Source organism: Roseomonas gilardii, assembly GCF_001941945.1.
Taxonomy (GTDB): Bacteria; Pseudomonadota; Alphaproteobacteria; order Acetobacterales; family Acetobacteraceae; genus Roseomonas.
On the sequence record NZ_CP015585.1, the window covers coordinates 171,524 to 229,194 of the forward strand.

Sequence of the window (57,671 nt, forward strand, 5' to 3'; positions counted from 1 at the left end):
TCCGCCTGCGTGATGGCGCGCATGTCATGTTCGACGACCACGACGGTATTGCCGGCTTCGACGAGGCCCTGCAGGTGTTGCATCAGCCGGTCGGCATCGGAGGGGTGAAGCCCCGAAGTGGGCTCGTCCAGGATGTAGATCGTGTTGCCGCGCTGGGCGCGTTGCAGTTCAGTCGCCAGCTTGATGCGCTGCGCCTCCCCGCCAGACAGCTCGGTCGCCGGCTGTCCGAGCCTCAGATAGCCAAGACCGATCTCGCGCAACACGTCGAGGGAGCGCATCACAGATGCCTCGCCAGCGAAGAAATCGCACGCATCGTCGACCGTCAGTTCGAGCACCTGGGCGATATTGCGCCCGTTCCATTCGACTTCGAGCGTTTGCGGGTTGTAGCGAGAGCCATGACAGGTCGAGCACGGCGCAAAAACGCTCGGCAGGAACAGCAGCTCCACCATGACGTATCCCTCGCCCTCGCACACCGGGCAGCGGCCTTGCGCGACGTTGAACGAGAACCTGCCCGGGCTATAGTGTCGCCGGCGGGCGAGCGGCGTATCAGCGAAGATCCTTCGCACATGGTCGAACATGCCGCTGTAGGTGGATAGGTTCGAGCGCGGCGTGCGGCCGATCGGTTTCTGATCGACCCGCACCAGCCTGCGAACATGCTCCATGCCTGCGACAATGCGTCCTTCAGTATCGTTCTGAGCAACATCGAGCAGCGGATCGATATCCTCCTCCTCGGCCACGGGGGAGCCGCCGAGGTGTTCCGTGACGAGCTCGGGCAGCGCCTGACTGACGAGACTGGATTTGCCCGATCCCGAAACGCCGGTGACAGCGGTGAAGCAGCCGATGGGAAACTCGACGTCGAGACCTTGAAGATTGTTACGCCTGATCCCTTCCAGGCGTAGCCATGCCTTGGGATCGCGCGGTGTGCGCTCACTGCGGAGCTGCTCTGCGAACAGGTAGCGGCGGGTGATCGAAGTCTCGACGTCGGCAAGCCCCTCTATCGGCCCGCTGTAGAGGACTTCACCGCCCTTTTCCCCAGCCCCTGGCCCAACATCGACGAGCCATTCCGCGTGGCGGATCACGTCGAGATCATGTTCGACGACGAACAGGGAGTTGCCCGCCGCCTTGAGACGCTCGAGGATAGTGAGCAAGGCTTCGCCATCTGCCGGGTGTAACCCTGCCGAAGGCTCGTCAAGCACATAGACCACGCCGAAAAGCTGTGACGACAATTGGGTGGCAAGCCGCAAGCGCTGCAACTCTCCGGAGGAGAGCGTCGGCGTGCTGCGGTCGAGCGAAATGTAGCCAAGGCCAAGATCGATCAGAGGCTCGAGCCGCTCGATCAATTCGCAGGCAAGGCGTTGGGCGGCGATCCGCTTCTCGTCGGAGAGATTGGGCGTGCGGCGCACGTCGGGCGCGCTCTTGTGCGCAGAGCCGCCCGCGGCAACCCGTTGTTCGACCGCTGCTTCGCGGGCCGCTTTTTCCAGAACATGGTCCTTCGAGGCGGTGGAGGCCGTCCCATATTCGCCATGCGTGACGGGCATCAGCAAGTCCTTCAGCTTGAGCACCGTCAGGTCGCCGAACTCGGCAATGTCGAGGCCGGCGAATTTGACCGACAGGGCTTCGCGCTTCAGGCGCTTGCCGTTGCAGGTCGGGCAATCGCGGCCGATGATATATTGCGAGACGCGCTTCTTCATCAGCGCGCTTTTAGTGTTGGCGAAGGTTTCCAGTACATAGCGGCGCGCGCCGGTGAAGGTGCCCTGGTAGCTCGGCTCCATGCGGCGCTTTCGCGCCGTCCGGGTCTGTTCGGGCGTCAGGCCCGCATAGACTGGCACCGTCGGCGCCTCGTCAGTAAAGAGGATCCAGTCGCGATCCTTTTTCGGCAGGTCGCGCCACGGCGTATCGACGTCATAGCCGAGCGAAACGAGGATATCTCGCAGGTTCTGACCATGCCAGGCGGTCGGCCAGGCGGCGATCGCCCGATCGCGAATGGTGAGGCTGTCGTCAGGAACCATCGTCTCTTCGGTCGCGTCATATACGCGGCCGATGCCGTGGCAGGTCGCGCAGGCCCCCGCGACCGTGTTGGGGGAGAAATCCTCCGCATAGAGCATGGGCTGATGGCGCGGATATTCGCCGACGCGGGAATAGAGCATCCGCACCAGGCTGGAGAGCGTCGTCACGCTGCCGACCGAGGATCGCGCGTTGGCCGAGCCGCGCTGCTGCTGCAACGCGACCGCAGGCGGCAATCCGTCGATCGTGTCGACCTCCGGCACGCCGGCTTGGTCGATAAGGCGACGGACATAGGGCGCAACCGATTCCAGATAACGCCGCTGGGCTTCGGCATAAAGGGTGCCGAACGCGAGCGATGACTTGCCCGAGCCCGATATGCCGGTGAACACCACGAAGGCGTCACGCGGTACATCGACGTCCACATTTTTTAGGTTATTCTGGCGCGCGCCGCGAACCTGCACGCAAGCGGGCGGTCCCGCATGCCCATGATCGGTGGCCGGCGTCGTCGCGTGTATATCCTTGTCCTTCAATTCAGTCTTCCTGCCATATCCGCCCATGCGGCCCGTGGTTCATTACGGTCGAGGTAACAGACGAATGCATTTCCGACTCAATACATCCAACGGCCAGGCTGGCCCGATGTTCGGAACCTTTGAAATATTTTTCCAGCATTAGACAAAGGTTACGACAAAACCATTTTTCCCGTTGGGTCGCGCGACGAGGCCACACACACCCGGCTGGTAAGCGCCTGGGCCAGGCGGCCTTGGTCCGTGCCGCTATCGGCGTTTAACGATTGCACTTCGGCGGTTGTTACCGCATCGCGACGCGTTGCCCAGTTGCCAGAGCGCGCTTCATCATGGCCGGGGTCGGGCCATGATGACGGCTGGCCTGTCGATCCGAACGCCTGGCGCCGCGTCTTAGAACGCGACTGAACGGTCGACGTTGGCGGCGTCGAGGAAGAGGGGGAAGAAAATGCCGTCACCCGAGATAACCGGAGTGGTCATCCGGAACTTCCTCGATGTCTGGTGTTGCCAGAGGCGCTTTGGATCGGCGGGTCAGTAGTGAATGACCGTGCGGATCGACTTGCCTTCGTGCATCAGGTCGAACGCCTCGTTGATCTCCTCCAAACCCATGGTGTGGGTAACGAACGGGGCCAGATCAATATCGCCTCTCATGGCGTCCTCGACCATGCCGGGGAGCTGTGTACGTCCCTTGACGCCGCCGAAAGCGGACCCCTTCCAGACGCGGCCCGTAACGAGCTGGAATGGACGGGTGGAGATTTCTTCGCCCGCGCCGGCAACGCCAATCACGATCGACTGACCCCAGCCACGGTGCGCTGATTCAAGCGCGGCGCGCATGACGTGGACGTTGCCGATGCACTCGAAGGTATGATCGATGCCCCAGCCCGTCATCTCGATCAGCACTTGCTGGATGGGCTTGTCATGGTCCTTGGGGTTGATGCACTCGGTCGCACCGAACTGGCGTGCCAGCTCGAACTTGGACGGATTGGTGTCGATGGCGATGATGCGACCCGCCTTCGCCTGGCGCGCACCCTGAATCGCCGCGAGGCCGATGCCGCCTAGGCCGAACACGGCGACCGAGTCTCCGGGCTGGACCTTGGCGGTATTGTGGACTGCGCCGATGCCGGTCGTGACGCCGCAGCCGAGCAGGCAGACATGCTCGGGGTTTGCCTCGGGATTGATCTTGGCGAGCGAGACTTCGGCGACGACAGTATATTCACTGAAGGTTGAACAGCCCATGTAATGATAGAGGGGCTGACCATTGTACGAAAAGCGGGTGGTGCCATCGGGCATCAAGCCCTTGCCCTGCGTTTCGCGGACAGCGACGCACAGGTTGGTCTTGCCCGACACGCAGAAGTCGCACTTGCCGCACTCGGCGGTATAGAGCGGAATCACGTGATCGCCCGGCCTGACGGTGGTGACGCCCTCACCGACCTCGACAACGATGCCCGCGCCCTCGTGGCCTAGAACCACCGGGAAAACGCCCTCCGGATCATTACCCGCCAGCGTGTACGCATCGGTGTGGCACACGCCGGTGTGCGTCACCCGGATGAGCACTTCGCCCTTCCGGGGTGGGGCGACATCAATCTCGACGATTTCGAGTGGCTTGCCCGCCTCGAAGGCTACAGCGGCGCGAGATTTCATGTTGGGATGCCCTCGTTGATTGAAACCGATTGCCGGTGCGCGGCCGTTGCGCCATTGAAAATTCGTCGACGCTCTGATACTGGCAGGGAGTATCTTTACGATACTCCATGCCAGTATGCAAGAGGCGTCCGAGTGAGGATGTCAAACCAGAGAAGGCATGTGGGGGTGGCTTCGCTTCGCAGGCCTCCACCTCTGTGTCGCAAACAGCCTGCGACCCGCCCATCGATCTTGAAGGGCCCATCGATCCTGACGCCGTGAAAAACGCCGGAGAAGACGCTCGTGCTCGCTACGCCGACAACAAAATCGAGGGCCGGAACGCCAAAAGGCTGCGTTCTGTTGAACGGCACCGGGTGGCAGGACACGAGGCTTTCGCTCTAACTGCGGAAAAGCAGGGGCAAGAAGAAGATCGCTGAAGTCGTTACTTAAGATATGTACGCAAAATCTTCATTACGCCCTCCACCTCGTCATCGTGATCGCCGTTCTCGCTTTTGACGGCCGGATCTGCACCGGCACCGAATGTTTCCCTAAGGTGACTCTCCATCACTTCTGCCATCAGTCCATTTATCGCGCCTCGCATGGCGACAATTTGCTGCAGCAGGGGAGTGCAATCGGCCCCGGCTTCGATCGCGCGTTCCAAAGCGTCCGCCTGGCCCTTGATACGCCGCAAGCGTGTGATGGCTTGCTTCTTGTCCTCTGGTGAATGTGGCATCGCGCTTTCCCAAGAGATCGCTTCAGCATACTATACGGGGGGGGGGGGAGTTTCGATCCTGTCCAGAGACTGGCGCTTCTGTAATCAGGCGAGGTTCCCCGGCCATTTTCGAAATTTGCCCCCTCCGATCGGGCAGGCATAGCCGACATGTTACCCTGAGACAGGTCTGGCACGCGGAGGAGGAGCGGTCATGCTTTCAAGCCTGCGCCACAAGCAACGACGGCATGGGCGCTGAGGGTCCGACCCTGTGTCCGGAGGGGGAGCCATCGCTCGCTCCCCCAGGTTTGCCGGTTAGATCGTAACGACGACCTTGCCAATCTGGTCATTCGATTCGAGGAAGCGGTGTGCGTCTTGGATGGCGTCGAGCGAGAAGGTGCGCGCGATCCGCGGCTTGAGCGCGCCCGATTCCAGTCCCGCCACAATGAACGCCTTGGCGCGATCGAGGGCGGCGTCGTCCGAGACGATCTCGCTGTAGAGATAACCCTTGAGCGTGAGGCTCTTGCCCAGCACGGAGAACAACGGGAACGGCGTCGGCTCGCCGCTGAGCGCGCCATATTCAAGCAGGATGCCGCCGCGCGCCATGCTCGCGGTCAGCGGCTCGAACGACGGGCCTCCGACCGGGTCGAGCACCACGCGCGCACCTGCACCATCGGTTATCTCCATCACCTTCGCTAGCAGATCCTCTTCCCCGGTCGCGACGACATGATGTGCACCGGCATCAAGCAGGGCCTGGCGCTTGGCGCCGGTACGCGTCGTCGCGATCACCGTCGCGCCGACCATCCGCGCAATCTGGAAGGCAGCAAGACCGACGCTGCTGGAAGCAGCGGTGACGATGACGAAATCGCCCTCGCCGAGCTTCGCCTGCTCCACCAGCGCACCCCAAGCGGTGACATACTGCATCCACACGGCCGCCGCTTCCTCGAACGACAGCGCCGCCGGATGCTTGACGACGAGGCGGGCGGGCACGTTGGCAACCTCGCCATAGGTGCCCCAGCGCGCGATATCGAGCGGGGGGATGAGGCTGACGGCTTCGCCTTCCGCAAACCCGGTCACGTCCGCACCGACCGCGCCGACAATACCGGCAGCCTCGTAGCCGAGGCGGCTCGGGAACTCGGCTTCCTGAAGGTAGGCATGGTTGCGGAACATCACTTCGGCGCGGTTTATGCCTATCGCCTTGACCGCGATCTGCACCTCGTCGGCCGCGGGCGCGGGCACTGCCACATCTTCAATCTTGAGGACGCCGGCGTCGCCATATTCGTGGATCCGAACGATGCGGCTCATGGACCATTCCTTGATTATTGAACGATCGTTCTGTATCGATGTCAGCGATGAGGTTCAAGCTATTATTTATCGATCATTCCATATCGGGCACCAGACATGACAGACACGAAAGCCCGTCGTGGCGCAGGCCGCCCTCGAGAGTTCAGCACTGACGCTGCGCTCGACAAGGCGGTACGGCTGTTCTGGCATCGCGGCTACGAGGCGACGTCGATGGCCGATCTGGTGGCGGAGACTGGCGTCGCCGCCGCCAGTCTCTATGCGGCGTTTGACAACAAGGCGGGGCTGTTCGCGGCGGTGATCGAGCGCTACGCCGCGACGTTCAGCGTCCACCTCTATGAACCCATCAACGATCCGGCGTTGTCCACCTTCGAGGCCGTCAAAGGCCTGCTGGAACGAGCGGCGTCATCGTTCTCGGAACCTGGAACGCCGGCCGGCTGCTTCATGTATTCGGCAGCCGCAGCCGTGTCGCCGGCGTCCGCCGCCATCGAATGCCTGCTGCGCGACAAGCGTATCGCGGCGGAGGCCCTCCTGATCGAGCGTTTGCATCGGGGCGCCGCGCAGGGCGAGCTTGCGGCCGATACTGATCCGGCCGTCCTAGGCAAATTCATCAATACGGTCATGGAAGGCATGTCCGCTCAAGCGCGCGACGGCGCTACGATCAACGAACTTCTCTCCATCGCGAAAATGGCACTCGATCGATGGCCGGCTGCGGTGTGATCGTCCAGGCGAGATCGTCCTCGGTGTTCTTGCAACAAACATCTGTCGACTTACAGCCGAACCCAGTCCGTATGCCCGAACTGACCTGACCCCCGCCTTTCATCCAGCGGCAACCAGAGACTGACCGGTGTTGAGCTGCTACCCGTTCTTGGATCACCTGGCTGCCCAGTGCCGAATCTTTCCTGCCGATTTCAGCGCCTCCAAAGCCTCCACTGTCTCAGCGAGCGGCACCGATCCCCGCCAGTGGAGGAGGTAGAGGTCGAGCCGATCGGTGCCGAGCCGCTTCAGGCTCGCCTCGCACGCACCGAAAAGGCGGGAGCGGGATGCGTTCTGTGGAAATGCCTTGCTGACGAGGAACAACTGGTCACGAAGGCTGCCCAGCGCCTCACAGATCAGCGTTTCCGCCGCACCATCGCCATACACTTCGGCGGTATCAATGAGCGTCATGCTCAGCTCGACACGGCGCGTAGAGCGGCGATCTCATCGGATCGCTGCTCGGGACGTTCCCCCATCTTCCAGGTGCCTTGCCCCATAGACCGAACGACTTCCGCACTTGGCAGCGTCACGCATTTCATCTGCCTTCGCTCGGCCTTGTTGCGTAAATCTTGCTGGTAGGTCGGCATGAGCAATGCAGTGGCACAGGGCGGACGCCCGAAGACGCAGTACCGGACAAGGAACTGGCGGGAGTACGACCGGGGCCTGATCTCGCGCGGGGATCTAGCGGTGTGGATCTCGCCTGACCTGGCCTGGCATGCTGCCGAGGGCACAGGGCGGCGGGGGCGGCCACAGGTTTTCACGGATACGGCGATCCAGACGGTGCTGACTCTGAAGGTGCTGTACCAGCTCCCGCTAACGAGCCGCGCAGGGAATGGCGGCGAGCCTGATCCGGCTAGCTGGGTTGGACTGGCGGACGCCTCACTACAGCACCCTCTCGCGGCGGCAGAAGGACCTCACGGTCGTCATCCCCTATCGCCTGCGGGGCGGGCCGCTGCATCTGGTCAACGACAGCACGGGGCTGAAAGTACTCGGCGAGGGCGAGTGGAAGGTGAGGAAGCACGGGGCCGACAAGCGCCAGGTCTGGCGCAAGGTGCACCTCGTGATCGATGCCGACAGCTACGAAGTGCGAGCGGTCGAGATGACGGACCACCGGCACGGAGACGGCGAAATCGTGCCGGACCTGCTGGCGCAGTTGCCGGAAGAGGATCCGATCGGGGTGATCAGCGGCGACGGGGCTTACGACACCCGGGGCGTCTACGAGGCCTCCGCGTCCCGTGAGGCGGCCCTGGTTGTGACACCGCGCCGCAATGGCAAGCAGTGGAAGGCGCGAACCACCGGCTCAGCGGAATGCAGCGAAAGCCTACGCGCCATCCAACACCTCGGACGCCGTCTCTGGAAGCGTTGGAGCGGCTACCATCGCCGCAGCCTCACCGAGACGGCCATGTCGCGCCTCAAGCGCCTGGGTGAGCGGCTGTCAGCCCGTGATCCTGCCCGTCAGACCGCCGAAGTTCAGATCCGCTGCGCCATCCTCAACACCTTCAACGCCCTTGGTATGCCCGACACCGTCGCTATGGCTTGATCAAACCATCAAAAGACCAAGTCTCGTTCTCACATTGATTTCCGCAACAGCGCCGATACAACCACACGCTGCGAACCAGCTCCGATAAAAACTCGTCCTGTGATGACCAGCAGCGTAATTCTGCCCATCCCATGGTAGCGAGCGCATTAACGGCGATCTCAAGACGGGGCATAAGGGCGTGCAATTGTTTATCTGGCGGCAGGATCGCATGTCCCTCAGCAGGTGACACGCAATCCCACCGCGTACGCACCTACCCATAGAGTAGGTGGCATCAAAGTCTAGGAACCATCAAGCTCTAGGCTGCAGGCTTTAGTACGACCTTGGTCCAACCGGTGTCTCGCGCATCGAAGTGCTTGTAGGCGTCGGGCGCTTCGTCAAGCGAGAGACGGTGCGAGATGATCTTCGACGGCGCAGCCTTGCCGACATGGATCAGGTTCATCAAGCGACGGTTGTAGTGCTTCACGTTGGCTTGACCGGTTCGGATCTGCTGGCCCTTGAACCAGAAGGCGCCGAAGTCGAACGCCATCTTGCCCTCCTTCGCCAGCGGATCGTTGGAATTCGGATCCTCCGGCACGAACACGCCGACAACACCGATCCCACCAGTCGCTTTGGTCGAGGCCACTAGGTTGTTCATAGTGACGTAGTTGGCTTCGTTGCCGTGCTTGTCACAGCACTGGTAGCCGACGCACTCGCAGCCGCGATCAGTGCCAAGACCGTTGGTGTGGTTGAGTATTTCTTCGACCGGATCACACCTGCGTTGGTCTATTGGAATCGCGCCCAGCTCGCTGGCAAGCTTCAAGCGATCGTCATGTGCGTCGACCACGAACACTCGCGAGGCGCCCTTGATCAATGCGGAGTAGGCGGCCATCAGCCCGACCGGACCGGCCCCATAGACCGCGACAGTCTCGCCGGGAAGCACGCCGGCGAGTTCGGTCGCGTGGTAGCCGGTCGGCAGAATATCGGAGAGCATGACGTAGTCATCCTGCTTCTCCTCCGCGTCCTCGGGCAGAGACAGGCAGTTGAAGTCGGCATAGGGCACGCGCAGCAATTCGGCCTGCCCACCCTGGTACGGACCCATTTCGGCAAAGCCGTATGCCGCACCGGCGCTGCCAGGATTGCAGGTGAGGCAGAAGCCGGTCAGGCCCCGCTCGCAATTGTCGCAGAAGCCGCAGCCGATGTTGAAGGGCAGGCAGACCCAGTCACCCTTCTTGATGCGGTCTACAGCCGAGCCGGCCTCGACCACCTGTCCAAGGTTCTCGTGACCGAAAATGCGGCCGGTCTCGAAGCTGGTGCGGCCCTCGTACATGTGGAGATCAGAGCCGCAGATGTTGGTGGTGGTCATACGGACCACCACGTCGGTCGGCTTCTCGATCCTGGCATCCGGCAACCTACTGACGCTGACCTTACGCGGTCCTTCGTAGATGACTGCCTTCATCACATGTGCTCCCTGGTTCTGCGCGCAGACGCTACAGCCAAATGGCTCAGGAGACACGGCCCACGTGAACACGATGCAGTGCGCCGGATCGACGGGAAACTTAAATGCTCAACCAATCGACTCTCAGCCCTCTGATCCTCCACGACTTCTGTGGACGGGTTACGCTACGTTTGCTGCCTGCCGTTCTGCCTGGTCTGGCGTGCGGTAGTCCAGAGCCGAATGAAGGCGCTGTCGGTTGTAGAAGCCCTCGACGTAGGAGAACAGGTCGCGCTTGGCCTCATCCCTGGTGGCACAGGCCCGGTGATGCACCAGCTCGGTTTTCAGCGTATGGAAGAAGCTCTCCATTGGCGCGTTGTCCAGCGGGTTGGCCCGCCGGCTCATCGACGGGATGATGGCTGCTTTGGTCAGCGCCGCCTGGTAGTCACCGCAGGCATATTGGACGCCGCGGTCGGAATGTTGGATCAGGCCAGGCACTGGGACGCTGGCGCTGGATGGCCATCAGCAGCGCCGAGGTCGCCAGCTCGGCCCTGAGATGGTCGCGCATGGACCAGCCCACGATCTTACGGGTTGTGCAGGTCCATGATGGCGGCCATGTACAGCCAACCTTCAGCTGTCGGAATGTAGGTCAGGTCTGCCAGCCAGACTTGGTTCGGCCTGCTGGTGGTGGAGAACTTGCGTTCCAGCAGATTGGGAGCGACCGGGAAGGCTTGGCGGGTGTCGGTGGTTTGCACGCGGCGGCGCTGGGCGACAAGGCCGCGCACGCCATGCCGCCGCATCAGGCGCTCGATCCGTCCACGTCCAACCTGTCGCCCCTGCGCCCGCAAGGTGGCATACACACGGGGACTGCCGTAACGGCCACCGCTGTTGGCATGGGTCTGGCGGATGTCGGCCAGCAGGGCACAATCCTCGACGGCGCGCTTGCTATCCGGCCGCGACCGCCAAGCGTAGTAGCCGGCGGTCGAGATCCCCAGCACGCGGCACAACGGCTGGACCGCCCAGACATCGCGGCAGTCCTCGACCACACGAAACTTCATCTCAGTGGCCCCGCGAAGATCGAAATGGACTTTTTTAAAATGTCCCGCTCCATGCGGAGCCGGTCGCACTCGCGCCGCAGCCGCGCGATCTCGGCAGCCTGGTCGGCCGTCGGGACCGGCAAGGGCTTGAGGGAGGTGGCAGCTGCAGGCCGCGGCACCTCGGTCTTGCCACCGCCGGCGCTATACTGGCGCACCCACCGGCACAACGGCGTCGGGTGCAGGCCGACCTCGCCCGCCACCGCCGTCGGCGTGCGCCCGCTACCGACCACCATATCCACGACCTGGCGCTTGTAGTCCTCCGTATAGGAACGTGGCTTGGCCCTCGTCGCCTGCTGATCCATTGAACACCTCCAGCTCAAAGCTTGCCTCTGGGTGTCCACGGAAACCAAGGAGGATCAGGTCGGCGTATTTGGCCACCAGCACATGGGCGAGCAGCCCCGCCGTGGCGCGGCCGCGGCGGATCGGCAGGCTGGGCGCCGGGGCCTGGGTGACTGCCTCGCAGCCGCGGCAAGAGAACTTCGGCCTGACATGCCGGAGCACGCGGAACCGGCCTGGTGTGGATCGGCATGGAATAGGGGCTCTGACGCAATTTCGATGGCGGTCATCGGCCTGCTGCTATGACGCGGGCCTGGAGCAGGTCGAGATTCCCTCTGCCATACATCTGGCGTTTGACCACCTTCAGCTTGTTGATCTGCCCCTCGGCTTGGGCGTTGGACCAAGCGGAGGAAATTGCGGCTCGGACGGCGACATGATCCCGGGCGAGCCCGCGCGCGAACGGGGCCAGGAGGCTGGCTGCCGCCCTGTCGAGCCAGCCATCCAACGCGGCCTCATGTTTTCGGCGGATCAAGGCGTGAAAGGCTTCGACGATCTCCCGCGCCTGGACCAGGGTAGGCACCGCGGCTTCGATAGCAGCCACCGTCACAGTCTGCGTCTTGGACAGGCTGTCACGCGCCATGGTCATCAGGCGTGCCACGGTGCGGGCCGACGGAACACGGCTCAGCCCCTCGACGTTGACCTGCTCTGACCGGCGGCGACGCGTCGCCCACTCTGCGACCACCCGCAGCGAGCCGTGGAAGCCGAGATCGCGAAGCTCGCGCCACAGCGCGGCGCCGTTGCGGACTCCAGCCGCCCAGCGCGCGTCCAGCCAGGGGAGGTGTGCGTCGAGCGAGCTTTCCCGCGTGCGGAACACATCCGCGCGCTGGCCGCGCAGGATGCGCCGCACCGTTCCGCGGCTATGACCGGTGCACCGGACGATCTCCTTGATCGCCTTGCCCGCCTTGTGCAGCGCCAAGACCGCGGCGTTGGCGTCCTCACGTCGGAGATAACCCTCGTACTGGAGCTTCTCCGCCGCGGTCAGCAGCCGGGGGTCGACCGTGGTGGCGCCGATAGCCGCGCGCACCTGGCGCATGCAGGCTCGGGTCGCGGCCAGAAAAGCCTGGCTGGCGTTCTCCATCAGGTGCCAACGATCGGCTACCTGCATCGCATCAGGTAGCGCCCGTGCCGCGGCCAGGGCGTAGGCGCCACCGCGGTCGCGGGTCACGATCTCGATCTGCGGCTGGCCGGACAACCAGGCCTGCGCCGTTGCGGGCTCGCGGTCGGGCAAGAGGGCGATAGTGCGTCGTCGCTCCAGGTCGCAGATCAGCGTGCCGTAACGGTGGTTGCGCTTCCACGCCCAATCATCGATCCCGACCGCCTGCGGTGGCGTGAACGCTGGGCTTCCACGGCGCCGGACGACCCGCAGCAAGGTGTCGTTGCTGACCGGTAATCGCAGCCTCTGGGCGAAGCTCGCGGCCGGACGGCCGCCAAGCGCCAGGCCGAGGTGGTGGACGATCTCGTCCAGCCGGGCCGTGCGCCGAGCCCATGGCGTCGCAGCCACGAACCGTTCGGAGAAGATGCGGCGGGGGCACAGGGCACGGTCGCAGCGGAACCGCCGGACGAGGAGCTTCAATTCCACAGGACGCCCGCTCAACGGGAGATCGGCCAAGTTCCGAGTGTAGCGGCTGTGCACTCGATGGCTGACGCCACCACAGCCGGGACAGATCCCTGCTACCGTTGATGGTCGCACCGTCATCACCACCGCTGTGCCGGTCTCGTCCACGCTCTCCAGGACGAATCCTGGCGGGATTAAAGCTGCTGGACTGAGGTTCCTCGCCATCCTGCTGATCCCTGACTGACCAGGGAACCCAGCACGTCAACTTCAGCAAAATTGAGTCAGAACCCTGATTCAGTGCCGATTGACAGTCGGGGCGGCGGAGAGTTCTGCATCCGCCAGGAGCAGGCGCGCGGCACGCCGGATCGAAGGTGGCTGCCAAATCTGGTTCTGGACCGATCCGGGCAGGGACGCCCCGGGCTCGCGGCAGCGCCGCTCCGTGGCCCAGGCCCTGACCGCCGAGGGGCGCCCCGGGAAGCCGGCATCAAGCAGCTCCCGCCATAGCCGTGCGGCGTTGTGACAGCCGTCCGTCCAGCGCCGCTCCAGGGTGGCGCAATGGGGATCGAGAGTCCGGACAGGCCGCCGCTCGCTCGGCACACGTGGCCACATCGTCAGGCCGTCAGAGCTCGCCAGGACCTCGCGAACCAGCAAGCCTGGTGGGATCAGGGGCAGTAGTTGCCTGAACATGGGCCGTTCTCACCGCCAGTGACAGACCAGCGCCTCCTGCACCTCCGAACATCCTCCTGCCACTCAGCAGCACGGGATTTGCGGGAGAACCAGTGTCCTCTCGGCGCCTACACTGAACGAGGTCTTCCAGCGTGGACCGCTTCGTTGGGAGGCTTACGCAGAACCGAGGCTCGCGGGGCCCGCAGCGGGCGGTGTGGCTTCGAAGCCCCTGGAGTGGCCATGCGAATGAACTACTCGAGCCACTGTTCGTCGGGCTACGGAGGCGCCGCGGGAAAGCTGTGGCTTCCCCAGACTGGGCCTTGATCTCATGCTCCAGTCTCCCGAGCGCCGCCACGATGCGAGGCAAGTGGGTAGTGCGGATGTTGTCGGCGTCCTTGCCCAATGAATTTGTGTTGGCACCGAACCGGCCATTACATAGTAACCAGTCAGTATTTCTCATACGATATTGCTTGGAGATAGAAATCAACCAGGATAAGACGCTATTTATGCTTTGAAGATACTGCCGAGCCTCCGATCACATGCCTACCCCCTCTGCCACCAATGCTCGCCATAGCCCTCTGCCACCAATGCTCGCCATAGATTGCGCCACTGCTGTCAGAGATCTGGTTAGGCTCGCTCCGAGTCGCTGCAACTCGTCCACACCCCATCGTGTGCACTTTGGAAGCATCACTGTGCACTTTGGAAATTCGACTTGAGAGCGTAGCAGGTTGAATCAACCGGTTAGGAGAGTTTTCCCGTGCACTTTAGAGGCTGTTATGGACCTGCCGCGAGTAGAGCGGCCTGTTTGAGCATGAGGCAGACGAAGGCGACGAGGTGGAGATCGGCAAGGGTGCTGGCGTAGCGCTCATAGTCCTTCACCAGTCGTCGAAAACGTGTTGCCCAGGCAAAGGATCGCTCGACCACCCAGCGCCGTGGCAGCAGCACGAAGCCACGCTTGGCCTCGGGTAGCTTCACCACCTCCAGCTCAATGCCGTTCGCCCTGGCCGCATCAGCCGCCCGCGCGCCGGTATAGCCCTGGTCGACATAGGCCAGTTCGACGCTCTGCCCGGTGGAGGCCTGCACCGCCTGGGCCAGCCGCCCAACCTCGCCACGATCGTCCGCATTGGCGGCGGTCACATGCAACGCCAGCAGATGGCCCAGCGTGTCGACCGCCAGATGCAACTTGGCACCCTGCTTCCGCTTGGCGCCGTCATACCCGGCCCGCGCGCCGCTCTCCGGCGTCGAGCGGAGCGTCCGGCTATCCAGGATGGCAGCGCTGGGCTGGGCTTTGCGGCCAGCAGCCAGGCGCAGGACAGTGCGCAGATCCTCGGCCAGAGCCTCGAAGCAACCAGCCGCCAGCCAGCGCTGCGCCTGCTGATAGACCGCAGCCCAGGGCGGCAGGTCGTTGGGCATCCAGCGCCAGGGCGCCCCGGTCTTGATCACATAGCGCAGGCCGTTGAACACCTCGCGCAGCGCATGCTCGCGCTGTCCGGCGTCCTCCGGCAGCAGGGTCAGGTAGGGCGCAACCAGCGCCCATTCATCATCGGAAACGTCAGAGGGGTACGGCTTGCGGGCACTCATGCCCCACAGCCTGATCGTTACCTACCCACAGGTCCATAACAGCCTCTAGGGTTCAAACCCAATCAGCCTATTAATCGATGTCGCCGTTCCAGATTCACCGCGTTGGTGGATCAAGGGAGGTGAGGATGGCATTGTTCTGGCTGTCGGATGAGGCGCGGGCGGCAATCGAGCCGCACCTGCCGAAGAACCAGCCCGGTGAAGCAGCGCCGACTGCGCCAGATTGAACAGGCGATGGCGGGCAGAGACCACGGTCATGGCGCCACACGGTCCCGGGCTTCGCGCTGGTCCTGATCGCGCACGAGCCAATGGACAACCCCGAGCGCAAGCGCCGCGCCCGCGAGTGCGGCTATCTTGGATGATTCCGTCTCGCCGAGGTCCAGGATGATGAATTTGCGCGCGATGGCGAGGAGCGCGATCAGCACGATCGTGCGGACCTGGAGGATCCCGAAGCTGCGTTCGGTCGCAACAAGAAGGGAGCGCTTGAACTCGAGCGCGATCACCACGGTGAAGATCATGCCAAACATCACCTGGAAGGTGGCGTAATCGAGAGTGTCGAATGCCCCCAGAACCAAGCGGCTCACGACTTCGCGCATCAGCGCCCCGACCGACGCCACGACGATCGCCGCAATGATGACGCTGAGGACGAAGATGACAACTTGCTCGAACTTCTCGTAGAGCGTCATCGCCGACCATTGTTCACGGGTCAGCCCGGATCGTTGCAAGTCTTTCATGATTGCCCCTCGAAAGCCGCCCCGGAGAGATAAGCTCCCCGGGACTTCGCCAGACGGTGCGATATCGCACTGAGCGGAGGGGCCGCCGCAAACCGGCGACACCCAATGTGGCAAATCAGCCGTTCTTGACCTCGATGCGCTTGACCTTGGCCTGCGCCTCGGGAGTCTGGGGCAGCTTGATCGTCAGAACCCCGTTCTTGAAGGATGCTTGCGCCTTTTCGCCATCCACACCGGGGGGGAGCGGAATTGTCCGGTAGATCGCGCCGTAGCTGCGCTCGGAGAGATAGTATCCCGTCTTCTTCTCCTGGCGCTCGATCCTCTTCTCTCCCTTCACGGTCAACATGTCATCGTTGACCGTTACCTCGATGTCCTTCATCTCCATGCCCGGCAGCTCGATCGACACTTCGATCGCGTCGTCGGTCTCGACCATGTCGGATTTGGCTTCGCCGCTGCCCCAGGGCCATTCGAAATGACCGACCCTATTCCAGAAATTCTCGAACACGTGGTTCATCTCGCGCTGAAGCGTCGCGATCGGGTTGTCTTCGCTGCTTTTGGCGTCTGGCGCGCCGTCCTTGCGCGCCCAGGGAATGAGGCCTTTAATCTGCATGACATGGTCTCCTTGGGTTTTCAGGCGCCCTTGACGGCGATCCTTTTCGGCTGCGCTTCAAGGGCTCGGGGGAGCGTCAAAGTGAGGACGCCTCCACGCATCTCGGCTTCAATCGTGTCGGGGTCGAAGTTCTCGGAAAGCGTGGAGGCCCTCTCGAAATCACCCTCGCCATATTCGGCATAGGCAAGTTCCAGGTTTTCTGGCCGCATCGGCTCAACCTTGCCGCAGATCGTCAGCACGCGGTTTTCGAGCGTGATTTCGACCGCATCAGCGGCGACCCCAGGCATTTCGAGCATCATGGAGACACCCTGATCGGTCTCGACGATATCGGTTAGCGGACGGTAGATGCGGCCGCCGCCGGCGGTTTCAGGCGCGTGGGTCGGCGTCTTTTCGGTGGCTTGCGTGATGTCGGTGCTCATCGTTCCAGCTCCTCTCAGGCTGCCTTGATCTCGATTTTCTTTGGATTTTCTGCCTCGGGCCGGGAGATGACGATCCGCAATACGCAGTTCGTCATCCTCGCCTCGACCTTGTCATCCGAGGCCGCGAATGGCAGTCGGATCGCGCGGGAAAACTTGCCATAACCGCGTTCGTTGCGGTGCCAGCGCGCACCTTCGGGAACCTCGGACGCCTTGCGTTCGCCTGACAGCGTCAGGACGTTGTCCTTGACCGCGATCTCGATATCGCCCGGCTCAATGCCAGGGAGTTCGGTAGTAACGGCGACGGCTTCCGCACCCTGCCAGACATTCACTGCCGGGAATGCCGCACGAGACGGCGACGGCCAGAAACCGCGGTCTAGATCGCGCATCATGGCGCGCATCAGCGCAAAGGGGTCGCTGCGGCCAGATATGTCGGATTAGAGCATTGCTGGCCTCCTGTGGCTCAACGACGTCGTGCAGGGAAACACTGATTTCGCGGTTCGATCGCCACGGCAAGAGAGATCGATCCCAAAACCTTTTCAATTCTACGCTCATAATGATACCACGCAAGCATGATTTATGTTGGCACTTCAATCTCTGGTGGCGTCTAATGAAGCTTCGCGATGGCCAACAGATCCTTGGAGGTCAAATGATGATTGCATCCGACCATGCGCTGATGGGGACGACGATCCATCGGGTCGCCCAGCTCATCCAGCAGCGGATCGACGATGAAATTCGTGAGACCGGTCTGACGCGACTGTCGTGGTTGGCAGCCGCCCATGTGGACGAGTGCCCGGGCCTCACGATCGGCGACCTCGCGGCGCGGTTGGAAGTCGGCAGTGCGACAGCCGGGCAACTCGTGGACCGCATGGTGCGCGGCGGCTGGGTTGAGCGTTCGCCGTCATCGAGTGATCGGCGGTCGCAGATCGTTGTACCGACGAGAAAGACGCAAGAAATCTTGCGAGACCTAGACCCCCGACGAGCGGCGTTGCAGGAAGACATCTTACAGGATCTATCAGTCGACGAGAGGCGCGTTCTTCTCGCACTTCTCGAACGCATACGTGCGCGGCTTTCACGCTAGAGGGGCGCGAATCTGTATGGAAAGGAAGACCGAATACAACATCTGGTATTGGGTGGCGGCTGTCATAGCCGTGCTTTTTATCCAGAACCTGATCGCTGGCTGGCAATCCGTCGCTCCCATTAGCTACAGCCAGTTCGAGAAGTATCTCGCTGACGGGAAAATTTCTTCTGTCGCGGTCGGGTCAGACACTATCACAGGCACCTTCGCCGAACCCGTCGACGGCAAGAAGCAGTTCGTGACGACCGTTGTGAATCCCGCAATCCTGGAACGGATAGACCGGTCAGGTATCGAGATAACTGGCGTTCCGCAGAACACTTTTCTCGGCACGCTGATTTCCTGGGTAGCGCCAGCGCTTGTCTTCTTCGGAATCTGGATGCTGCTGTTCCGGAAGTTCGCCGACAAGCAGGGTTTCGGCGGGTTCATGCAGGTCGGCCGCAGCAAGGCCAAAGTTTACATGGAAAAGGAAACCGGCGTCAGTTTCGCCGACGTGGCCGGCGTGGACGAGGCTAAGGCCGAGTTGGAGGAGGTCGTGGAGTTCCTCAAGACCCCGGCAGAATACGGAAAGCTGGGCGCACATATCCCCAAAGGCATATTGCTCGTTGGGCCGCCGGGCACCGGCAAGACGCTTCTCGCGCGCGCGGTGGCGGGTGAGGCGGGCGTGACCTTCTTTTCGATCTCGGGATCAGAGTTCGTCGAGATGTTCGTGGGCGTCGGTGCCGCTCGGGTGCGCGACTTGTTCGAGCAGGCCCGGAAATCCGCCCCGGCGATCATCTTCATCGACGAACTCGACGCTCTTGGGAGGGCGCGCTCCTCCGGCCAGATCGCCGGTGGCCATGATGAGCGTGAGCAGACGCTGAACCAGCTTCTGACCGAGCTCGATGGCTTCGACCCTTCGGTGGGCATCGTGCTCTTGGCCGCCACCAACCGGCCCGAGATCCTCGACCCCGCGCTTCTCCGCGCGGGCCGCTTCGACCGGCAGGTGTTGGTGGATCGGCCTGACAAGAAGGGACGAGTGCAGATTCTTGGCGTTCACATGAAAAAGGTGAAGCTCGCCGCGGACGTCGATGCCGATAAGGTCGCAGCGCTTACTCCCGGCTTTTCTGGAGCGGATCTTGCCAATCTCGTCAACGAGGCAGCATTGCTCGCCACGCGCCGCAAGGCAGATGCGGTGACGATGGACGACTTCAACAATGCCGTAGAACGCATCATCGCCGGGTTGGAAAAGAAGAACCGCGTTCTGAACCCGCGCGAGCGCGAGATCGTGGCGCATCACGAGATGGGGCACGCGCTGGTGGCGATGGCTCTGCCGGGGGTGGATCCGGTGCACAAAGTCTCGATCATCCCGCGCGGGATTGGCGCGCTCGGCTACACGATCCAGCGCCCGACCGAGGACCGCTTCCTGATGACGCGGGAGGAACTCGAGAACAAGATCGCCGTGCTGCTCGGCGGGCGCGCGGCCGAGAAGATCATCTACGACCACCTCTCGACTGGGGCAGCGGACGATCTGGTCAAGGCCAGCGATATTGCCCGCGCCATGGTCGTACCGTACGGGATGGACGAAGACCTCGGGCATGTCAGCTACGACACCGATCGGCCCGGTTTTCTCGGCAGCGGCGACCAGTCGTCCTGGCTGAACCGCCGCTACAGCGACGCCACTGCTGAGCGGATAGACGCGAAGGTGCGCGACATCGTGGATGGCGTGTTCAAGCGCACCCTCACCCTTCTTGAAAGCAATCGGGATCTTCTTGAGCAATCGGCGCAGGACCTCTTGCAACGAGAGACACTGGACGAGACCGATCTGGTGGCAATCGGGTCCAAGGTGAAAAGAACAGAAGCGGTCGCTGCGTAACACTGTCACTTGTGCAGATGATTGGCGGACAACCCTAACTGGATAAAAAGGACGGAGAAGAGAAATGGCAAACGGAGCTTGCGATATTTGCGGTCGCCCGGCGACAGCGCGCGTGCGCGCCTCGGTGAACGGCAGGGTTCAGAACATGGAGCTGTGCGATCAGCACTACCGCGAAATGGCGCGCCGGTCGGGCCGTAGCGCCTCGCCCCTAGAGTCCCTATTCGGACGGAGTTCCCTTCTTGACGAATTCTTTGGCGAGAACGGTTTCGGCAGCCTCTTTGGTGACAGTCCGCTGGGAGGCGGCACGCTCGGCTCCATGGGTGACGGCGATGACGCTGTCGTCGACGCCACTTTCGGCAAGGGCGCGCCGCGGCGTGGATCGCGGCGCGGCGGCGGACGCACCATCGCCGACCGGCTGAGCGAACAGGGCAACAAGCTGCTGCAGAATGCCGCACAGAAGGCAGGGGAATTCGGGCGCAGCGAGGTCGATACTGAACATCTCCTTCTGGCATTGACCTCGTCTGACGTCGTCAAGACGATCCTGGAACAGTTCAAAGTCGATGTGGACGATCTGCGGCGCCAGATCGAGAAGGAAGCGAAGCGTGGAGAGGCAAAGACGGGGAGCGAAATCGGCGTCAGTCCCCGCCTGAAGGACGCGTTGAACCGGGCTTTCATCGCCTCGAACGAACTCGGCCATTCCTATGTCGGTCCCGAGCACCTGCTGATCGGCCTTGCCGAGGAAGGTGAGGGCCTGGCCGCGTCGATCCTGCGAAAATACGGATTGACGCCGCAGGCGCTTCGCCAGCAGGTGACCAAGGTCGTGGGTAAGGGAGCCGAGGAAGGCCGCGTGGCGGCGCCTTCCAGCACGCCCGATCTCGACCAGTTCAGCCGTGACCTCACCAAGCTCGCCCGCGAGGGTAAGCTCGATCCCGTCATCGGCCGCGCCCGCGAGATCGAGACGACGATCGAAGTGCTGGCCCGCCGGAAAAAGAACAACCCGGTGCTGATCGGCGAGCCTGGCGTGGGCAAGACCGCCATTGTCGAGGGACTTGCGCAACGGATCGTTGCGGGCGAAGTGCCCGAGGCGCTGCGCGACAAGCGGCTGGTCGAACTCAACATCAACTCGATGGTGGCCGGGTCGAAGTATCGCGGCGAGTTCGAGGAGCGAGTCCAGAAGATCCTCAAGGAGATCACCGAGGAGAAGGACAGCCTGATCTTGTTCATCGACGAGATCCACACCATCGTCGGCGCCGGCCAGGGCGGTGGCGAAGGTGGTCTCGACATCGCCAACACCTTCAAGCCGGCGCTGGCGCGGGGGGAGCTGAACCTGATCGGTGCGACGACGCTCAACGAGTACCAGAAATACATCGAGAAGGACGCGGCGCTCGAGCGACGGTTCCAGCCGGTTTATGTCGAGGAACCCACGGTAGCTCAGGTCATCATGATCCTGCGCGGCCTGCGCGACACGCTGGAGGCGCACCACAAGGTGACGATCACCGACGAGGCCATCGTCGCGGCGGCCGAGCTTTCTGATCGCTACATCACTGGCCGCTTCATGCCCGACAAGGCGATCGACCTGATCGATCAGGCAGCCGCACGGGTGAAGATCAGCGCCACAGCGCGCCCTGTGGACGTCCAGGAGCTGGAGGCCGAAGCCGCGCAGATCAAGCGCGAGCAGGACTATGCCGCAGCCCGCAAGCAATTCGACCGGGCAGCGGAACTGAAGAAGGAACTCGAGCAGAAGCAGAAGGAGCTTGACGAGCTTCTGGAGATCTGGAAGCGCGACCAGGCTTCGGCGACCGCCGAGGTGCGCGCCGATCATGTCGCGCAGATCGTCTCCAAGATCACCGGTGTTCCGGTCACGGAGCTGACCGCCGAGGAGAAGGACAAGCTCCTCAAGCTCGAGGAGAAGCTGCACGAGCGCGTCATCGGCCAGGAAGAAGCGATCCGCGCCGTGGCCGATGCGGTACGCCTGGCGCGTGCGGGTCTGCGCGAAGGTTCCGGTCCGACTGCGACCTTCCTGTTTCTCGGACCAACCGGGGTTGGCAAGACGGAACTGGCCAAGACCCTCGCCGAGGTGATCTTCGGCGACCAGGATGCGATGATCCGTATCGACATGTCGGAGTATGGCGAGCGCCACTCGGTTGCCCGGCTGGTTGGCGCACCTCCGGGCTACGTCGGATACGACGAAGGCGGGCAACTGACGGAGAAGGTGCGCCGTCGGCCCTACTCGGTCGTGCTCCTCGACGAGATCGAAAAGGCGCATCCGGATGTCTACAACATCCTGCTTCAGGTGTTCGACGATGGCCGCCTGACAGATGGCAAGGGCCGCGCGGTGGACTTCACTAACACCATCATCATCGCCACCTCGAACCTCGGTTCGGACATCATCCAGCGCAACCTCAAGAGACGCGGCACCAAGGAGTTCGACGAGGCAAAGCAGAAGTCCGAACTGATGGAGGTGTTGCGCGGTCATTTCCGGCCAGAGTTCATCAACCGGATCGACGAGATCATCGTCTTCCATTCGCTGAACCAGTCGGAGATCCGCCAGATCGTCGAGTTGCAGCTGAACCGGGTGAAACGGACCGCCCTCGGCCAGGGCATCGAACTCGAATTCGATGTGAGCGTCGTGGATCACTTCGGCGAGGTCGGCTTCCGTCCCGAATTCGGCGCCCGCGAGCTGCGCCGGCTGATCCGGTCGGAGTTGGAGACCGAGTTGGCTCGCGAAATGCTCTCGGGGCGGATCGAGGATGGCGACAAGGTCCGCGTCGCTTGGTCAGCGGACGAACAGAAGGTCGTGTTCGAAAAGATCGCAAGGGACACCGGTGATGACAGCCCGGACGATCAGGCCCAGGCCGGGATCGACGAGTCCAGCGAAGGTGCCGAAAACAAGGCGGACGCTCCGACGCCCGACGTCCCGGTCGACGCCAAGGGTGAGGCGCCGTCCAAGGATGACAAATCCGCCGGGTGACGTTGCGAAGGACTGGCCCGGCGCGATGACGGTCGCGCCGGGCCATTTCGTCGGAGGGTTACAGGAAGGATCCACGGCATGAAAGTCATCAGAACATTTCGCAATCTTGACCGGCACGGGCAACAGCGCGCGCCTGAGGTCATCGAGGAAGAGGTGCGGCAACTTGAACCTCATCTTGTACGCTTCAGCGAGGATCTCGTCCGGCTCGAAGTCGTCGCCTCCCAGACGAGGGGCAAGACGCGCATCCAGGTCAGCCTGCGCCTGCAACTGCCCTCGGGCGTGATCGCGGCGCAGGAAGAGGGGTTCGAGATCGAGCCTGTCCTGCGCAAAGCCTTTGCCGACCTGCGCCAGCGGGTTGACCGGCATGTGGCGCGCCTCAAGCACGAGTCTGAATACAAGCGTCCCGCCCGCCGGCGCCGGATCGGCGCCCCGCTGCCGTCCGCGCGGGATGCGGCGGAAGCGGACCGGCGCCAACTCTTCTTCGACCTAATCGAGGATCATCTCGATACGGTCTACGACACCGTCAGGCGCGAGTTGACCTATCTCGAGTGTAGCGGGTCTGTGCCGGCAGGCTACCTGAGCGTTCGCGATATCGTCGATGCGACGATCCTCAACGGGCTCAACTGCTTCGAGGGGCGGCCGACCGAATTCTCCGTCCGGGACTGGCTGACGGAACTGGCCTTCGAGACCATCGAGACCGAGGCGCAGGCTGCGCGCCGCGCGGTGCCCGAGGATGCCGCCTCGATCGACGCGGCGCCCGAGGCGCCGGCCAGGGAGCCTACCGAGTCGGATGAGGAGATGTTCGAGTTCTACCAGCCCGACGACGTGCTGCTGCTCGAGGAACTCGTCGCCGACGACGGTGGGGACGACCCCGAAAGGGCGGTCGCTAAACGGCAGGACGCACTGCTCTTGCACCGGGCGATCGCCGGTCTGCCGGCGCTTTGGCGCAGGGTCCTGTTTCTTGTCGATCTGAACGACACCCCGCTTGAAACAGCCTCCTCCGTTCTCGGCATTCCCGAAGACGACGTGACCCGGATCGTCCAGTCGGCGCGCGATTATCTTCGCGATAAACTGCGTGACTCAGGTCAGTCTTCCGATACCGCTCATGCGCTTTTTAAGAGTGCTCATCAGAGAAGGTTGCGAATTCCACAGCCCCTGCGGGATCGCGCTCGGCTGGAACGCGCTTTTCTGGGGGACAACCGAGGGGAAGCACCATGATGCGCGGTCACAATCGTCCACCCTTTCCGCCGACGATACCCGGGACCAACATGAGGTCATGGGACGTTCCGACCGCGATCATCTACCGGCCGTCTCGTTCCGCGATGACATCGGCGCCGCGGCCCAACTACTGGCTACTGGAATTCGAGCCGTCTCGACCCCTGCAGGTCGAGCCGCTGATGGGATATACCTCCAGCAACGATCCCTATCGTTCGATCCGGCTGAAATTTCCCGACCGCGAAAGCGCCGTGGAATTCGCGGAGCGGCAGGACTGGCGCTATTTCGTGCGTGAGGACGTGGCTCACCGGCATGCGCCTGACCGCTGGCGGGGAGAGGAGCGGCATCGCCTCTACAAGGGAGCCGACGCCCCGAACGCCTTTCGCATAACGTCCCGCGTGGATCACGATCGCTCGGATCACCGCCTCCGGCGCGCGGTCGAGCAAGAAGGCACGGTGGACCTGTCGTCGCAAGAACAGGCCGAATTCGATCCGGTGCTTGAAGCCGATCTAGAATCCTTCCCGGCCTCGGATCCCCCAGCCTGGACCGGCATCACTGTCGGCCCCACCAAGGGTAAACCTTGATGCCGGTCGCTTTTCGATTTTTGAGAGCAGCAAACCGGTCCGCGCAGGGGCAAGTTGGATTGCCGACTTTGACATATGACTTGAGTTCCAGACAGGAGACAAGCCAATGAAGACCAGCACTGAAAATCCGTCCGGCGCGATGCAGGACATGCTGAGCACGCTGCCCCAGAACTGGTGGGCCTTCGTGCTGCGCGGTGTGCTCGCACTTGTGCTAGCGCTACTCGCCTTCCTCATGCCTGGAGAATCGCTTCTGGCGCTGACGCTGGTTTTCGGCGCTTTCGCCTTCGCCGACGGCGTGTTCGGCCTCATCGCCGCGATACGAAATATCCGCAAGGGCGATCGCTGGGTATGGCTGATGTTCAGCGGCATTCTGGGGATAGCGACAGGCGCCGTCGTGGTCGTCTCGCCCTTCCTTGCGGCGCTGGTGTTGGCGACATTCCTTTGGGTCAGTATCGCCTTCTGGTCGGTATCCTCCGGCGTCACAGAGATCTTGGCGGCCATCCGCCTGCGCAAGGAAATCAAGGGCGAAATCTGGCTCATCCTGAGCGGCATCATCTCGGTCGCATTGGGTGTAGCCGTGACCTGGATGCTGCTGACGCGACCGCTTGAAAGCTTCCTTGCTCTCGGCTGGCTTCTCGGCTTCTACGCCGCCTTCTTCGGAGCCATGATGATTTTGCTCGGTCTGCGGTTGCGCCGCGCACTTCGCGAGACATCCGACAAAGGCACCGGCGCCGCTCAGTCCGCTGGTACGTGATGCGATCGCGGAAGACCGGGCATCGCAACGGCGATGTCGACGATCTAACGTAAGCGCTGCCTGGGTGCCCTTCTTCCCGAGCGTGCCGATGCTGTGCTGCCTTGCCTTCAGGTGGGGAGCTTCGAGCCGACATTATGGTCGACGTTAGCGATGACGCGAGTGGCCGCGGATACCGCCGTGTAGAGGTGCTGACAGGGCCCGGGCGCCGCCGGCGGTGGTCGGAGGAAGCCAAGGCACGGATCGTCGCAGAGACGCTCGCACCCGGCGCCGTCATCGCCGAGGTGGCGCGTCGTTGGCAGGTCTGCTCCCAACAGGTGTTCACCTGGCGGCGGGAGATGCGGCACAACACGCCTCCCGCATTCGTGCCGATCGTGGCGGAGCCCAGTGTGGCGCCCCGGGAGCCCACCATGTTCTCGACCAGCTCGTCGTAGTGCTTGTCGGTACGGTTCATGCGCATGAGGATCATCGCCATCGAATGAATGGCTTCGGACTTCTTCTTCGCACCAGTGGAGGTCTGAACTGCGAGGAGTAAGAAGCGAGCCATCTCCTCGCGAAGAGCGTTAATCCACGCTTGCCGAAATTCAGCATGTTTGAGCTGCTGGGTTGCTCGGGTCTGCACGAACCCGTTCTGTCCGAATACGTAAGGAGGGCCAAGTTGTTCGACGACCATGCGGGCGAAGGTTTTCTTTGACGGGTGCCGCGCCGGGCCAAGGAGCGGATCGGGCGCTTGGCGCCGGGGGGCGGGACCTCTATCGAACAAGGTTGGGGCCGTGGGAGGCGAGTATCGGATGAGTGGGGCGTTGCTCGACAGGCTGAGGAAACTGCTGTGGAGCCCGCCGCCCACCTCCGACGTTCCTCAGCCGAAGCCGGACGAGCGCTATGACCTCCTCCTGAACGAGGAGAGCCAGGCGATCCTCGTGAAGGTCACCGACGTCGAAATGTTCACCGCGGGGAGGAAGCGCCGCGTTGTGGCGGCGAACCTCCATGCGGAACGCCTGGAGCGCCTTACCTGGGTCGAAGAGGAGGCACTCTGGCACCATCGCTACTGCAGGGATGAGGCCCTTCTCCGCGACCTCGTTGGAAAGGTCGAAGCATTCATGGCCGTCAGAGACTCCCATGCGGAGCCCTACCACGGCGCCCTGTCGCATTCGGCCCCGCTCAAGAAGTTCAACCTTCACGCGATCCGCCCGGAACTCGTCGAAGACGCCGCACGGGCCGAGGAATCGGTTTCAGTGACGGAAGCCCCCGGGGAGTACGTGTTGTCCTCGGTTCGCGGTCTCAGCGACGACGACGAACGGTTGATCGGGATCTGGTCGCACGGCCTAGGCCTCCCACCAGGTCAGCCGGAGAGAGCCAAGAACATCATCAAGCGCATGGCATACGCCCGACTGGCCGAGCGGCTCGTCCTGGAGTTCATCCCGAAGGTGTACGGGTGCCCGGCCGAGGACGTATCCCTCACGCAGCTGAAGAGCCCGTCCGGCCTATGGCAACGCTGCGACATCGTGGCGAACGGCCACCATCTGGATGTGAAGAACCATCTGCAGTACGGACGGGGATGCCCACACCCGTACGTCAAGGACTTCAAGCGCGTCGCTGGCCGTGACGTCGCCATCGCTGGCGTGGCGACGGAGCATTGGAGGCCGGTGAGGGCGCACCAAGTTTTCCTCGGCGTCATTCAGCTCGCCGATATCGAGAAGGTCAAGGCGGCGATCAACGAGATGCCGGGCCGCAAACACGCCGTGACCCTCCAGTTCCATGACGACAAGCTGCCCGCATGGGCGTTCGAGCTACCCGGCGTCGCCCCGGATTACGAGCTGCTGTTTGACTTGGCGCGAACCTTCGCAGGATGGCCGGAGACCACCCTCGCCGCCGCCATCGCGTGCGGCCGGGAGAAGGAGGCCGCCCTCTACGAAGCGCTGGACGATGAGCGGAAGAGCATCGTTGACCGGTTCTCGACATTGATCGAAGGCGCTGGCTACTCCAAAGCCACCATTGCCATGTTCGCCATCTCGGAGTTCATGGCGCGTTGCAGGAAGGGCGGCAGGCATGCGGAGTTCATCCGATTTCTCCGCGACATCGTTACCTTCGAAGGGTTCAGCCGTTACGAGCGGCCCCTCAAGCCCGGCAGCATCTTCGGATCGCTGTCGGAGAGGATCCAGAGCAGGCACCGCCTGCGGCAGCACCCGGCCGTCTCCACCGTCGTGTTCGGCCGCGCTTTCCCGCACGCAGTCCAGGAAGGCCGTGCAGACAGCCCGTACGAGGTCGCCATCGACCTTGAGGAAAGCCAGTGCGGCGGTCTGCACGATCCGACCGACTCCATCGCGGAGCTGTTTGACCTTCTCGGAAAGGCAGGGGGCGGCATCGCGGCGCAGGATCTCTCCTTCGTCCATTTTGACGTCCAAGGCCCGCATGTGCTGGTCGGGAAGACAGCGGACGGCGCGGTGAGGACCGTCTACGCCAACTGCGGGGGCGAAAGGGGCGGCTACGCCTGCAACACCTTCCCGCTGGTCATTGGGGTGAACGCGAGCTGCGATCGGTGCGGCAAGCTGATCTGCAAGCAGTGCCATCACTGCTCGCCGGATTGCGACAGGCCGAGGCCAGTCGTGGTCGGCCGCCGCGGTCGTCAGGGTACGTCGAAGCGGCTGGCCTACAGGTAGGGGGGATCCGCCGCTTCCAATTGGTTCAACCGGCTGACGCCATCCGGGCGTCTTCCGGTCAGGACGCGGCCGCAAGCGCCTTTGGTGCTCCCGATCTGCCACCCGGCGCGCCGGGCTGGTCGGGGAAGCGCAGTGGGGCTGGGCGCCCCCGGTCCGCGCGGGAGCCTCGACGACGCGGCCCGGGAAGACCGCCGGAACCGGCCACGCCTTGGGGCGTCCACCCTCTCAGCAGGGATCCGGGGTCTGCGGGGCGTCCATCGGGGGCGACGCTAGCCGGGGGTGGGGCGCGACGCAAAGCAATCCGTCCGCAAATGGGGATTAGCGGACGGAAGGACGGGCGCTGGCGGCGGGGGCGCGACGCGGCGCTTGGGGTGTTTGGCGGGGCGGCGGAGTAACACAAGTGATACCCGTCTATCAGTTTCAGAATACCTTATAGATCGCTGTTTTACGGTGTATCCTGGAAACGAAGACCGGGAGCCCAGAAGTCCCCTCCAGCGTCTTCGGGCGGAGGTTTGGTGCATGGCAGGCTGGGACGAGGACGATCCGGACGACGGCGGCACGCCGCCCTGGGCCACGCGCCGGTCCGGTCCGCATCCGCCGGCAGCCGCCCCCGATCCCGCCCGGCTGCTGGCGCCACTCGCCCGGGCCGAGGACTTCCTCTCACGTCTCGACGCCCGCGCCGGGGCCGCTTCCGGGGCGTTGCGCGAGGGTCTGGTCGCCCGCCTGGCGCTGGCCGAGGCTAGCTCCTGGCTCACCCAGGCGGGCCTGCCCACCCATCCGCACGACCTCGCCCTGCGTGCCGCCGGCCTCACCGGCTCCTGGAGCGCCGCCTCCGACCTCCATCGCCTGGAGCGCGCCATGCCCGCCACCTGGGGCGGAAGCGACGGCGAGGTGGGCGCGGTCGCCGCCGAGCACCCGGTGGAGCAGGCCCTCGCCCTGGCCCGCCTGCTGACGCGGCTGCCGGTCTTTTGGGGCGATCCGCTGGACGCGGCGGAGACACTCGCCGCAGCGTTGCGATCCTTGGGCGACAGCGCCTGGCCCGCGGCCACCGCCTCGCCCGGCGCCGCGATCCCGGACGTCGCGGCCTGGCGGCGAAGCTGGCTGCAAACGGGAGAGGGGGTGCCGGCGCTGCCCGCCGCCGCCGAGGCCGCGGCCCGCTGGATGCGCGAGGCCGGGGAAGGCGACGTCGCCCGGCCGGAGCCGCAGCAGGCGATCTTCCTGGCCGCCGTGCTGCTGAAGCGCCGGCGGCGGCTGGCTCAGGTGCCGCTGGTCTTCTGGAGCGGGGCCGGGCCGGGGGAGCGGCTGCCGCGACCCACCGGGGATCCGGCCGCTTGGCCGGGACTGTTCCTCGCCCGCGTGGCCGCCGCCGCCCGGCGCGGGCTGGAGGTGCTCGACCGGCTGGAAGCGGCACAGGCAAAGCTGGCCGCGCTGACCGAAGGCACGCGGCGCTCCTCCTCGCTGCCGGCGGCCGCCGAGCTGCTGCTGTGCCGGCCGATCGTCACCGCGCCGCAGCTGGCCAGGGACCTCGGCCTGACCCATCAGGGCGCGCTGCTGATCCTGGCCCGGCTGCGGGGGGCCCGGATCGTCCGGGAGGTGACGGGCAGGGGGAGCTTCAGGGCTTACGCAGCCTAATCCGCACCGACCGAGCCTATCGCTACAGCAAATCCTTCAGGCTGGAAGACAATAGCTAAAGCGCGACCATGCCTGCCCAGAACATGCTCTGGTTTTTGACGTCGATGTCATACTTCCGGACGAAGCTCAGTCTCCCATCGTCTCCAACACGGAATACCGATAGTCCGGCATGAACCGTCTTCAACCGGTCACCCTCCCGCACCGTAACGGGCAGATTGTGCTCGGCAACCAATAGGTGACCGCTCGGGTCGATATGGAAGGTGCGCGGGTGGATCCCATGCGTTTCCACATGCTGGATGGGTCGGGGCTCGCCGGTCGGGTTGTCAATGTCATAGACGACGATGCTGTTCTCGCCACCCTTGAAGACCTGGGTGCCGCCCACCTCCTCCGTCTGTTCGGCGCGGTTCGCGCAGTAAAGAAAGCGGCCGTTGGGGTGCACATGGATGGGACCCGCAGCCTGACGGGCACGGATGTTTCCGGGCTGCGCCAGCGTGCTGACACGGAACAGGATGTCCGGCTGAATCCGCCCGTCCCTCATGCGCAGGAGACCGACCTGGTTCTGCGTTTCGATCGACAGATAGATCCAAGGTTTGATCGGGTGGAAGTCGACGTGGCGCGGTCCGAAGTTCCGGCCGCCATCGGGAGCGATGGAGAATTCGTTCGAGAGTCGCCCGTCATCGTAGTCGAATACCTTAAGGGCGCCGGGCTCCTCTGCCTTCTGACCGGTTCCTTCATTGCCGCGCGTGACCAGAACAGCCTGCCCATTGTCCGGGGTCACCCGCGCCTGGTGGGCGTAGATGCCCGCATCGATCGGATCGGTCTGCTTGATCTCATTTCCAGGCGTGAAGTCTTCGTTCACCTGGTAGATCCGTAGCGCACTTGGCTTGTTGAAGGAGACCAGGATGTTTCTCGATGGGATGTCCGTGCTCAGGTGGATAGGCCGCGTCGGCAAGGTCACGGGTGCCCCATGCGGAGACAGCGCGCCTGACCCCTCGTCGATCCGGAGTGCCACGAGATGATGCGAGTTTCCGGGCGCGGCACCATTGCCTGGAGCGGTGCTGCTGGTCGCGACGTACAGGAACCTGCCCGAGCGATGCGGCCAAGCATACTGCACGCTGTCCGGCAAGGTGATCACACCGCGCTTTGTGAGGGTGGCCGCTTCGACATCGACCTCATAGTGAAAGAGGTTCGCGCCCACATTCGCATAGAGGGCCACTCGGCCAGGCATCCCACGGCCGGGATGCTGCCCGAACGAGGTGGCGGGGATAGCAAGGCTGCCAGCAGTGATGCTCAAGAACGTCCTCCGTTCGATCATGGTTTTCCTCCGTAAGCTTGTTGAGTTTCTGTCCCGGGCGCAAAAATCGCTCGATCGGCTGTATTCAGCTTGGCGCGCGCCTACTCCTCCCGGATCACCAGCCGGAGCAGGAAGGCGAACAGCGTGGACACGGCGAGGAACCCGGCCATGGCCAGGAGCCCTGCCTCGAAGGAGCCTGTCGCGTCCTTCAGCCAGCCGACGATCGTCGGACCGAAGAAGCCCCCCGTGGTGCCGACCGTGTTGATGAAGGCGATCCCGCCCGCTGCGGCGATCCCGGTCAGGAAGCGGGTGGGGATCGACCAGAAGATTGCCCGGGCCGATGTTACACCGACCAGAGCGGCTGCCAGACCCAGCAGCGACAGATCGAAGCGGCCGGTCGAGATGGCTAGCAGGAAGCCCAGGGCGCCCAGCAGGCAGCAGGCCGTGAGATTGACGATCTTGCGGCCGGAACGGTCGGCGGAGCGGGCCCAGAGGATCATCCCGATGCTCGCCGCGAGGTAGGGCAATGCCGAGACCCAGCCAACCTGCATATTGGTCAGATCCTGCCCCTTCAGGATGAGCGGCAGCCAGATCTGGATGCCATAGGAACCGACGGTGAAACCGAGGTAGACGACCGTGCACATCCAGACGCGGATGTCGCGCAGCGCCACGCCCAGCCGGCTGACAGCGCGATCCCGCTTCTCGCTCTCGATGCTGGTAATGATGGCTTGCCGCTCATCGGGTGTCAGCCAATGGGCGTCCTGCGGACGGTCGGTCAGTACAAACAGGAGCACAATGCCGATGATGGCGGCCGGCGCACCCTCCACCACGAAGAGCCACTGCCAGCCGGCCAGGCCCAGGGCCCCATCCATTTCCAGTAGAAAGCCGCTGAGTGGGCCGCCGATCAGGGAGGACACCGGAATGGCAACCAGGAACCAGGAGAGGATCCGGGCGCGATACTCGGCCGGGAACCAGGCGGACAGGAAATAGGCGATACCCGGAAAGAAGCCTGCCTCGGCCACACCCAGCACGAAACGCAGCAGGTAGAAACTGATCGGCCCCGAGACAAAGCTCATGGCACAGGACAGCAGGCCCCAGGATATCATGATCCGGGAGATCCACAGCCTGGCGCCGTACCGGTAGAGCAGCATGTTGCTGGGCACCTCGAAGCCGCAATAGCCGACGAAGAGGATGCCAGCCCCCCAGCCGAACTGGGTCGCCGTCAGGCCTATGTCGCGGTTCATCTGCAAAGCCGCGAAGCCGATGTTGGTGCGGTCGAGAAAGTTGAAGGCGTAGGCCAAAGTCAGGATCGGCAGCATGCGCCAGATGACTTTGCGGAATGCGGACCGTTTCAGCGCTTCGGCACTGATGGGCGGGCTGACAGAACCCGGACGCTGGATGGCTGCTTCGCTCATGGACATTTCCCTTGTTTTTCTCCCTTGGCGGGATGTCCCGCCACGCCTTCGCCAGAATTCAGGCGATGGCAACGCGAGCAGACAGGGCTTTGAGCTTGGCCAGGAGCGATGGATCAACCCGGATGCCATCCCGCCGTGCCCGCATGAGATTGCGGTTCTCGATCTCGCCCGGCACCAGCACCGGCGCATTCGGATCAGCAGGCGGTGTGGAATGCAGGATGCCGACAAAATCGTTCATCCGCTCGGACAGCCAGTTCGCGGTGCCGAGGCGCTTCGTGTCGATCAGCAGGAAGTAGTGCCCCAGGTTCTGGGGAGATTCGGGAGATTCGACCCACGACTTGACATGCGTGAGATAGGCGGCACCGGACAGCAGGCCAGCGAGCAGGTCGACCACCAGCGCCAAGCCATAGCCTTTATGGCCGCCAATGGGCAGCAGAAAGCCGTTCAGCGCTTCGTTCGGATCCGTGGTGGGTTTGCCCGCCCGGTCGGTTGCCCATGTGTCCGGGATCGGCTGGCCAGCCTTGGCGGCATTGCGGATCTTCGCGCGCGCCGCGACGCTGATCGCCATGTCGAGAATGATCGGCTCGCCACCAGGGTTGGGAAAGCCGAAGCCGCAGGGGCTGTTGCCCAGACGTGCCTCGCTGCCACCCCAGGGGGCGATGGTGGTGGTGGCGTTGCTGCCGATCAGGCTCGCGAAACCTGCCTCGGCCGCGATGTGGCTATAGGGCGAGACGGGACCGAAGTGGTTGCTGCCACGGGCAAGCGCCAGGCCTACCCCGCCCGTGGCGGCAGCATCCATCGCAGCCTCCAGGGCACGCATTCCGACCAGCGGTCCCACACCGTTATCGCCATCGACCCTGACGATCGCCGGAGCCACATGTTCCAGAACGATGTCGGGTCGTGGATTGATGCCGCCGATCTTGAGCCGCTCGCCATAGGATTCGATCCGGCCCACACCATGCGTGGCCACGCCGAACATTTCGGCGAGCACCAGCACGCGTCCGGCATCAGCGGCATCCCTGCGCGAAAGGCCCAGGCCCACCAGCGCCTCGGTCGCAAGAGCCATGAGTTCGGCTTCGGAAAGCTGGCTTGGTGCTTGTTGCTGCATCGTGGCGTCTCCCTGCTCTTCCCCGGAAGGCCATGCCTTCCTGGCCAGTCGATCTCCGCTGGCAGCAAAGATCTCGCGAGAAGCAATTATGGGGTATTGGAAAGACACATAAAAACCGCGCAAATACCGCATTCAGACAACAGGAATCCTAAGCAATGGATACGCATTTCCTGGAAAGCTTCGTGGTCGTCGTCGAGAGCAGTTCCATGGCGGAAGCGGCCCGGAAACTGAACATGGCTCCCGCTACGCTTGCCTTGCGGATCCGCGCTTTGGAGGAGGAGTTGGGCTTCGCCCTGGTGACCCGCGCCGGACGTGCCACAAAGCCGACGCCGGCTGGCGCCTTGCTCGCACAACGTGCCATCGGAATTTTGCGTGACCTGCGTGACCTGAAGACTTTGGACGAGGAAGGAAGGCCCAGGGGACAGATACGGCTGGGTGTGGCGCAGACGGCCATTGCTACAGTGCTGTGCGATGCGTATTCCGGAGCAAGTCGGCACCTGATTCCGATTTGAAGTCGGCCGTTGATTCCGGGATGAAGTCGGCCATTCCGATCTGAAGTCGGCACCCCTGTGGGGTGGGTGGTTGCTCGACCGCTGGGCTGGGCCCGGGCCTCCTTTCTCGCTGGACGCGAGGGGGAGCCCGGATGCCAGCCGAGAGAGTGTCGATGCGACGAGTGCGAGAGATCCTGCGGCTGAAGTACGAGGCGTGCGCCTCCGACCGGGCGATCGGCCTTGCGGTGGGCGTGGCGCGCAGTACGGCGCGGCTGTGCCTGGACCGGGCAGCGGCGGCCGGCCTGGCCTGGCCGCTGCCGGCGACGCTGACGGACGGTGCGCTGGAGGCACTGCTGTTCGCGGGCGGCGGGGCGGTTGCCGGGCAACGGCGCAAGGCCGAGCCCGACTGGGCCGTGGTGCACCGGGAACTACGCCGGCCCGGCGTGACGCTGATGCTGTTGTGGGACGAGTACCGGGCCAGCACCCCGGATGGCTACCAGTACAGCCGTTGGTGCGAGCTCTACCGAGGCTGGGAGGGCCGTCTGTCGCCGGTGATGCGGCAGGTCCATCCGGCTGGCGAGCGGCTGTTCGTCGACTTTGCCGGGCAGACGATAGAGGTGATCGACCCGGCCATCGGCGAGATCCGCGCGGCGCAGGTGTTCGTCGCGGTGCTGGGGGCATCGAGCTACACCTATGCCGAGGCGGTGTGGACCCAAGGGCTGCCGGACTGGATCGGTGCCCATGTGCGGGCGCTGGAGTTCCTGGGCGGCGTGCCGCGGCAGATCGTGCCCGACAACCTGCGCGCGGGCGTGCTGCGGGCGAACTGGTATGAGCCCGGGCTGAACCCGACCTACGTCGACCTGGCGGCCCACTACGGCACGGCGATCCTGCCGGCGCGGGTCCGCAGGCCCCGCGACAAGGCCAAGGTCGAGGCCGGCGTGCTGGTGGTCGAGCGCTGGATCCTGGCCCGCCTCCGGCACCAGCGTTTCGCCTCGCTGCCGGCGCTGAACACGGCGATCGCCGCGTTGCTCGAGAGCCTGAACACGCGGCCGATGCGTCGCCTGGGCATCAGCCGTCGCCAGCTGTTCGAGGAGCTGGACCAGCCTGCGCTGGCGGCCCTGCCAGCCGAGCCGTTCGTCTATGCCGAATGGCGCATCCGCCGGGTCGGGCTCGACTATCATGTCGATGTTGACGGCCACTACTACTCGGCGCCGCACCGGCTGCTGCGCCAGCAGGTCGAGGCCCGCATCACCGCTCGGACGGTGGAGCTGTTCCACAAGGGCGAGCGGGTCGCGGTCCACATCCGCGGCGGGCTGCGCGGCCGGCACACCACGCTCGCCGAGCACATGCCGCAGGCGCACCGGCGTCATGCCGAGTGGACGATCGAGCGGATCGGCCGCGAAGCGGCCGCCATCGGCCCAGCCACGGCAGCGCTGGTGGCGATCATCCTCGAAAGCCGGCCACATCCGGAGCAGGGGTTCCGCGCCTGCCTCGGCATCCTGCGGCTGCTGCGGACCTATGGGCAGGAGCGGCTGGAGGCGGCCTGTGCCCGTGGCCTGGAGATCGGCGCCCGCTCCTACGGCTCCATCCAGTCGATCCTGCAGCACGGCCTCGACCGCCAGCCGGCGTCACGCCGGCCGCGGGAGAGCGACGAGCTGCCCCTGCTGCACCCCAACATCCGGGGCTCAGGCTACTACCATTGAGGAGAAACAACCCATGCTGACCCACCCCACCCTCGACCAACTGCGCCAGCTCGGCCTGGCTGGCATGGCCAGGGCCTTCGAGGATCTCGCCGCCCAGGCCGGGGGCGGCGAGCTGGCGCCGGCCGAATGGCTCGGCCTGCTGCTCGACCGTGAGATCGCCGACCGGCACGACCGCCGGCTCAAGGCCAGGCTGCGGTTCGCCAAGCTGCGCCACCAGGCCAGCATCGAGGACATCGACTGGCGGACCAGCCGTGGCCTCGACCGTGCCCTGTTCGGCAAGCTGGCCCTGGGCGGCTGGATCGAGGCGCGGGAGAACCTGATCATCGAAGGGCCGACCGGCGTGGGCAAGTCCTGGCTGGCCTGTGCCCTCGGCCAGAAGGCCTGCCGCGACAACCACTCCGTGCTCTACCAGCGCGTGCCACGGCTGTTCGCCGATCTCGGCCTGGCCCGCGGCGATGGCCGGCATGCCCGGCTGATGCGCACCCTGGGCGCGGTGAAGCTGCTGATCCTGGATGACTGGGGGCTCGAGCCGCTTGGCCCGGAGCAAGCGCGCGACCTGCTGGAACTCGCCGAGGACCGCTACGGCCGTGGCGCCACGCTGATCACCAGCCAGGTCCCGGTGGACCGCTGGCACGACCTGATCACCGGCAACCCAACGCTCGCCGATGCCATCCTCGATCGCCTCGTCCACAACGCCCACCGCATCCACCTGCGCGGCGACAGCCTGCGCCGGAAGCTGCCCTCCAAACCCATCGAGGCTTGACCCGAACCCCCCACCCATTGAAGACAACCATCAGCCCGGTGACGAGCGGCCGCCCATGCCGACATCAGTCGGAATCACCGGCCGACATCGCGTCGGAACAGACTGCCGACATCATCGGAATTCGCACCCTCTGCCTGCCCACCTGCCGCGCGAACGGGTGGTGCTCCCGTCACCCACGGCCTGCCCCTGCTGCGGCGGCAGGCTGTCCAAGCTCGGTGAAGATGTAACCGAGACCCTGGAGGTGATCCCGCGGCAGTGGAAGGTCACCCAGACCGTGCGGGAGAAGTTCTCCTGCCGGACCTGCGAGCGCATCACCCAGCCACCCGCGCCATTCCATCCGATTGCCCGCGGACGGGCCGGGCCGAACCTGCTCGCCATGGTGCTGGAGGCCAAGTTTGGTCAGCACCTGCCGCTGAACCGGCAGGGCGAGAGCTATGCTCGCGAGGGCGTGGAGCTGAGCGTCTCCACCCTGGCCGACTGGGTCGGCACCGCGGCGGCCACTCTCTCGCCGCTCCACGCCCTCATCGAGGCACATGTGCTGGCGGCGGAGCGCCTGCACGGCGATGACACCACAGTGCCGCTGCTGGCCCGCGGCAAGACGGTCACGGCGCGCCTCTGGACCTATGTGCGGGACGACCAGCCCTTTGCCGGACCCGCACCTCCGGCGGCGGTGTTCTACTTCTCGCGCGACCGCACCGCCGAGCATCCCAAGCGGCACCTGGCCTCCTACAGCGGGATCCTGCAGGCTGACGCCTATGCCGGGTTCGGCGACCTCTACCTGGCCAGCCGCAAGCCCGGGCCGATCACGGAGGCGGCGTGCTGGGCGCATTTCCGGCGCAAGGTGTTCGAGCTGGCGGAGGTCGCCCGCGCGCCGCTGGCGGCCGAGGCCGTGCACCGCATCGACCGGGTGTTCGAAGCCGAGCGGGCGGTGAACCGGTGTCCGGCGGCCGATCGGCTCGCCCACCGGCAGAGCGTCGTGACCCCACTGGTTGCCGATCTCCAGGCCTGGATGCTGCAGACCAGGGGCAGGCTGTCGCGTCACAACGACCTGGCCAAGGCGCTGGACTACGCGCTAAAGCGCTGGCCTGCATTCACCAAGTTCCTCAGCGACGGCCGGATCTGCCTCACAAACAACGCGGCCGAACGCGCGCTCCGCGGCGTGGCCCTTGGCCGCAGGGCATGGCTGTTCGCGGGCAGTGACCGTGGCGGCGAGCGGGCTGCGATGATGTACGCCCTGATCACCACCGCGAAGCTGAACAATGTGGATCCGCGTGCCTGGCTTGCCGATGTGCTCGCTCGCATCGCCGACCACCCCGCCTCCAGGCTCGACGAACTTCTGCCGTGGAACTGGCGGCGTGCTCAAACGCCCGCAACCGCTGCCGCCTGAACGTCAACCGCGGCCATCACCGGATGGGTACGGTGGTCGGTCATCTCCACGGCCCTGACCTCGTGACTATCAGCGTCGATCACCAGGTGCACCTTGCGCCAGACCCGGCGCTTGCCGGCCCCGTGCTTTCTGACCTTCCATTCGCCCTCGCCCAGCACCTTCAGGCCCGTGCTGTCGATGACGAGGTGCAGCGGTCCGCCCCGTGGGCGGTAGGGGATAACGACGGTGAGGTCCTTCTGACGCCGCGAGAGGGTGCTGTAATGCGGCACCCTCCAGTCGAGGTCCGCCAGCCGGATCAGGCTCCCCGCCATGCCCTGGGCCGCCCGCAGCGGAAGCTGGTACAGCACCTTCAGCGTCAGCACTGCCTGGATCGCCGCATCGCTGAACGTTGGTGGCCGTCCCCGCCGCCCTGTGCCCTCGGCGGCGTCCCACGCCAGGTCAGGCGAGATCCACACCGTCAGGTCGCCCCGGGCAATCAGACCACGGTCATACTCCCGCCAGTTCCGGGTCCGGTAGCGGGTCTTCGGCCGCTCACCCCGTGATTATGCCTTGCTCATGCAGGCCTACCTGCAAGGTTTGTGCAACAACGCCGTTTGTCGTCGAAAACAATCAAACCCTGCAAATCGACAGCGCCGAACCCGGAAAATATCCAAGCTAGATCAGCGCATTACGAGTTGTTCAAGGCCGACCAGTAGGAATTGAGGGAGCATGGATGGGAATCAAGGGAGCATGAAGCCTCTGATCACACCGTTTCCGGCGCTGGTTCGGCAGCTACCTGAAAATCCAATTCGGCTTGGCGCAGACGCTGGTGATTCCAGCGGTATCGATATGTCTTCACCCGGCCGGCGCCGATAGCATCGCAATTCCAAGAAGCAAGTCCACCAGCACGAACCATATCGTCGAATGCTTGGCGGATTTCTCCCCTGAACTTCACACGGCGTTTGATCGGAGCATTCAGGTAATCCTCACCGCAAAGCGCCGCGACATCGACATCGTCGATCCAGCTGTGCGATGGCTTGCCGTCAATGAACGGCCAAATGCTCTTGGCGTAGTCACTCTTGAGGCGGAAGTAGACGTCACCATCCAGGGATACGAGCGTCCGGCTCTCGAACATATCCCTCACCCACTTGCCGTATCGGATGGACAAGCGGCTATCAAGGTCAACCCCGGACCACGAAATTTCGCTGATCAAGGTATCGCTGAATCCTGCGCCAGGCAGCCGCCCTTTTGCGATCCCTGCCTCATACTGCTCATACGTTCCAGCGTAGATGCGAAAAGAGACAGAACGCATTTCCTCAAGTGATCTCAACAGCGTAGCCAAGTTGTTGACATGTGCTGTTCGCCCCGTCGCCTGGAGGAGCGCACGCCAAGTGGTCGAGGTTTCGTAGATGACGATGCTCCTCGGTACCCGGAAATCAGCACCCTCTCGCCATTCCGGGTTGGTCAACTCGAACCGGGCGGCCCGAACCCTGAACAAAGCATAGAGAGCATCTCTATGCTGACTGCCCAATTCGCGACCATGGACCTCGACGACAGAATGAGACTTCACCGCATAGATGCGGGTGGTCGTCGCGTCGGAGAGACCCTTCTTCCTAGGCGCGAAAGCCGATGTTCGCGTCAGCTTGGCCGGAAGGACAGCTGGATTCTGACGTCCCCGCCGGTTCGCCTGAGTTTTCTCGAACCGGGCAAGCCGGGCAATTTCCTTCTCTTCAGGAGTCTGAGCTTTGCGAGGCATGCCACCGTCATAGCTGGTAATCCACCGCTCCCCCAACAACCGGGAATCAAGGGAGCACGAGAGCGTCGTAGATACCCGGAGGGATAGCGATTGGGACTGATGATGGCGGGAATCGAGGGAGCATGAACAGCTACAAAGGGGTCATGATGCGCCTCAGAGCCGCGTAAGCTCCGCCTTCTGTGGACAAGTAGCGGCTGGGCCGTAGCCCAGGGAGCACGAGCGGGAGAGGAGGGAGCACGAGCGGGAGGAGACGGAGCATGGATGGGAAAGGTAGGAGCAGGACTCGTACAGAAGTACCTGATGCTCCTGGAAAATTTAGCTACAGACGAGTCACTGACTCTATAATGACTACTATCGACGCACGGCTGTGGACGATCTCGCAATGGCTTCTACCCTCGACGTAGGAAGCATACGGCACAAGCTGGAAGGAGGTAGAAAGGTCACATGAGACATCTAACGGGAATCGAAGGAGCACGAGGTTAGTGGTCTACACACTGACGCCATCGCTCCACCGAAAGCATAGAGGTCGAGATCAAGATCGCCCCTTACCCTGACCTAGTCAGAGGGCGCTAAGCTCGACTTTGGCCATCTGAGGCAGGCGTAGGCGGCGAGGCGGGTGACTGGCTAGGCTGGCGTGTCCCCGCCAAGAGACGCCGCCATGCTTCACCTGCCATCCTGCTTCGCCGCGGTGATCCTGAGCTTTGCGCCGCTGTTTTTCCAGCGCAGCTGGCAACACGCGGAGGTGCTGCTGATCGGGGCTATCCTGGCACCCGGCAAACGTACGGTGACCCGCCGCTGCGGCGATCTGGGTGATCTCCATGAAGCGCGCGAGGCGCACGCTCATGGAGACCACCACCTCGCCGCGCTTCAGCTTCTCCTTGGCCGGGTTGCGCAGGAGGTCGGCGGCTCGGACGGAGCAGTGGCGGGCGGGGTTTGCGCCGACGCGCTGGGAACGAGCGGACCTCGCACGGCGACACCCACCGCCAGCAAGGTGGCCCTACCGGCAATCCAGGCACACGAATCGCGAGGTTGTCGGTGCGGACATCGCCGGCCGGCCCTTCAACGCGCGACGTCACGCAGGTGAGCTAGAGGATTCACAGTCCGTCGCAGAGCATTGAGACGGTGATCTTCCCGAGCTGAAGTCCGGTATCAAGCGAGCGGCACGCGCAGGTTCGTGACTCCCGTCCGCAGAGTCAAGTTCTTGTTTTGTTCCTGATTCGCCGCCTAGCTTGGTGCCATGACTGACGCGCCCCCCGCCGATCTGCCCGATGAACCACTTCCTCTTGCCCCAGCGCGCCCGGAGGAGATCACCGAGGCCCTGGCCTATGCCCTACGCTACGACGAGCGCGGCCGCCCGCGCCCAAATGGCGGCGAGCTGATCGCGGGCCTGGCCGCCCAGCACCTGACCCAGCACCTGCAGCGCGCCGGCTTCGTCCTGATGAAGCGCCGCCCCGGACGCCCGCACCGTGCCGGCTGACCATCGCTTGCTAGCCGTGCGCCTGCCGCTGCTCGCGGTGGAGCGGCTGCGGCGCAACGACCCTGCGCTGCGCGGCCGTCCGCTGGCGACCTGGCACCTGCAAGGCAGCCGACGCCTGCTCGCCTGCGTCGATGCACCGACCCTGTTTCCGGGCCAGACCCTGGCCGACGCCCAGGCCATGCGGCCAGACCTCGTGCTGTGCCCGGCCGATCCCGTGGGCGAGGCCTGGCTGCTGGAGCGGCTGGGCTGGTGGTCGCTGCGCTTCACGCCGATCGTGGCGCTCGATGCCCCCGATGGGCTGGTCCTCGACGTCACCGGCGGTACGGACCTGTTCGGTGGCGAGGCGGCTCTGCTCGCCGAGGTCGCGGCCTGCTTCCGGCGGGTGGGCTACACCACGCAGCTTGCCCTGGCCGGCACTGCCGACGCTGCGGCTGCCCTGCTGCGGGCGGGCCAGCACGGCTGCGTGGTGCCGCCAGGCGAGGATCTCGCCGCGCTGCGCTCCGTGCCGGTGGCGGCACTGCGGCTGGCGGGGGATCTGGCAAGCGACCTCGCGCGGGTGGGGCTGCGCACGGTCGGTGACCTGCTACACCAGCCACGGGCGCCGCTGGCCCGGCGCTTCGGGCGGACGCTGCTCGATGCCCTGGACTTCGCCACCGGTGCCAGGGCCCGGCCGCTGCAGCTGATCCAGCCCCCACTGGACTTCTCCGCCGCGCGGCCCTTCCTGGAGCCCATCGTCACCCGCCCGGCGATCGACCGCGCCGTGCATGCGCTGCTGGACGACCTCTGCGATACGCTGGCGGAGTCAGGCTGCGGGGCCCGCCGCCTGAGCCTGCTGGCCTTCCGCGTCGACGGCGAGGTGCAGGAGGTGGCGGTCGGCGTGGGCCTGGCCAGCCGTGACCCGGCCCATCTGCGCCGCCTCTTCGTCGAGCCCCTGGGGCGGTTGGAGCCCGACCTGGGCTTCGACCGCTTCGTGCTGCGCGCCACGGAAACCAACCCGCTCGAGGGACGGCAGCTGGCGGCCGCCCTGGGCAGCGCGGATGCGGACCGCGGCCAGGAGCCAGTGCTCTCGGAGCTGCTCGACCGGCTGGGCCAGCGCCTGACGCTTTGGCGTCCCAGCCCTACCGGCAGCCACTGGCCGGAGCTGGCCGTGGTCCCGGTCGATCCCTTCGTGCCCGCCATGGAGGCGCCCGAGGGCTGGGGCGAGCGGCGGCGGCCGGTGCGGCTGCTCGATCGGCCACGCGAGCTGACGGTGATCGCCGAGGTTCCGGACGGCCCGCCGGCGCAGTTGCGCCTGGACGGGCGCGTGCACCGGGTGCGGCACGCGGCAGGGCCGGAGCGGCTGGAGCCGGAATGGTGGGGCGAGAAGCACGACCGCCCGCGCCGGGACTACTTCCGGGTGCTGACCGAGACGGGTGACCGGCTCTGGGTCTGCCGCCTCGGGGTCGACCGGCCCACGGCACCGGCGCGCTGGTTCCTGCATGGCCACCTGGCGTGAGGCCACGATGTCCCCCGCCTATGCCGAACTCGGCTGCCGCTCGAACTTCACGTTGCTCGACGGCGCCTCGCACCCGCAGGAGCTGGTGGCCACGGCCGCGGCCCTTGGCCACGCCGGGGTGGGGCTCTGCGACGCCAACTCCCTCGCCGGGGTGGTGCGGGGGCACGTCGCGGCGCGCGAGGTCGGCCTGCCCTTCGTCGTGGGTTGCCGGCTGCGGCTGGACGACGGCGCCGAGTACCTGGCCTGGCCCACCGACCGGACGTCCTACGGCCGTCTGACGCGGCTGCTCTCGCTCGGCCGGATGCGCTCACCCAAGGGCGAATGCGCCATCACCCGCGAGGAGATGCTGGCCCACGCACCGGGCTGGTGCCTCGCCGCCGTGTCGCCCCTCCGCCCCGACCTCGCCTTCGCCGATCGGCTGCAGGCCGATGCCCGGGCGCTGCGCGGCGTGCTGGCCCTGCCGCTGCTCTGCACCGCCACGGTGCGCTTCGACGATATCGACGAGGACCGGCTGGAGACGCTGGCCGAGATGACGGCGGTGACCGGCACCGGCCTGCTCGCCACCAACGACGTGCGCTACCACGCTCCCGGGCGCCGTCCCCTCGCCGACGTGCTGACGGCGATTCGCCTCGGCCGCCCCGTCGACCGCCTCGGACAGGCCGCCGAGCCCAACGCCGAGCGGCACCTCAAGCCGCCCGCCGAGATGGCGCGGCTGTTCCGCGATCATCCGGACGCCCTGCGCAGCACCCTGCGCGTGCTCGACGCGTGCCAGGGCTTCTCCCTCTCCCAACTCCGGCACGAGTACCCCGACGAGATCCTTGAGCCCGGCCGCACGCCGCAGCAGACGCTGGCGGCCCGGGTGGCCGCGGCCGCGGCGGCGCGCTTTCCGTGCGGCGTGCCGCCCGATATGCAGGCGCGCCTCGACCACGAGCTCGCCCTGATCGGGCAGCTGGACTACGCGCCCTACTTCCTGACCGTGGACGAGGTGGTGCGCTTTGCCCGGGGGCGCGGCATCCTCTGCCAGGGGCGCGGCTCGGCCGCCAACTCCAGCCTCTGCTACGTGCTGGGCATCACCGCGGTTGATCCCTCCAAGCACGACCTGCTGTTCGAGCGCTTCCTCTCGGCCGAGCGGGCCGAGCCGCCCGACATCGACGTCGACTTCGAGCATGAGCGGCGCGAGGAGGTGATCCAGTTCCTCTACCAGCGCTACGGGCGCGACCGTGCCGCCATCGTCGGCACGGTGATCCGCTTTCGCGGCCGCTCGGCGATCCGCGAGGTCGGCAAGGCGCTGGGCCTGTCCGAGGACGTCACCGGCCGGCTGGCCAAGGCCAGTTGGGGGCCGGGGCGGGAGCAGGGGCTGGAGGAGATCGCCCAGGCCGAGGGGCTGGACCTCGCCGACCGCCGGCTGCGCCTCGCCCTGGCGCTGGCCGGGGAGATCCAGGACTTTCCCCGCCACCTCGCCACCCATGTCGGCGGCTTCGTCATCTCGCGCGGCCCCCTGGTGGAGATGGCCGTCATCGGCAACGCCGCCATGGAGGGGCGGACCGTCCTCGAATGGGACAAGGACGACGTCGACGCGCTGGGCCTGCTGAAGGTCGATATCCTCGCGCTGGGGATGTTGTCCTGCCTGCGGCGCGGCTTCGACTTGCTGCGCCGGCACCGCCTCGCCGACCTCGACCTGGCCGGCGTGCCGCGGGACTGCGAGGCGACCTACGCCATGCTGCGCCGGGCGGACTCCCTGGGCGTGTTCCAGGTGGAGAGCCGGGCGCAGATGGCCATGCTGCCGCGGCTGCGGCCGAGCCGCTTCTACGACCTGGTGGTACAGGTGGCCCTGGTCCGGCCCGGGCCGATCCAGGGCGACATGGTGCATCCCTACCTGCGTCGCCGCTGGGGTGACGAGGCCCCGGTCTACCCGTCGCCAGCCCCGGAGCACGGCGATCCGGACGAGCTGGAGAAGGTGCTTGGCCGCACCCTGGGCGTGCCACTGTTCCAGGAGCAGGCCATGCGGGTCGCCATCGTGGCGGCCGGCTTCTCCCCCGGCGAGGCCGACCAGCTCCGCCGTGCCATGGCGACTTTCAAGTACACCGAGGGCGTGTCGGTGTACCGGGACGGGCTGGTCGGCGGCATGGTCCGCCGTGGCTACGACCCCGAGCTCGCCGAACGGGTGTTCCGCCAGATTGAGGGTTTCGGCAGCTACGGCTTTCCCGAGAGCCATGCCGCCTCCTTCGCGCATCTGGCCTATGCCTCGGCCTGGCTGAAGTGTCATCACCCCGGGGTGTTCGCTGCGGCGCTGCTGAACAGCCAGCCGATGGGCTTCTACGCGCCGGCGCAGATCGTGCGCGATGCCCAGGCGCACCGGGTGGCGGTGCGCCCGCTCTGCGTCAACGCCTCGGATTGGGACTGCACCCTGGAGCCGGAGCGGCGCAGCGCCGAGGGTCTGGCGCTGCGGCTGGGCCTGCGGCTGGCCGCGGGGCTGGCGGCCGAGGACGGCAAGCGCGTGGCCGAGGCAAGGCGTGCGGGCAACGGCAGCCCCTTCGCCTCGGTCGATGAGGTGGTACGCCGGGCGGGCGTCCCCCGGCGGGCGATCGAGGCGTTGGCCGCAGCGGATGGCTTCGCGGGCATGGGCCTGGATCGCCGCTCCGCCCTTTGGGACGCCCGTGGGGTGGAGGGGGAGGTGCCGCCGCTGCTCCGCCTCGCCGCCCAGGCCGCGGCGGCCGGCGAGCCGCCGCTGCTGCCCGAAGCCCTGCCGGCGTTGCCGGCCGAGGCCGATGGGCAGGCGGTGGTGCTGGACTATGTCTCGACTGGCCTGAGCCTGCGGCAGCATCCGCTCGCCCTGCTGCGACCGCGGCTGCGGGCGCTGGGCTGCCGGACGACGCGGGAGCTGGACCGCTTGCGCGGCGGCACCCGGATCCGGCTCGCGGGGCTGGTGCTGATGCGCCAGCGCCCCGGCACAGCCAAGGGCATCGTCTTCGTCACGGTGGAGGACGAACACGGCACGGCCAACCTCGTCGTCTACGCCGACATCGCCGCGCGCGACCGCGCCGCCCTGGTCGGGGCCCGGCTGCTGCTGGTGGAGGGACGGGTCGAGCGCGAGGCCGAGCGGGCCGAGGTGCCGGTCATCCACCTGATCTGCCGCCGGCTGGAGGACCGCTCCGAGCTACTGCGTGGGCTGGTGGAGGGCGGCGCCGCCGAGGGATGGAGCGATGGCGCGATCGGCCGGGCCGACGAGGTGCGCCGCCCCGACCCGGGCTCGGCGCGGCCGCTGCCCCGGCTGCCGGGAAGCCGTGACTTCCGGTGACGCCATGCCGTCCGCCCTGCCGCCATGTGCCGTTCGCTGTTCGCATCACCCGCGCGGAGCCTGCCGAGGTCCAGCGAGAGGAGAAGGGGCGGTGCGGGAACTGGGAGAAGGGGAGGGGGCGCTACCGCGAGCGGCGGGCGCGCGACAAGGGTACGTCGGCTGGCGCCTCCCGCGCCGGGGCGGGCCCCGGTCGCGCCCTTGTCCCGCGCCGCCGTCGCGGTTCGCGGGGGGAATCCAGGCAGAGGATTCCGGGAGATGAACGATCAGGACGAGGAACTGCAACAGTTGCGGGAGGGCGTGAATTGCGCCGCCCTGCTGGAACGGCTGCCGCCCCCCTGGAAGCTGGACAAGGCGGAAAGCACCCGGGATTGCCTGAAGTACCGGCGTGGCAAGGGCGAGATCATCATCGTCAACCACGGCGGACGCGGCTGGTGGGATGCCGGGGGAACCGCCAAGGGCGACGTGTTCGGGCTGGTGCGGCACCTCCGCCCCGAGCTGAACTTCGGTCACGTCCGCAAGCTGCTGCGCGAGATGGTCGGTCTGTCCCCCAGCTTTCCCGAGCACGAACGGGTGCGCCCCGGCGTGGAGGGAAGCCGTCCGGCGGCGGAGCGCTGGGCATCGGCGAAGCCTCTCCGCCCGGGATCGCGCGCCTGGCGCTACCTCGCCGATGCCCGGCGTCTGCCGGCCGGGGTGCTTCGGGCTGCCGAGGCGGACGGTGCCATCCGGGAGGGGGCCTATGGCACCGCGTGGTTCGCCCATCGTGACGAGACGGGTACCCTGACGGGCTTCGATATGCGCGGCCCGGACTTCCGGGGCTTCGCCAAGGGTGGCGAGAAGACCCTGTTCCGCCTACCGGGCTGGATCCGCCCGCGGGACGTGCTGCCGCACCGCCTGGCCGTGGCCGAGGCGCCGATCGACGCCCTTAGCCTCGCGGCGGTGGAACGGCTGCGACGCGACACCCTCTATGTCGCGACCAGCGGCGGCATGGGGCCGGGGACGGTCCACGCCCTGGACCTCCTGCTGGCCGCCATGGCTGCCCTCCCGGATGCCAGCTTGGCCATCGCGACCGACAACGATCCACCAGGGGAGCGCTACGCCGCCCTCCTGGCGGAGCGAGCCGCCGCGGCGGGCGTGCGCAGCGAGCGCTGCCTGCCACCGCACGGTTTGAACGACTGGAATGACAGCCTGACACGAGGGAGGGGGGCATGACCGCCACCGAACACGCCGCCAGGGCCCCGAGCCCCGAAGCGCGGACCCTCGCGCGGGCCCTGCAGGCCGCCTTCCTCCGTCTGCCCGACCGACTGAAGGCCCGATGCGCGGTGCGGCCGACCGGGGATGCCGCGATCGACCGGCCGGTGCTGGTCGAGGCCTGCGACGGCTCCGACCACTACCAGGGTGTGGTGGTCGCGGGCGAACGCGACGAGGGCGGCCGCTGGCTGCTGGACGACGCCTTCACGTTGCTCACCCTCGATCACGACGACGGCCCCGAGGCCGCGCTCGTGGTCTGCCACGGATGGAACTGCCATGCCGGCCGCATCTGACACCACAGACCACGCCCGCCTGGTGGCCGCCGCTACCCTCGCCCCGCAGGCCGGCATGGATGCCCTCAAAGAGATCTCGCCGCCCTCCGCACCCGGCCGAGGACATGAGGGGGGTACGGAAGGTGGGAAAAGAGTCATGGCAGAGGGAGGGAGTGGGGTCCCTGCCACCCTCGCCCGGATCGCGGCAAGGGTGCGTCGGCTCGCGCCTCCCGCCGCCATGCGGCGCCCTTGCCCCGCCCCGGCCAGGGCGGCCGCGGGTGGGGGTCTTCGAGAAGAAGATCAGCAGGAGAAGCTACCCGTGACCCACGCCACCACCATCATGCCCGCGCCGTCCATTCCGATCGCCCGCATCCGCGGCTCCCTGGGCGAGAAGGTGCTGCGCAAGAGCCCGGAGCTGTTCAATCAGTCCCTGCCCACCGTCCTGGCCGAGGTGCTGCAGAATGCCCGCCGTGCCGGCGCCACGTATGTCGCCATCGAGCACTTCGGCGAGGAGGGCCGGGCCACCCTTGTCGTGCGCGACAACGGGCACGGCATTGCCGACATGGGCAAGCTGGTGACCTTCGGCGCCTCCGCCTGGGACGAGCGGACGGATCTGGCGGAGAACGCCGCCGGCATGGGCGTCTACTCACTTGCCTCGCGGGGCGTGACGGTACGCTCTCTCGGCCGGCGCGTGACGCTGAACCGGGCGGTGTTCTGTGGCGAGGCCGACGCCGCGGTGCTGCCTGACCCGGAGATGGACGCCGGAACCGAGCTGACCTTCCCGGTGAGCGAGAAGGGGGTGCCGTACCTCGTCGAGCGGGCGTGCCGTTTCTATCCGTTGCCGGTGACCCTGAACGGCCAGCCCCTGGGGCAGCGCGACTTCCTGGCCGCCGCCGAGCATGTGGTGGAATGGCAGGGGCTGCGCCTGGGCGTGTTCCCGGAGCCTGGACCTCGGGTGCTGGATCTGTTCGACCGGCATCGCGGCTGGAGCAGCCGTCTGTACCTGAACTTCCACGGCCACGTCGTGGAGTGCGGCACGGCGGTCGCCCTTGCCGAGGTCGGGGGCCCCACCCGGAGCGTGTTCGTGGACGTGATGTCGGCCCCGGACCTGCGCCTGGTGCTGCCGGCGCGCAACGAGCCGATCGACAACGACTTCTTCCGCGCCATGCGGGCGCGGGCGGAGCGGGCTCTGCTGGAGGCGGTTGCCCGGCAATCGAAGCACGCGCTGGCCTTCGCCGACGCGAAGCGGGCCGAGCGGCTGGGGATCACCCTGCCACCCGTGGAGATCGCACTGTCCCCCTGGCGGATGGTCACCGACGAGACGCGGAGCCGCCTGGATCGCGTGGAGGCGCCCGTGGTGCTCGGCACGGATGGAACCGAGGTGCTGCTGGCGGATGGCGTCAGGTGGGGGGAGGCCTGCGACCAGACCAACCTGCACCGCCTGCTGCTGGGCTGGCAGGACGGTGCCCGTGTGGTGGAGGCCAATCCCCGTTTCGCCGGCTATCCCGCCTATGACGCGCTGCGCGTGGTGCGGGAGGTGTCGGCGGTCGCCGTCGGTGCGGACGGTGTGACGGAGGAGCTGGCGCAGCCGGTCTCAGCCCGCCCGCCCGTGTCGTGCGAGGACGATCGCCGGGTGGTCGAAGCGGTGCGCGCCCGCCTCCTGGTGCAGAACGGAGGCCATTCACCCGGCGTGCCGACCTTGCTGCACGAGGCGGCGGTTCCCTTCTTCTTCACCTCCGAAGCCTTCGGCGATGCGTTCCCGGGCTTCGTCGTGACGCGGGGCACCGCTCCCGGCGATCTGGCCGATGCCCTGGTCGAGGGCTTCTTCGCCCACAGCGATGATGCCGATACCGACAGCTACGACCGGCAACTGGAATGCTTCACGGCGGATGCCCTCGACACGGCTCGCGGGCTGCTGATGGACAGTGATGCGGCCGTGGCGGCGCGGATCGTCGACGCTCTCCGTGATGCCCGCTGGGTGCTGCGAACCCTGGGCACCGGGCGCATCGAGCTGCAGATCACCGAATCCCAGGTAGGCAGCACGATCCGCATCGTCAACGCGGCGGGCAAGGAGGTGACGGCCACCCTGTAGGGAGGCGGATTCGAGAGGAGGGAAGGGAGAGGAACGAGGAGGCAGGGGAGGCCCTGCCACCCTCGGCCGGAGCGCGGCAAGGGTGCGTCGGCTCGCGCCTCCCGCCACTGCGCGGCGCCCTTGCCCCGTCCCGGCCGGGGCGGCCGGCGGGCTGGGTCTTCGGGAAGAAGACGCAGCAGAAGGAACGGGATGATGGATCTCGCCGACCGCCTCGCCCGCCGCAAAGGACGCCGCGAGGACCTCGCCGCCATCGCCGGCCTCCTCGCCTTCCTGGCCGCGATCCTGGCCATCGTGATCCTGCCCGGGTTCCTGGTGCAGAGCGCCTCCACCAGCCGCGTGCCCGCCCAGCAGGAGGCGCGGCGATGAGCGGCACCACCCCAGCCGGCGGCGCCGGCAAACTCGACGTGGCCGTGGTGGAGGACATGGTGGAAGATGGCTACGGCTTGGTCCGCACCGCCGAGAGCCCGGCCCTGGTGGTGGCCGTGCTGCATGACGGGACCTCACGTGGCCTCGCCCTGGCCCACGGCACCGCCGCCGTGCTCGCCGTGGCGCCCGCGATGCGGCGCCTGCTCGACGAGGCCCTGAACATTTTCTGCGAACAGTTCGAAGAGGACACGCCGGTGTCCAGCGCCGACCTCGTGGATTGGTTCGCGGGCTGGCGCCGGAAGGCCGGTGCCCTGTTGACCCGGCCCGCTCCGGAAACCGGCACGGACCCCTGACGGGCGCGCCGCACCCTCCTGGCTGCCCCCACCATCCCCATCCGAAAGGAACCGCCATGCCCAACCCGGCACGGCCGCCACGGCTGCTTGTCCTGCGTCCCTACCTGTCGCACGCCGGTCGCGACGACGCCTACGCGCATGTCGACGCCCTGGTGATGCACACGCGCGACGGCCCGATGCCACGGCGCTACGGCGAACTGCGACCGCTGCTGTGGCACGAGGACGGCGCCCGGCCGATCCTGCATGAGGGCTTCCGCTTCACCTGCCAGATCGACGACCGGCACGCCGAGCCCTACGCGCTTCGCTACGGCTACATGCCGGAGCACGGCGAAGTGTTCACCACCAGCGATCTCGCGCGCTTCGGCAAGCCCCTCGCGGCCCTGCGGCGCGGCATGGCGCGGCTGGTCGAGCAGGAAGGGCGCAGCGAGGATCTCGGCCAGATCCTGGCCCGGCTGGCCCGGGTGCTACGGGTCGACGGCATTGTCCTGCTGGCGGTGCGGGAGCACGGCACCTTCTTCGAGGAGGATCACCGCATCCGCCTGACGGCCGAGGCGCCGAACTACGGCGAGGTGATCGGCGATCTCGCCGCCGTCGCCCGGGAGCTGCATCTCCACTGCGCGAAGCGCGTGGGCCGCAGCGCGGCTTGAGCCATGCGCTTCACCCGTGGACCAACCGAGGGGCTCCTGGCGGTTTGCCCCTGGTGCCGCGAGCCGGCGGCGCTGGAGCTGGCCGAGGCGTGGACCGACCACGCCTTTCAGTTGGAGACCTGCTGCGAGGCGGCCCATGAGGAGGTGTGCGCCGGCCTTGCCGACGATCCCGCCTGGGCGCGCGACCTGCTGCGCCAGCTCGGCGCCGAGGTGCTGCTGGGGGGCACGCTTCGCCGGGTGGCCGATACCGGCTGTGGCCAGCTGCTGCTGGACTGGAAGCTGGAGATCCGGCCCGTGAGCTTCGCGGTCGCGGCCGGCTTCGTGCGGCGGCATCACGCCCACAACGCCGCCCCGGTCGCCTGGCGCTACGGGGCCGCCATCGCCAACGGGCCGACCCGGCTGCTGGGCGTGGTGATGGTCGGCAACCCTGTCGCCCGCGGCCTGATGGGCCGCGGCACGGTCGAGGTGAACCGGCTGTGCATCCGCCGCGACGTGCCCCGCGTCCTGGCCTGGAACGCCTGCTCGCAGCTCTACGGCTGGGCAGCGCGGGAGGCCGAAGCGCGGGGCTTCGAGCGCATCGTCACCTACACCCGTGCCGATGAAGAGGGCGGTAGCCTCACCGCCTCGGGCTGGACCAGGGACGCCCGCGTGCGCGGCCGCTCCTGGAGTAGCCCGGCCCGGGCGCGCCGCGATCAGGGCGTGCCGATCGACAAATGCCGTTGGTCCCGCGCCCTGCGGCCTCGCCGGGCAGCGGGGCGCCCATCCGCGCCGAATCCCGTCATGCCCCTCACCCTGGATGCTCCCGGGTGAGCCGGCCCGTCCGACAACACCAACAGAGAGGAGCCACGCCGTGGCCACCATCAACATCGTCCTGTCCGCCTATCCCGGCCATCGCGTGCGCGAGGTGGGCTGCAGCTGGACCTCCATCGGCATCGGCGGCAACACGCCGACGCGCCGCCTGGCCGTGCAGGGCCTGGGCGGCATCACCGAGGCCGTGTCCGCCTTCGGCCGCGACGTGCTGGCCGCAAACCCGGAGGCCAGCTTCGCCATCTCCGTCACGATGGCAAGCGGCCAACGCAAGCCCCGTGGCTTCGACGACGCCGAGAGGGCCGGGACCTTCGGCCAGCACGCTCATCTGCGCGATGAAGTCGGCGAGGAAGTGAATTACCGGAAGCTGGCCAGTCCGACCGTTTCCGCCCCGACACCGGCTCCTGTCCCGGCATGAGGCAGGAGAGATGAGAGACAGGGAGGAGGGGCGTGCCGCACCCCGTCCCCCGCCGCAAGGGCAGGGGCCTGACGGCCCGCCGCTGCGCGGCGCCCTTGCCCCGGGGGCACGGGGCGCCGGCGGCAGGGGAGGTGTTCGGAAAGGAACACCGCCATGGAAATCCGCCGCCTTGCCACCCGTCCGGGGACGGCCCTGCTCACCCCGCTCGCGCCCGCCGCCGCGAACGACGCGATCGCCTGCACCCGGTGCAGCACGGCCTTCGGCACCGATCCGACGATCTCGGTCGACTGCCCAGTCTGCTGTGCTACGCAGGGCGAGCGTTGCCGCCAGCCGGCGGAGGGCGGCTTCCACCGCTCGCATTACAGCCGCGCGCGCATCGCGCTGGCCCTTGGCCGCATGAGCGCCTGCTCCGCCCTGACCTGGGACGATCTGCACACCCTGCCGGTGCGCCTGGCACCGCCATCCCTTCCGAACGACGAGCACGTCCAACCGAACCCTTGAGGGAACCCCATGAGCGCCGTCCGCAGCTTCCTCGATCTTTCCACCGCCCATCTCTCGAAGGAGGACCGCACCCTGCTCGACGCCTGCGCCGGTCACGACACCGGCGAGGTCCTCTGCGCCATGACCCCCTACGGCTGGTTCGCTTTTGCCTGCGAGGAACGGCCGCAGATCTCCGATACGCTCTGGACGTTGTTCCAGGCCGCCCGCCAGCGCGGATGCGACCACCTCCTCTTCGACCAGGATGCTCCGGAGCTCGACGACTTTGCCGTGTTCGATTGGGAGATTTGATACGGATATCGGGAAAAAGGGAAAGCCAGAAATCCGGTAATCCAGAAATCCCTATAGCGGGAAAGCGGGAGAAGAAGGGCCGTCCCGCACCGGGGACGGCCGCCGCAAGGGGCCGTCGGCTGGCGCCTCCCGCGCTTCGCGCGCCCTTGCCCCAGCCGCCCCGGATGCGGGGGCGGGGAGGTGTTCCGAGAGAATGAAAGGGAACACCGATGGCCCATCCCCGCCGCCAGCTGTCCGAGCGCCCGGCTTCCCGCGACCACTACGCCGAGATCACCAGCCAGGTGATCGCGGCACTGGAGGCGGGCACCCTGCCGTGGCGCCGTCCCTGGGACCAGGACAAGGCCGGGGCCGGTCCGCTCTCGCCGCGCAATGCCACCACCGGCCGCCGTTATCACGGGATCAACGTGCTGTTGCTCGGCATGACGGGCATGGCCTTCGCCGGCACCGACCCCCGGTGGCTGACCTACAGGCAGGCCGAGGCGAAGGGCTGGCAGGTCCGCCGCGGCGAGCGCGGCTCGCGCGTGTTCTTCTTCCGCAAGCTGACCCTGCGCGACGGCGAGGCCGCGCCGGATGCCGGCGGCGAGGGGGAGGGGGCCACCCGCACCGTGCCGGTGCTGCGCGCCTACACCGTGTTCCACGCGAGCCAAGTGGACGGCATCGCCCCCTTCGAGGCGCCGTCCGTCGAGGAGGCGTCCTGGCGCACGCCCGTGGCGGCCGGGACCATCATGCGCAACAGCGGCGTGGCGTTCCGCGAAGGCGGCGACCGTGCCTTCTACTGCCCCGCCACCGACCACATCCAGCTGCCCCCACGCGCCGTCTTCGCGAGTCCGGAAGGCTACTGCGCGACGGCGCTGCACGAGCTGGCGCATGCCTCCGGCGCGAAGCACCGGCTCGACCGCGACCTGACCGGCCGCTTCGGCAGCCAGGCCTACGCGCAGGAGGAACTCCGCGCCGAACTCGCCTCCTGCTTCATCGGCGCCGAGTTAGGCCTGCCCTGCGATATCCCCAACCACGCCAGCTACGTGGCGTCGTGGCTCCGGACGCTGCGCGAGGACAAGCGCGAGATCTTCCGCGCCGCCGCGGAGGCACAGCGCATGGCCGACTACCTGCTGGCCTTCCACCCCGGATACGCCCGGATCGCGGCCGAGGAGGCGGGGCGCGACGAGGCCGGTGACGAGGCGTGAGCGCCACCCTGCGGCAAGGCGAGGCAGGGGGCACCCCCAGCCTGCGCTCCTACGACCACGTCGTCCTGTTCACCTCCGGCGGCAAGGACGCCACGGCGTGCCTGCTGCACCTGCTGGAGCAGGGCGTGGACCCGGACCGCATCGAGCTGCACCACCACGAGGTGGACGGCCACGGAGCCACCTTCATGGACTGGCCGGTGACGGGCGCCTACGTCGCCGCCCAGGCGACGGCCTTCGGCCTGCCGCTGTTCCGCTCCTGGCGCGAGGGCGGCTTCGAGCGGGAGATGCTGCGCCAGGATGCACCGACGGCGCCGATCCTGTTCGAGACCCCTGACGGGCTCATGAGGGCAGGAGGCGCGGGGCCACGCAACACCAGGCTGCGGTTCCCCCAGGTCTCGGCCGACCTCTCGGTGCGCTGGTGCTCGGCCGCGCTCAAGATCGGCGTCGGCGCCGCCACGATCGCCGGTCAGGACCGCTTCCTGGGCCGCCGCACCCTGGTCGTGACCGGCGAGCGGGCGCAGGAAAGCGCGGCGCGGGCACGCTACGCCACCTTCGAGCCGCACCGCACCGACACGCGCGGCGGCACACGCCGGTCGCGCCATGTCGACCACTGGCGGCCGGTCCATGCCTGGGACGAGGCCCGGGTCTGGGAGGCGCTGCGACGTCACGGCGTGCGGCCGCACCCGGCCTACGAACTGGGCTGGTCGAGGCTGTCCTGCATGGCCTGCATCTTCGGCTCGGCGGCGCAGTGGGCGACGATCCGCCATATCGCGCCAGCGCTGTTCGAGCGCATCGCGGCCTACGAGGAACGGTTCGGCCGCACCATCCAGCGCGCCCGCTCGATCCGCGCCCTGGCCGATATTGGCCGCCCCTACCCGGTTGCCCTCGCCCGTCCCGACCTCGTGGCGCTTGCCCTGGGCGAGACCTGGGATCTGGCGATCCTGGGGACGCCCCCGGCCTGGACCCTGCCGGCAGGCGCCTTCGGCGAGGCCGCCGGGCCTTCCTGACCATACCCCTGTTTCCACCCCCGCACACAAGGGAGGCCCCCATGGGCTGGCTCGTTTCCGATCGCCCCCTGACCCACGAAACGCCGGCCGCCTATCTGGCCCGGGAGTTCACCTGCGCCAACGAGACCAACCGCATGGAGGTGCTCGCCGCGAGCCAGGTGAAGGGTGCCGTCTACCTGGCGGTGCGCCACACCTCCCTCACAGGTGAGCGGGCTGGCCGCTCCTACGTATTCTGCGCCGTCGTACTCGTCTTCAACAACGCCCGGCAGGGCTTTGGCCGAAAGACCATGGACGAGAGCTGCGGCCCCTGTGAGGTCGACTGCCCGGCCCGGATCATGGCCCTGCTCTCGCCGATCGAGGACATCCCCAATCCTGGCTACGCAGCGGATTGGCGCGCACGGGTCGCCGCGGCGGCAGCCTTGCGCCGCGAGGCGACCGCCAGCGGCCGGAACCTCGATCCCGGACAGCGGATCAGCCTTACCCAGCAGATCAGCTTTGACGGCGGGCGGGTCGTCACGAGCGAGTTCGAGGTCGTGCCGACGCCGCCCGGCCGGCGCGGGCCGATCTTCCGGCCCGTGGGGCACGACTTCCTTTGCCGTGTGCCCCGTCACCTCCTCGCCACGGCGATGCACGTCGCGGGCGGCGCCGCTGACACAGCATCCCGGAGCATGCCGTGATCGCCCAGGCGGAGGTCCGGGACGGCAACACCAGCGAGGCGGGCCTGCGACGCCTACGCCAGTCGGAGAGGACCGAGGCGTACCGGCGGATGGTGCTCATCCTCACGGTCGGCAGGAGCGAGACACAACCCGACCTGCTGCTGCCCTGACAGCGGGGCCAGCGTCTAAGCCTCCTGAAAGCCTGAAAGCCTGAAAGCCTGAGTTCAGGAAATCCCGAAAGCTGGAAAGCAGGAAAGAAGGAAAGAGAGAATCAGGGGCGAGAAGCTGCTGGCATCCCGGCCGTCCCGGCACCGCTGCGCTCCATGGCCGGCAGCGCAACCCAGCCCGTCTAGGCCGCAACCCTGCGGGCCGCGTCCTGCGCCGGCCAGGGCCGCTCCCCGGCCATGGTGCCGGCCCGCCCGCGCTGCCCGCGGCGGAGGGGTCATAGGAACAGACCCACAGGAGGCTCCATGGGAAACAGGTACGAGGCCTGCCATTCGCACAGCCAGTTCCCCGGCACCGCCGTCACCGTGACCGCCCCCTGGCCGCTGCGCCAGAGGCCGCCGTCCTGGCTGGCCTGACAGCCTGAGCGGCGCCTGAACGGCCCGCTCACCCCAGAACCTCCACCCCTCATCCATCCACCGCATCGCACAGGTCACCCGGCCGCCCGCATGGGCCGCCGGGCGGCCGCGCATGCGCGCTCGGGAACCCACGCCATGGCCAAGGCCAAGTCCTCCCTCGACCAGCTCAGCCTGTTCGACACCACCGCCCTGACCTCCTTCTCGATCGACGGTGGCGGCTTCGGCACGCTGCTGCCGCCCCTCGATGCGACGGAGGAGGAGCCGGACGACGCGCCGATCGCGCCCGCCGTGCCGCGCGTGGTCGCCCACGACTTCCGCCTCGCCGGCGACCGTGGCCTCGCCAGCGGCTGGAAGGCCCGTGCCGCCGGCAACCTCGCCGCCATCCAACTGATGCAACGCATCGAGGCCGAGACCCGCCCGGCAACCGCCGAGGAGCAGGCGGTGCTGGCGCGCTTCACCGGCTACGGCGCCTCCGATCTGGCCAACGCCCTGTTCCGCCGCCCCGGCGAGGCGTGGCGGGAGGGCTGGGCCGAGCAGGGCGACGGGCTGGAGCAGGCCGTGTCCGCCGCGGAGCTGGCCAGCCTCGCCCGCTGCACGCAGTATGCCCACTTCACCCCCGAATACGTCGTGCGCGCCGTCTGGGCCGGGCTGACGCGGCTGGGCTTCCGCCAGGGTGCCGTGCTGGAGCCCGGTTGCGGCACCGGCCTGTTCCTGGCCCTGAGGCCGGAGGGGATGGCGGACTGCTCCACCGTGACCGGGGTGGAGATGGACCCGGTCACCGCCCGTATCGCGGCGCTGCTCTACCCGAAGGCCTGGATCCGCCAGGAAGACTTCACCCGCGCCCGTATCCCCGAGACCTTCGACCTCACCCTCGGCAACCCGCCCTTCTCGGACCGCACGGTGCGGGCCGACGATCCCGCCGGCAAGCTCGGCCTCAAGCTGCACGACTACTTCATCGCCCGCGCCGTCGAACGCCTGAAGCCCGGCGGATTGGCCGCCTTCGTCACCAGCCACGGCACGCTGGACAAGGTGGACCCCAAGGCGCGCGAGCACATCGCGGGGATGTCGGACCTGGTGGGCGCGATCCGCCTGCCCGCCGGCAGCTTCGCGGCGGCGGCCGGCACCGACGTCGTGGTGGACATCCTGTTCCTGCAGCGCCGCGAGCGCGGTGCCGAGCCGAACGGGGTGGCGTGGACGCATCTCGAGGAGGTGGTCCCGGCCGAGGCCGGCGAGGCGGCGATCCACGTCAACGCCTGGTTCGCCGCGCACCCAGAGACGGTGCTGGGCCGCCACGGATGGACCACCGGCCCGTTCGGCCTGGCCTACGACTGTGCCCACGACGGCCGTGACCTGGACGCCGCCCTGGCCGAAGCCGTCACCCGGCTCCCGCAAGGCATCCATCAGCCGCCGGCGGACCCTGTGGCCGCGCTCCCGGCGAGGACCGCCGTCCGGGCCGGCACCGCCGCCGAGGGCGCGACGATCAAGGAGGGCTC

The 57,671-nt window shown here is 66.5% G+C and carries 47 protein-coding genes and 6 pseudogenes (2 of these 53 running past the window's edge); 34 read left to right on the top strand and 19 right to left on the bottom strand.

From position 1 onward, the window contains the following. The 4 genes from RGI145_RS23560 to RGI145_RS23575 all read right to left on the bottom strand — a co-directional run. Positions 1-2,465, bottom strand: partial view of an excinuclease ABC subunit UvrA gene (locus tag RGI145_RS23560; RefSeq protein ID WP_075801048.1) — the 5' portion only. The gene continues 127 nt to the left of window position 1, outside the view; the window shows 2,465 of its 2,592 coding nt (coding positions 1-2,465); its start codon is at positions 2,463-2,465; the stop codon falls past the left edge of the window. Positions 2,466-3,056: 591 nt separating this feature from the next. Beyond that, positions 3,057-4,166 (bottom strand): S-(hydroxymethyl)glutathione dehydrogenase/class III alcohol dehydrogenase, encoded by a 1,110-nt coding sequence (locus RGI145_RS23565; RefSeq protein WP_075800958.1) that lies wholly within the window; start codon positions 4,164-4,166, stop codon positions 3,057-3,059. Positions 4,167-4,584: 418 nt separating this feature from the next. Continuing rightward, positions 4,585-4,875 carry a metal/formaldehyde-sensitive transcriptional repressor gene (locus tag RGI145_RS23570; RefSeq protein ID WP_075800959.1) on the bottom strand — a complete coding sequence of 97 codons (291 nt, stop codon included), beginning with the start codon at positions 4,873-4,875 and terminating at the stop codon, positions 4,585-4,587. A gap of 291 nt (positions 4,876-5,166) precedes the next feature. Next, entirely contained in the window at positions 5,167-6,156 is a 990-nt protein-coding gene (locus tag RGI145_RS23575) for a zinc-dependent alcohol dehydrogenase family protein (protein WP_075800960.1), read from the bottom strand. 96 nt (positions 6,157-6,252) lie between these two features. Here RGI145_RS23575 and RGI145_RS23580 point away from each other — a divergent pair, with 96 nt between their 5' ends. Then, the gene (locus RGI145_RS23580; RefSeq protein ID WP_075800961.1) at positions 6,253-6,873 is read left to right on the top strand and encodes a TetR/AcrR family transcriptional regulator; all 621 of its coding nucleotides are present in this window, start codon (positions 6,253-6,255) and stop codon (positions 6,871-6,873) included. A gap of 165 nt (positions 6,874-7,038) precedes the next feature. Here the strand turns inward: RGI145_RS23580 and RGI145_RS23585 are convergent. Further along, positions 7,039-7,448, bottom strand: a pseudogene (locus RGI145_RS23585) (aldo/keto reductase); the annotation flags it as partial. Between the two features lie 46 nt (positions 7,449-7,494). Between RGI145_RS23585 and RGI145_RS23590 the strand changes: the two are divergent. After that, positions 7,495-8,449: pseudogene (locus RGI145_RS23590) on the top strand (IS5 family transposase). Positions 8,450-8,744: 295 nt separating this feature from the next. Here the strand turns inward: RGI145_RS23590 and RGI145_RS23595 are convergent. From RGI145_RS23595 to RGI145_RS23635, 9 genes and pseudogenes are all read right to left on the bottom strand, one after another. After that, positions 8,745-9,884, bottom strand: a complete 1,140-nt coding sequence (locus RGI145_RS23595; RefSeq protein WP_075800962.1) for a glutathione-independent formaldehyde dehydrogenase — start codon at positions 9,882-9,884, stop codon at positions 8,745-8,747. Between the two features lie 159 nt (positions 9,885-10,043). After that, positions 10,044-11,259, bottom strand: a pseudogene (locus RGI145_RS23600) (IS3 family transposase). A gap of 58 nt (positions 11,260-11,317) precedes the next feature. Further along, positions 11,318-11,473 (bottom strand): annotated as a pseudogene (locus tag RGI145_RS25960) (IS66 family transposase zinc-finger binding domain-containing protein); the annotation flags it as partial. 46 nt (positions 11,474-11,519) lie between these two features. Then, positions 11,520-13,073, bottom strand: coding sequence for an ISL3 family transposase (locus RGI145_RS23610; RefSeq protein ID WP_075800945.1), 1,554 nt, complete (start codon positions 13,071-13,073; stop codon positions 11,520-11,522). Positions 13,074-14,288: 1,215 nt separating this feature from the next. After that, positions 14,289-15,095: an IS5 family transposase gene (locus RGI145_RS23615; RefSeq protein ID WP_075796883.1), complete on the bottom strand. Its 807-nt coding sequence runs from the start codon at positions 15,093-15,095 to the stop codon at positions 14,289-14,291. Positions 15,096-15,346: 251 nt separating this feature from the next. Then, positions 15,347-15,826: a phosphate-starvation-inducible PsiE family protein gene (locus tag RGI145_RS23620; protein ID WP_075800963.1), complete on the bottom strand. Its 480-nt coding sequence runs from the start codon at positions 15,824-15,826 to the stop codon at positions 15,347-15,349. A gap of 115 nt (positions 15,827-15,941) precedes the next feature. After that, positions 15,942-16,433: an Hsp20/alpha crystallin family protein gene (locus RGI145_RS23625; RefSeq protein ID WP_075800964.1), complete on the bottom strand. Its 492-nt coding sequence runs from the start codon at positions 16,431-16,433 to the stop codon at positions 15,942-15,944. 20 nt (positions 16,434-16,453) lie between these two features. Then, positions 16,454-16,852, bottom strand: coding sequence for an Hsp20/alpha crystallin family protein (locus RGI145_RS23630; RefSeq protein ID WP_075800965.1), 399 nt, complete (start codon positions 16,850-16,852; stop codon positions 16,454-16,456). A 14-nt stretch (positions 16,853-16,866) separates the two neighbouring features. After that, on the bottom strand, positions 16,867-17,250 hold the full coding sequence (locus RGI145_RS23635; protein WP_075800966.1) for an Hsp20/alpha crystallin family protein: 384 nt from the start codon (positions 17,248-17,250) through the stop codon (positions 16,867-16,869). A 209-nt stretch (positions 17,251-17,459) separates the two neighbouring features. Here RGI145_RS23635 and RGI145_RS23640 point away from each other — a divergent pair, with 209 nt between their 5' ends. The 9 genes from RGI145_RS23640 to RGI145_RS23680 all read left to right on the top strand — a co-directional run bounded on the left by RGI145_RS23640 (position 17,460) and on the right by RGI145_RS23680 (position 29,592). Further along, a complete protein-coding gene (locus RGI145_RS23640) occupies positions 17,460-17,930 on the top strand; it encodes a MarR family winged helix-turn-helix transcriptional regulator (protein WP_237183362.1) in 471 nt (156 codons plus the stop codon). A gap of 16 nt (positions 17,931-17,946) precedes the next feature. After that, positions 17,947-19,779, top strand: a complete 1,833-nt coding sequence (gene ftsH / locus RGI145_RS23645; protein ID WP_075800967.1) for an ATP-dependent zinc metalloprotease FtsH — start codon at positions 17,947-17,949, stop codon at positions 19,777-19,779. Positions 19,780-19,843: 64 nt separating this feature from the next. Next, positions 19,844-22,750 carry an ATP-dependent Clp protease ATP-binding subunit gene (locus tag RGI145_RS23650; protein ID WP_075800968.1) on the top strand — a complete coding sequence of 969 codons (2,907 nt, stop codon included), beginning with the start codon at positions 19,844-19,846 and terminating at the stop codon, positions 22,748-22,750. Positions 22,751-22,828: 78 nt separating this feature from the next. Beyond that, positions 22,829-23,968 carry an RNA polymerase sigma factor gene (locus RGI145_RS23655; protein ID WP_075800969.1) on the top strand — a complete coding sequence of 380 codons (1,140 nt, stop codon included), beginning with the start codon at positions 22,829-22,831 and terminating at the stop codon, positions 23,966-23,968. A gap of 50 nt (positions 23,969-24,018) precedes the next feature. Further along, positions 24,019-24,549 (top strand): NADH dehydrogenase ubiquinone Fe-S protein 4, encoded by a 531-nt coding sequence (locus RGI145_RS23660; RefSeq protein WP_083671520.1) that lies wholly within the window; start codon positions 24,019-24,021, stop codon positions 24,547-24,549. Between the two features lie 106 nt (positions 24,550-24,655). Next, on the top strand, positions 24,656-25,303 hold the full coding sequence (locus RGI145_RS23665) for an HdeD family acid-resistance protein (RefSeq protein ID WP_075800971.1): 648 nt from the start codon (positions 24,656-24,658) through the stop codon (positions 25,301-25,303). 185 nt (positions 25,304-25,488) lie between these two features. Next, positions 25,489-25,734 carry an IS66-like element accessory protein TnpA gene (tnpA, locus tag RGI145_RS23670; protein WP_237183363.1) on the top strand — a complete coding sequence of 82 codons (246 nt, stop codon included), beginning with the start codon at positions 25,489-25,491 and terminating at the stop codon, positions 25,732-25,734. Positions 25,735-26,103: 369 nt separating this feature from the next. Then, the gene (locus RGI145_RS23675) at positions 26,104-27,960 is read left to right on the top strand and encodes a hypothetical protein (RefSeq protein WP_156878768.1); all 1,857 of its coding nucleotides are present in this window, start codon (positions 26,104-26,106) and stop codon (positions 27,958-27,960) included. A gap of 519 nt (positions 27,961-28,479) precedes the next feature. Further along, positions 28,480-29,592 (top strand): helix-turn-helix domain-containing protein, encoded by a 1,113-nt coding sequence (locus tag RGI145_RS23680; RefSeq protein WP_075800974.1) that lies wholly within the window; start codon positions 28,480-28,482, stop codon positions 29,590-29,592. 55 nt (positions 29,593-29,647) lie between these two features. Here the strand turns inward: RGI145_RS23680 and RGI145_RS23685 are convergent, their stop codons facing one another. The 3 genes from RGI145_RS23685 to RGI145_RS23695 form a co-directional block, all read right to left on the bottom strand. After that, complete coding sequence (locus RGI145_RS23685; protein WP_167668426.1) at positions 29,648-30,886, bottom strand: lactonase family protein; 1,239 nt, start codon at positions 30,884-30,886, stop codon at positions 29,648-29,650. A gap of 101 nt (positions 30,887-30,987) precedes the next feature. Then, complete coding sequence (locus RGI145_RS23690; RefSeq protein WP_075800976.1) at positions 30,988-32,307, bottom strand: MFS transporter; 1,320 nt, start codon at positions 32,305-32,307, stop codon at positions 30,988-30,990. 52 nt (positions 32,308-32,359) lie between these two features. Then, the gene (locus RGI145_RS23695; RefSeq protein WP_075800977.1) at positions 32,360-33,409 is read right to left on the bottom strand and encodes an Ldh family oxidoreductase; all 1,050 of its coding nucleotides are present in this window, start codon (positions 33,407-33,409) and stop codon (positions 32,360-32,362) included. A 155-nt stretch (positions 33,410-33,564) separates the two neighbouring features. Here RGI145_RS23695 and RGI145_RS23700 point away from each other — a divergent pair, with 155 nt between their 5' ends. The 4 genes and pseudogenes from RGI145_RS23700 to tnpC form a co-directional block, all read left to right on the top strand. After that, the gene (locus tag RGI145_RS23700; RefSeq protein WP_075800978.1) at positions 33,565-33,921 is read left to right on the top strand and encodes a LysR family transcriptional regulator; all 357 of its coding nucleotides are present in this window, start codon (positions 33,565-33,567) and stop codon (positions 33,919-33,921) included. Between the two features lie 152 nt (positions 33,922-34,073). Next, on the top strand, positions 34,074-35,603 hold the full coding sequence (istA, locus tag RGI145_RS23705) for an IS21 family transposase (protein WP_167668428.1): 1,530 nt from the start codon (positions 34,074-34,076) through the stop codon (positions 35,601-35,603). Positions 35,604-35,616: 13 nt separating this feature from the next. Next, entirely contained in the window at positions 35,617-36,366 is a 750-nt protein-coding gene (gene istB, locus RGI145_RS23710) for an IS21-like element helper ATPase IstB (protein ID WP_075800980.1), read from the top strand. A 106-nt stretch (positions 36,367-36,472) separates the two neighbouring features. Continuing rightward, a pseudogene (tnpC, locus tag RGI145_RS23715) lies at positions 36,473-37,753 on the top strand (IS66 family transposase); the annotation flags it as partial. Here tnpC and RGI145_RS23720 read toward each other — a convergent pair. Both RGI145_RS23720 and RGI145_RS23725 read right to left on the bottom strand, forming a co-directional pair. Then, positions 37,726-38,271 (bottom strand): annotated as a pseudogene (locus tag RGI145_RS23720) (IS5 family transposase); the annotation flags it as partial. The pseudogenes tnpC and RGI145_RS23720 sit on opposite strands and share 28 nt — an antisense overlap. 224 nt (positions 38,272-38,495) lie before the next feature. Then, positions 38,496-39,488 (bottom strand): hypothetical protein, encoded by a 993-nt coding sequence (locus RGI145_RS23725; protein ID WP_075801050.1) that lies wholly within the window; start codon positions 39,486-39,488, stop codon positions 38,496-38,498. Positions 39,489-40,146: 658 nt separating this feature from the next. Between RGI145_RS23725 and RGI145_RS23730 the strand changes: the two genes are divergently transcribed. The 19 genes from RGI145_RS23730 to RGI145_RS23810 all read left to right on the top strand — a co-directional run. Further along, entirely contained in the window at positions 40,147-40,572 is a 426-nt protein-coding gene (locus tag RGI145_RS23730) for a hypothetical protein (RefSeq protein ID WP_075800982.1), read from the top strand. A gap of 153 nt (positions 40,573-40,725) precedes the next feature. Then, positions 40,726-40,965 carry a hypothetical protein gene (locus RGI145_RS23735; protein WP_075800983.1) on the top strand — a complete coding sequence of 80 codons (240 nt, stop codon included), beginning with the start codon at positions 40,726-40,728 and terminating at the stop codon, positions 40,963-40,965. A 7-nt stretch (positions 40,966-40,972) separates the two neighbouring features. After that, complete coding sequence (locus RGI145_RS23740; RefSeq protein WP_156878769.1) at positions 40,973-42,460, top strand: Y-family DNA polymerase; 1,488 nt, start codon at positions 40,973-40,975, stop codon at positions 42,458-42,460. 7 nt (positions 42,461-42,467) lie between these two features. After that, positions 42,468-45,758 (top strand): error-prone DNA polymerase, encoded by a 3,291-nt coding sequence (locus RGI145_RS23745; protein WP_075801052.1) that lies wholly within the window; start codon positions 42,468-42,470, stop codon positions 45,756-45,758. Between the two features lie 255 nt (positions 45,759-46,013). Then, a complete protein-coding gene (locus RGI145_RS23750; RefSeq protein WP_075800984.1) occupies positions 46,014-46,967 on the top strand; it encodes a DUF3991 and TOPRIM domain-containing protein in 954 nt (317 codons plus the stop codon). Continuing rightward, positions 46,964-47,299, top strand: a complete 336-nt coding sequence (locus RGI145_RS23755; RefSeq protein WP_075800985.1) for a hypothetical protein — start codon at positions 46,964-46,966, stop codon at positions 47,297-47,299. The genes RGI145_RS23750 and RGI145_RS23755 overlap by 4 nt, the downstream gene beginning before the upstream one ends. A 298-nt stretch (positions 47,300-47,597) precedes the next feature. Next, positions 47,598-49,370, top strand: coding sequence for an ATP-binding protein (locus RGI145_RS23760; protein WP_075800986.1), 1,773 nt, complete (start codon positions 47,598-47,600; stop codon positions 49,368-49,370). A gap of 192 nt (positions 49,371-49,562) precedes the next feature. Continuing rightward, the gene (locus tag RGI145_RS25320; RefSeq protein WP_019462454.1) at positions 49,563-49,736 is read left to right on the top strand and encodes a hypothetical protein; all 174 of its coding nucleotides are present in this window, start codon (positions 49,563-49,565) and stop codon (positions 49,734-49,736) included. Then, positions 49,733-50,089, top strand: a complete 357-nt coding sequence (locus RGI145_RS23765; RefSeq protein WP_075800987.1) for a hypothetical protein — start codon at positions 49,733-49,735, stop codon at positions 50,087-50,089. The genes RGI145_RS25320 and RGI145_RS23765 overlap by 4 nt, the downstream gene beginning before the upstream one ends. 56 nt (positions 50,090-50,145) lie before the next feature. Then, positions 50,146-50,736, top strand: coding sequence for a hypothetical protein (locus RGI145_RS23770; RefSeq protein WP_075800988.1), 591 nt, complete (start codon positions 50,146-50,148; stop codon positions 50,734-50,736). Positions 50,737-50,739: 3 nt separating this feature from the next. After that, positions 50,740-51,546, top strand: coding sequence for an XF1762 family protein (locus tag RGI145_RS23775; RefSeq protein ID WP_075800989.1), 807 nt, complete (start codon positions 50,740-50,742; stop codon positions 51,544-51,546). A gap of 40 nt (positions 51,547-51,586) precedes the next feature. Then, positions 51,587-51,961, top strand: coding sequence for a hypothetical protein (locus RGI145_RS23780; protein ID WP_075800990.1), 375 nt, complete (start codon positions 51,587-51,589; stop codon positions 51,959-51,961). A 153-nt stretch (positions 51,962-52,114) separates the two neighbouring features. Continuing rightward, positions 52,115-52,462, top strand: coding sequence for a hypothetical protein (locus tag RGI145_RS23785; RefSeq protein WP_075800991.1), 348 nt, complete (start codon positions 52,115-52,117; stop codon positions 52,460-52,462). Positions 52,463-52,471: 9 nt separating this feature from the next. Continuing rightward, entirely contained in the window at positions 52,472-52,750 is a 279-nt protein-coding gene (locus tag RGI145_RS23790; protein WP_075800992.1) for a DUF5983 family protein, read from the top strand. A 209-nt stretch (positions 52,751-52,959) separates the two neighbouring features. Next, positions 52,960-53,934 carry an ArdC family protein gene (locus RGI145_RS23795; RefSeq protein ID WP_083671530.1) on the top strand — a complete coding sequence of 325 codons (975 nt, stop codon included), beginning with the start codon at positions 52,960-52,962 and terminating at the stop codon, positions 53,932-53,934. Then, complete coding sequence (locus RGI145_RS23800; protein WP_075800993.1) at positions 53,931-54,941, top strand: phosphoadenosine phosphosulfate reductase domain-containing protein; 1,011 nt, start codon at positions 53,931-53,933, stop codon at positions 54,939-54,941. The genes RGI145_RS23795 and RGI145_RS23800 overlap by 4 nt, the downstream gene beginning before the upstream one ends. Before the next feature lie 41 nt (positions 54,942-54,982). After that, positions 54,983-55,618 (top strand): DUF6927 domain-containing protein, encoded by a 636-nt coding sequence (locus RGI145_RS23805; protein WP_075800994.1) that lies wholly within the window; start codon positions 54,983-54,985, stop codon positions 55,616-55,618. Next, the gene (locus tag RGI145_RS25325; RefSeq protein ID WP_019462443.1) at positions 55,615-55,767 is read left to right on the top strand and encodes a hypothetical protein; all 153 of its coding nucleotides are present in this window, start codon (positions 55,615-55,617) and stop codon (positions 55,765-55,767) included. Before RGI145_RS23805 ends, RGI145_RS25325 begins: the two co-directional genes overlap by 4 nt. A 546-nt stretch (positions 55,768-56,313) precedes the next feature. Further along, positions 56,314-57,671, top strand: partial view of an N-6 DNA methylase gene (locus RGI145_RS23810; protein ID WP_075800995.1) — the start only. 3,715 nt of this gene lie beyond the right edge of the window; the window shows 1,358 of its 5,073 coding nt (coding positions 1-1,358); its start codon is at positions 56,314-56,316; its stop codon lies beyond the right edge, outside the window.

Bases quoted from the DNA above. Each gene is read 5' to 3' on its own strand.
- RGI145_RS23565 (WP_075800958.1), bottom strand. From the start codon at position 4,166: ATGAAATCTCGCGCCGCTGTAGCCTTCGAGGCGGGCAAGCCACTCGAA.
- RGI145_RS23570 (WP_075800959.1), bottom strand. From the start codon at position 4,875: ATGCCACATTCACCAGAGGACAAGAAGCAAGCCATCACACGCTTGCGG.
- RGI145_RS23575 (WP_075800960.1), bottom strand. From the start codon at position 6,156: ATGAGCCGCATCGTTCGGATCCACGAATATGGCGACGCCGGCGTCCTC.
- RGI145_RS23580 (WP_075800961.1), top strand. From the start codon at position 6,253: ATGACAGACACGAAAGCCCGTCGTGGCGCAGGCCGCCCTCGAGAGTTC.
- RGI145_RS23595 (WP_075800962.1), bottom strand. From the start codon at position 9,884: ATGAAGGCAGTCATCTACGAAGGACCGCGTAAGGTCAGCGTCAGTAGG.
- RGI145_RS23610 (WP_075800945.1), bottom strand. From the start codon at position 13,073: ATGGCGAGGAACCTCAGTCCAGCAGCTTTAATCCCGCCAGGATTCGTC.
- RGI145_RS23615 (WP_075796883.1), bottom strand. From the start codon at position 15,095: ATGAGTGCCCGCAAGCCGTACCCCTCTGACGTTTCCGATGATGAATGG.
- RGI145_RS23620 (WP_075800963.1), bottom strand. From the start codon at position 15,826: ATGAAAGACTTGCAACGATCCGGGCTGACCCGTGAACAATGGTCGGCG.
- RGI145_RS23625 (WP_075800964.1), bottom strand. From the start codon at position 16,433: ATGCAGATTAAAGGCCTCATTCCCTGGGCGCGCAAGGACGGCGCGCCA.
- RGI145_RS23630 (WP_075800965.1), bottom strand. From the start codon at position 16,852: ATGAGCACCGACATCACGCAAGCCACCGAAAAGACGCCGACCCACGCG.
- RGI145_RS23635 (WP_075800966.1), bottom strand. From the start codon at position 17,250: ATGCGCGCCATGATGCGCGATCTAGACCGCGGTTTCTGGCCGTCGCCG.
- RGI145_RS23640 (WP_237183362.1), top strand. From the start codon at position 17,460: ATGAAGCTTCGCGATGGCCAACAGATCCTTGGAGGTCAAATGATGATT.
- ftsH (WP_075800967.1), top strand. From the start codon at position 17,947: ATGGAAAGGAAGACCGAATACAACATCTGGTATTGGGTGGCGGCTGTC.
- RGI145_RS23650 (WP_075800968.1), top strand. From the start codon at position 19,844: ATGGCAAACGGAGCTTGCGATATTTGCGGTCGCCCGGCGACAGCGCGC.
- RGI145_RS23655 (WP_075800969.1), top strand. From the start codon at position 22,829: ATGAAAGTCATCAGAACATTTCGCAATCTTGACCGGCACGGGCAACAG.
- RGI145_RS23660 (WP_083671520.1), top strand. From the start codon at position 24,019: ATGAGGTCATGGGACGTTCCGACCGCGATCATCTACCGGCCGTCTCGT.
- RGI145_RS23665 (WP_075800971.1), top strand. From the start codon at position 24,656: ATGAAGACCAGCACTGAAAATCCGTCCGGCGCGATGCAGGACATGCTG.
- RGI145_RS23680 (WP_075800974.1), top strand. From the start codon at position 28,480: ATGGCAGGCTGGGACGAGGACGATCCGGACGACGGCGGCACGCCGCCC.
- RGI145_RS23690 (WP_075800976.1), bottom strand. From the start codon at position 32,307: ATGTCCATGAGCGAAGCAGCCATCCAGCGTCCGGGTTCTGTCAGCCCG.
- RGI145_RS23695 (WP_075800977.1), bottom strand. From the start codon at position 33,409: ATGCAGCAACAAGCACCAAGCCAGCTTTCCGAAGCCGAACTCATGGCT.
- RGI145_RS23700 (WP_075800978.1), top strand. From the start codon at position 33,565: ATGGATACGCATTTCCTGGAAAGCTTCGTGGTCGTCGTCGAGAGCAGT.
- istA (WP_167668428.1), top strand. From the start codon at position 34,074: ATGCGACGAGTGCGAGAGATCCTGCGGCTGAAGTACGAGGCGTGCGCC.
- istB (WP_075800980.1), top strand. From the start codon at position 35,617: ATGCTGACCCACCCCACCCTCGACCAACTGCGCCAGCTCGGCCTGGCT.
- RGI145_RS23725 (WP_075801050.1), bottom strand. From the start codon at position 39,488: ATGCCTCGCAAAGCTCAGACTCCTGAAGAGAAGGAAATTGCCCGGCTT.
- RGI145_RS23730 (WP_075800982.1), top strand. From the start codon at position 40,147: ATGCTTCACCTGCCATCCTGCTTCGCCGCGGTGATCCTGAGCTTTGCG.
- RGI145_RS23735 (WP_075800983.1), top strand. From the start codon at position 40,726: ATGACTGACGCGCCCCCCGCCGATCTGCCCGATGAACCACTTCCTCTT.
- RGI145_RS23745 (WP_075801052.1), top strand. From the start codon at position 42,468: ATGTCCCCCGCCTATGCCGAACTCGGCTGCCGCTCGAACTTCACGTTG.
- RGI145_RS23750 (WP_075800984.1), top strand. From the start codon at position 46,014: ATGAACGATCAGGACGAGGAACTGCAACAGTTGCGGGAGGGCGTGAAT.
- RGI145_RS23755 (WP_075800985.1), top strand. From the start codon at position 46,964: ATGACCGCCACCGAACACGCCGCCAGGGCCCCGAGCCCCGAAGCGCGG.
- RGI145_RS25320 (WP_019462454.1), top strand. From the start codon at position 49,563: ATGGATCTCGCCGACCGCCTCGCCCGCCGCAAAGGACGCCGCGAGGAC.
- RGI145_RS23765 (WP_075800987.1), top strand. From the start codon at position 49,733: ATGAGCGGCACCACCCCAGCCGGCGGCGCCGGCAAACTCGACGTGGCC.
- RGI145_RS23770 (WP_075800988.1), top strand. From the start codon at position 50,146: ATGCCCAACCCGGCACGGCCGCCACGGCTGCTTGTCCTGCGTCCCTAC.
- RGI145_RS23775 (WP_075800989.1), top strand. From the start codon at position 50,740: ATGCGCTTCACCCGTGGACCAACCGAGGGGCTCCTGGCGGTTTGCCCC.
- RGI145_RS23785 (WP_075800991.1), top strand. From the start codon at position 52,115: ATGGAAATCCGCCGCCTTGCCACCCGTCCGGGGACGGCCCTGCTCACC.
- RGI145_RS23790 (WP_075800992.1), top strand. From the start codon at position 52,472: ATGAGCGCCGTCCGCAGCTTCCTCGATCTTTCCACCGCCCATCTCTCG.
- RGI145_RS23795 (WP_083671530.1), top strand. From the start codon at position 52,960: ATGGCCCATCCCCGCCGCCAGCTGTCCGAGCGCCCGGCTTCCCGCGAC.
- RGI145_RS23805 (WP_075800994.1), top strand. From the start codon at position 54,983: ATGGGCTGGCTCGTTTCCGATCGCCCCCTGACCCACGAAACGCCGGCC.